This is a genomic window from Streptomyces sp. NRRL F-2580 (genome assembly GCF_000720115.1).
Lineage (GTDB): Bacteria > Actinomycetota > Actinomycetes > Streptomycetales > Streptomycetaceae > Streptomyces.
The window spans coordinates 1-54,713 of the sequence record NZ_JOIR01000006.1; the positions used below are offsets into that span (position 1 = coordinate 1).

Below are 54,713 nucleotides of genomic sequence, written 5' to 3' on the forward strand. Positions count from 1 at the left end.
GAGTGGGGTGGGGCGGGCGGGGCGGGGGGGGCCAGTCGTGCACCTTGGGGGCGCGCGCCCCGCGCAGCATGCCGTCCAGCTCGTCGCGCTCGAACGCCTTCGGGCGGCAGATCAGGATCGCCAGCAGTCTCGCCGCGGTGTCGTCCGTCTCCCAGAGCCGGCGCGCGAGGTCCTGCTGCGTCTTCCGTCCGTCCGTGCGGGATGCAGCCTACGGCGCGTGGTGGGCCGGGGCGAGCGGCCCGTCCGTACGCACGCGGACGGGTCGCGCGCCCCCGTGCGTCACACACCCTGGGTGTCGGCCGCGGGGCGCGGTTCGCGGCGCTTCGCCCACAGGGTCGGGCCGCCACCGGGCAGCCGGACCTCCTCGCGCACGGTGAAGCCGAAGTGTTCGTAGAAGGGGAGGTTGGACGCCTTGGAGGACTCCAGGCAGGCGGGCAGGCCCGCCGCGTCGGCCTTGGCCAGGCCCGAGCGCAGCAGTGCGGCTCCCTGGCCCGTGCCCTGGGCGGCGGGGTCGGCGCCGATCACCGCGAGGTACCAGTGCGGTTCCTGGGGGGTGCTGCGCGGCCGCCTCGACCGCGGCCCCGAACAGCTCGGCGCGGTCGGCACCGGCACCGGCGCCCGCCACTCGACACCCGCCACTCGACACCCGGCACCCGGCACCCGCTAGTGGCGGACCAGACAGAAGGGGTGCCCCGCCGGGTCCGCGAAGATCCGCCAGCCGCGCCCGCCCGTGTCCCCGTCGAGCAGCGTCGCGCCGGCCGCCAGCACCTGCTCCTGCGCGCGGTCGAGGTCCGGAACGCCGAAGTCCAGGTGGAACTGCTGCGGCCGGGTGGGGTCCGGCCGGCGCGGGGGCAGGTGGTCCGCCGCGCGCTGGAAGGCGAGGACCAGGCCCGACGGCGCGTGCAGCGTCGCCCAGTCCGCGTCGACCGCCCAGCGCCGGTCCGGCTGATTGACGTTCCCGCCCAGCAGGGACCGGTAGAACTCGGCCAGCGCCTGCGGATCGGGACAGTCCAGGACCACGCACTGCAGCTCAGCGATCATGACCGGATCCTAACCGTGGTGCGCGAGGACCGCATCGATCATCCGGCGCGCTACGGCGGCCAGTTCGGCCTGGTCCGGGGCCACGCGGGAGCGGGCGAGGGCGCCGGCCAGCCGGTCGTACAGGAGCCCGTCCGTCCAGGCGACCAGCAACTCGGCGGCCTCTTCGGGCCGATCGGCCCCGAGGGCCGCGAGGATGCCCGCGGCCCGGGCCCGGGGCCCCTGCCCCGCCCGGAGGAAATCCGCCTCCAGTGCGGGGTTGCGGGCCGCCTCCAGGCTGAGTTCGAAGCGGGCCAGCTGGCGCTCGCGCCCCACCGTCAGCCAGCGGTACAGCACCCCGGCCAGCGCGGCAGCGGCCGCGTCCCGGTCCGCCACCGGGAGCACGGACGGGCTCCCGCCGTCGAGGTCGCCGAGGTCACCGACGTCGCCGAGGTCCAGTTCGGCAAGCCGCTGGTAGCAGGCGGCGATCAGCGCCGTCCGCGTACGGAAGTAGTACGAGGTGCTGCCCGCGGGCAGCCCGGCCGCGCCGTCGACCGCGCGGTGGGTCAGCCCGCGGAGTCCGGAGGTGGCGACGAGGCCGATCGCGGTGTCGGCGATCAGGGTCCTGCGGTCCGGGGTGCGTTCGCCCCGACGGGGGGTGGCGGGGGTGGGGGGGGTGGACATCCCCTCACTCTACAGCTGTAGAGTAAGGGGATCAGGCTCTACACCTGTAGAGGAAGGGAAGAGGGGGATGCGTGATGTCGGCACTTCAGCGTGACGCGGTCGTGGCGGGTGCGGGGATCGGCGGGCTCACCGCGGCCGTGGCCCTGCACCGACGGGGCTGGCGGGTCACCGTCTGCGAGCGGGCGCCCGGACCGACCGCCGTCGGCGCCGGGATCGTCCTCGCCCCCAACGCCCTGCGCGCCTTCGACGCCATCGGCTTCGACGTCACCCGCGCGGTGGGCCGGGCCGTCCCCGCCGCGATGGGCCTGCGCCGCGCGGACGGACGCTGGCTGAGCCGCGCCGACACCGCCGCGCTCGCCGCCCGCTACGGCGGTCCGCCGCTCGCGGTGCACCGCTCGGCCCTCGCCGACGCCCTGGCCGCCGCGCTCCCCGAAGGCACGATCCGGTACGGCGTCGCGGTCGACTCGGTGGCCGATGCGGACGGGTCCCCGGTGGTCCGCACCTCCGACGGCGACCTCGGGGGCGCCGATCTGGTGCTGGCCGCCGACGGCATCCACAGCCCGCTCCGGCGCCGGTACTTCCCGGACCACCCCGGCCTCCGCTACAGCGGGGAGACCGCCTGGCGCACCGTCCTGCCCGCCGCCGAGGACCGCGCCGAAGCGGTCACCGCCGAGACCTGGGGCCGCGGCGAGCGTTTCGGCGTCGTCCCGCTCGCCGACGGCCGGACGTACGTCTACGCCACCGCCGTCGTCCCCGAGGGCCGCCGCCCCGCCGACGTCCGCACCGAGCTGCTGCGCCGCTACGGCACCTGGCACGACCCGATCCCGGCCCTGCTGGAGCTGATCGACCCGGCGGCCGTGCTCCAGCACGACCTGTACGACCTGGCGGCCCCGCTCCCCCGCTTCCACCACGGACGCCTCGCCTGGCTCGGCGACGCCGCCCACGCCATGACGCCCAACCTGGGGCAGGGCGGCTGCCAGGCCATCGAGGACGCCGTTGTCCTCGCCCACCTGCTGGACAGGGCGCGCGGTACGGACGTGCCGGCCGCTCTCGCCGCCTACAGTGCGGCCCGCTGCGCACGCACCGACGCCATCCGCGTCCGCGCCCGCCGCGCGGGCCGGATCGCCGTCCTCACCCATCCGGTCGCCGTGGCCGTCCGTGATCTCGCGGTCCGCGCGACCCCGGCCCGTGCCGCGCACCGGGCGATGGACGCCCTCTTCGACGGATTCACCCTCCCGGGTGATATGGACAGCGTGCCCGCGGGCGTTGGCACTCGTTGGTGAGGTTCGTTGACCGTTCAACGCGAAGGCAGGCGAAACCGCATGACCACCGCCATCGACTGGGACAACCCGACCGACCCGAGGCCGGGAAGCTGGCAGCTTGACCACGTCAAGCAGTACGTGGCGTCCAACGGCGCCGAGGGCCACGACTGGAACGGCACCCAGACCCTCCTGCTGACCACCGTCGGCCGGGTCTCGGGCAAGCCCGTGCGCACCCCCCTCATCTACGGCGAGGCGGACGGCCGCTACCTGCTCGTCGCCTCCAAGGGCGGCGCCCCCGAGCACCCGCTCTGGTTCCGGAACCTGGCCGAACACCCCGAGGTCCGCATTCAGGTCGGCGCGAAGATCCTTCAGGGCACGGCCCGCACCGCGACCCCCGAGGAGCGCGCCGCGTACTGGCCCGTGATGGTGAAGCACTGGCCCGCCTACGACGAGTACCAGACCAAGACGGACCGCGAGATCCCGATCGTGGTCATCGAGCCGATCGCGTAGGCAGCCCCGGCTAGTGCCCCAGCACCGCCATCGCCGCGTTGTGCCCGGGGACCCCGCTGACGCCGCCGCCCCGGACCGCCCCCGCACCGCACAGCAGTACGTTGCGGTGGGCGGTCTCCACGCCCCAGCGGCCGCCCCCGCCCGAGTCGGCGAAGGGCCAGGACAGGTCGCGGTGGAAGATGTGCCCGCCGGGCAGCCCCAGTTCGCGCTCCAGGTCGAGCGGGGTCTTCGCCTCGATGCACGGGCGGCCGTCGGCGTCGAAGGCGAGGCAGTCGGTGAGGGGTTCGGCCAGGTGCGCGTCGAGCTGCGCGAGGGTGGCGGTCAGCAGCACCTCGCGGGCCTGGTTGTTGTCGTGCCCGAACAGCCGGGCGGGGGTGTGCAGGCCGAAGAGGGTCAGCGTCTGGTAGCCCTGCTCCACCAGCTCGGGTCCGAGGATCGTCGGGTCGGTCAGCGAGTGGCAGTAGATCTCCGAGGGCGGCACGGACGGCAGTTCGCCGGACGCGGCCTCCGCGTGGGCCCGGGCGAGTTCGGCGTACCCCTCGGCGATGTGGAAGGTGCCGCCGAAGGCCTCGCGCGGGTCCACGGTGGTGTCCCGCAGCCGGGGCAGCCGGCGCAGCAGCATGTTGACCTTGAGCTGGGCGCCCTCGGGCGCCTCCTTCGGCGGTTCCTCGCCGAGGAGTTCGGCCAGCGCCCGCGGTGAGGCGTTCACCAGGACCGTACGGCCGACGACCCGGCCCTCCCCCCTGGCCGTACGGAAGACCACCTCGGCCGGAGCGGTCCCGTCCGTGTCGATCCGCAGTACCTCGTGGCCGGTGGCGATCTCCGCCCCGGCGGCCCGCGCGGCGGCCGCGAGGGCGTCCGTCAGGGCGCCCATGCCGCCGACCGGGACGTCCCAGTCCCCCGTCCCGCCGCCGATCACGTGGTAGAGGAAGCAGCGGTTCTGCGCGAGGGAGGGGTCGTGCGCGTCCGCGAAGGTACCGATCAACCCGTCCGTGAGGACCACCCCGCGGACCAGGTCGTCGGTGAAGTGCCGCTCCACCGCCTGCCCGAGCGGCTCCTCGAACAGCATCCGCCACGCGGCCTCGTCGTCGATCCGGGCCCGCAGCTCCGCACGGGTGGGCAACGGCTCGGTCAGGGTGGGGAACACCTTCCGCGCCACCTGCCCGGTGGTCCCGTAGAAGGCGCGCCAGCTCTCGTACTCCCGGTCCGAGCCGGTCAGCCGGGCGAAGGACTCCCGGGTGCGCTGATCGCCGCCGCCGACGAGCAGTCCGCCGGGCCGGCCGTCGCGTTCGACGGGCGTGTACGAGGAGATCGTCCGCCTGCGCACCGCGAACCGCAGGTCCAGGTCGCGCACGATCTTCGCCGGGAGCAGCGAGACGAGGTACGAGTACCGGGAGAGGCGGGCGTCGACGCCGGTGAAGGGCCGGCTGGAGATGGCCGCTCCGCCCGTGTTCCCGAGCCGTTCCAGGACGAGGACCGATCTGCCCGCCCTGGCCAGGTACGCGGCGGCCACCAGGCCGTTGTGCCCGCCGCCCACGATCACGTCGTCGTACACGTCCCGCCCGAAGGTCGTCATGGCTCTTGGTAACACACCTGGCCGAGCCGCTCCAGACAGTGGGCCTCGTCGGCGTGGGCCAGCGCCGTGTCGGGATGCTCGTCGCCCAGGGACCGTTCGCGAATGCCGGACAGTTCCCGGTAGATGGGCAGCGCCTCGTCCCAGCGGCCCAGCCGGCCGAGCCCGACGGCGAGTTCCCGGCGGCTGACCAGGGTGTCCGGGTGCTCGGCGCCGAGCACCTCGGCCCGTACGGCGCCCACCTGCCGGGCCTCGGCCACCGCCTCCTCCCAGCGCTCCAGGCGGCCCAGGTTGACCCCGAGGACGTGCCGCGCGCGCAGGGTCTCGGGATCGGCGGCCCCGTAGGCGCGGGTGCGATCGCGGACCAGGGCCCGGAACAGGTCGAGGGCCTGGGCGCTGTTCCCGGTGCGGCCGAGCGCGATGCCGACCTCGTAGCGGGCGGCCAGGGTGTCGGGGTGGTCGCGGCCGAGTACCCGCTCCCGTACGGCGGCGACCTCGCGGAAGCCGGCCAGGGCCTCCTGCCAGCGCTCCAGGCGGCCGAGCGCGTACGCCGCCTCGTACCGGGTCAGCAGCGTGTCCGCGTGCTCGGGGCCCAGGACGGCGGACCGGTCGGCGGCGACCGCGACGGCGGTGGCGTGGGCCTCCGCGAACCGGCCCAGCGCACCCAGGGCGCAGGCCAGGTTGTGGCGGCAGCGCAGGGTGTCGGGGTGGAGCCGGCCCGTGGTCCGTTCACGGGCGACGAGCACCGCCCGGTAGGTGTCGTACGCCTCCTGGTGGCGACCGAGCCGGCCCAGCTCGTACGCCGTCTCCTGGCGCGCGGCGAGGGTGTCGGCGTGGTCCGGGCCGAGTTCCCGCGTGCGTCCCTCGGCCACGGCCGTGTACACGGCGAGGGCTTCCTCGGGCCGGCCCGAGCGGCTGAGGGCGTAGGCGCGGGTGTGGCCGGCGGCGAGCGCGTCGGGGCCGCTCTCCCGGGGGCCGGGGCCGCGGGGGACGCCGTACGCCACGGTCAGGCGCGGGTCCTCGGCGGGCTCGGGGCGGACGATGCGGACGCCGGGGCCCACGGCGGGCTGCCCGCCGGACGGACGGACGACGGCGTTCCCCCCGCTCGGGCGGAGGACGGGGTGCCCGCCGCTCGGACGGACGGCGGACAGCCCGCCGCCGGGGCGGGCGGCCGTCCAGGAGCCGGTGAGCACGGCCCATTCGCCGCTCGCGGGGCGGGCGTCGATCCCGGCCTTGCGCCCGGCGGTCATCCCGCGGGCCCACACCGGAAGGGGGGCCTGGGCGCCGGGCAGCCCGCCCGGTCCCAACCGGGCCTCGACCAGCCGGCGGTGCACGTGGCGGGCGTCCGCGGGCCGGTCCTCGGGGCGCTTGGCGAGCAGGTCCAGGACCACCCGCTCGAAGGAGGCGGGCAGTTCGGGGCGGTGCTCGCGCAGCGGCACGGGCGGGGTGTCGCGGTGGCCGACCAGCACCGACCAGGAGTCGCCGAGGTCGAAGGGCGGGGCCCCGGTGGCGATCTCGTAGAGGACGCAGCCGAGGGAGTACAGGTCGCTGCGGTGGTCGACCTCGCCGCCGGCGATCTGCTCGGGCGACATGTAGTGCGGGGTGCCCATGGCCATGCCGCCGCCGGTCAGCTTGGCGGTGAAGCCGATGTCGTGGGCGAGGCGGGCGATGCCGAAGTCGCAGATCTTCACGGTGCCGTCGGTGAGCCGCATGATGTTGGCCGGCTTCAGGTCTCGGTGCACGACGCCCTGGTCGTGGGTGTAGCCGAGGGCGGCGGCCATCTGCTCGGCGATGTCGACGACGACGTCCACGGGGAGCGGACGGGTCGCGTTGTCCTCCAGGAGCTGGCTGAGGTTGCGGCCTTCGAGCAGCTCCATGACCAGGTAGAGGGGGCCGCCGGCGGCGCTGTCGTCGCCGAAGTCGTGGACGACGGTGACACCGCGGTGCTGGAGGGAGGCGGCCACGCGCGCCTCGCGCCGGAACCGCTCGCGCAGCACCTGGGTGAAGTGGGCGTCCTGCTCGGCGCCGATCGGCTTGAGGCACTTCACCGCGACCTGCCGGCCCAGCGATTCGTCGCGGGCGCGCCACACCTCGCCCATGCCGCCGCGCCCGATCAGATCGAGCGACCGGTACCGGCCCTGGATCAGTCTGGACTCCGCCATGTCTTAAAGCCGCCCCCGTTGTCGTGCTACGCCCTCCCCGGCCGGTCCAGTATGGCCGCTGATGTACGCAGTGTGTACGGCGAGGGGCGGCTCCCGGGGCCCATGCGGCGCATCGCTTTCAAGATGTGACCTGGAGGCAGCTTCCAGCGCAGACCTGCGGGAATGCTGCGCAACACGCGTCCGGTGAGGCGCAGGCGCCGGGAGGTGCTGCGCGGGGCCGGTGCGGGTCGCCGGTACAGCTGGTGCGCCCAGCCGGGGAGGGAACCGTACGCGAGGCCGGCGAGCGGGCGCCACAGCAGGTTTCGGCCAGGCACGAGGAGGGCGTGGATCGGCGGGGCGCGGAGGAAGTCGTCCACGGCGTGCGCGTCGGGGCCGGCGGCGAGCTCGGGGCGGATCCGCTCGAAGTAGGCGGCGAGCCCGGCGGTGTCGGCGGGCACGTCGGCCGGGTCGAGGCCGACGAGGCGGGCGCCCATGCGGTTCTCGTCGACGTAGCGGTCGGCCTGGGCCGCGGTGAGGCGGACGCCGGAGCGGCGCAGGACGTGCAGGAAGCTGTCGATCTGCGCGCAGTGGATCCACAGCAGCAGTTCGGGGTCGTCGACGGGGAAGCGTTCGCCGGTGCCCGGATCGGTGGCCGAGAGCTTGCGGTGGATCGCGCGGACCCGGCTGCCGGCGCGCTCGGCGGCCTCTGTGGTGCCGTAGGTGAGGGTGCCGACGAAGTCGGCGGTGCGCAGCAGCCGGCCCCAGGCGTCCCGGCGGAAGTCCGAGTTCTCCATGACCCCGCGGACGGCGCGCGGGTGGAGCGCCTGGAGGTAGAGCGCCCGGACGCCGGCGATCCACATCATCGGGTCGCCGTGGCAGTGCCAGGTGACGGACGCCGGGCCGTACAGCCCCGGATCGGCGCCGGCCCCGGACCCTGGTCCGGGTTTCGGCGCAGGTCCTGGTTCCGGTTCTGGTGCACGTCCTGGTTCCGGTTCCGGCGCAGGTCCTGGTTCCGGTTCCGGTGCGGTCGCGGTGTCACCCATCCCGTACCTCCCCGTCGAAGGCGCCCGGCGGTCCCAGCCTACCGATCCGGGACCGCCGTCAGTGGTGCGCGGGCTCAGCGGCCGAGGACCCGGGTGGTGGCCGTGTCCGTGTTGTTCCTCCGGTTTTGGTCCGGGGTCGGGGAGGTGACGGCGGCCCTGGCCGTGACGGCGGGCCGCCGGGTGGCCCGTACCGTGACGTGGAAGACGCGCAGCTGTCCGGCGCCCAGATCCTCGACGCGCCAGGTCAGCGGCGTGGGGGCAGGAGTGCGGCGGTCGGCGCCGGGGGGCGCGTCCGTGACCTGCACCCCGCGCGGCAGGGTCAGGGTGACGGCCAGGTCCGCGGCGGCGAAGGGCCCCTTGTTGGTCACCGTGACGTCGTACGTGTACGCGGCGCCGCCGCGTACGGAGGCCGGTGCGCTCAGGCGGACCGCCAGGTCGGCCCGGGGCGGACCGGCGTCGAGATCCAGCCGTCCGACGCGGTCGCCGCCGATCTCGGTGAACCACATCCGGGCGTCGGGTCCCGCGGTGATGCGGACCGGGAGGCTGCCCGGGTGGGGCAGCGGGTACCGCGCGAAGTCCCCGCCGGGGGTGATCCGGCCGATCCCGTCGGTGAGCTGCTCGGTGAACCACAGGTTGCCGTCGGGTCCGGCGGCGATCCCGTCCGGGCCGCCGTCGGCGTCCGGCAGGGTGTACTCGGTGATGACGCCGGCCGTACTGATCCTGCCGATCCGGTTGCCGAAGAGCTCCGTGAACCACAGGTTCCCGTCGGGCCCGGCGGTGATGACGTCCGGGCCGCTGTCGGCGTTGGGCAGGGGGTACTCGGTGATCTTGCCCTTGGGGGTGATCCTCCCGATCCGGTTGCCGGAGATCTCGGTGAACCACAGGTTCCCGTCGGGCCCGGTCACGATGGACTCCGGGCCGCTGCCGGGATTCGGCAGGGAGTACTCGGTGATCTTCCCGGTGGGGGTGATCCGCCCGATCCGGTCACCGGGGTCCTCGGTGAACCAGAGGTTCCCGTCGGGCCCCGTGGTGATGGCGAACGGTGTGCCGCTGCCGGCGGGCAGGTCGTACTCGGTGATCAGGCCCGCCGTGGTGATGTTCCCGATGCGGTGGCTGATGTCGGTGAACCACAGCTTGCCGTCGGGTCCGGCGGTGATCCCGACGGGGCTGTTGTCGTCGCCGGGCAGCTGGTACTCCGTCAGCTCCCCGGCGGGGGTGATCCGGGCGATCTTCCGGATGCCCTGTTCGGTGAACCACACGTTCCCGTCGGGTCCCGTGGCGATGTCGCCGGGAGAGCTGCCGGCCGTGGGCAGCGGGTACTCGGTGATGTCCCCGGCGTCGGCGCGGGCGGGGGCCGAGGCCACAGGCAGGCTGATCAGGCTGAGGAGCAGGGCGGCAGCCAGCTGGAACGCCCGGCGCGGGCGGCGGCGTCGGGGGGTCCGGGGCGGGGACCCGCACGAGGTGCGTGGGGACATCGGGAGGCGGACCTTTCGGCCGGAGGTCGGGGGCGGGCCCGCCATCGCGGCGAGACCTCGCCGGCGGGTCTGGGCACTGTCGGGCGGCGCTCGAGATCGCGACAGCGGTGTGCTGCGCAATGCCGCGGGGGCATTGCGCACTGCGCAGCGTAGGACCCATGGTGACGGCATGTCAGTCACCACTGGGCCAACAGGCTGACGGCCGGACGAGTGGGTCCGCGGCCGGCCCGCGGCGCCGGGACGCCCGTGCCGGGACCGCGCCCACCTGGCCGGATGCCCTGAGCGTGCGGTCCCGGCCGTCCTCTAGAGTGCTTCCGTCCCCCATCCACGCGCCCGTGGCCCCGGCCCTGCGGCGCGCCCCGACCCCGCCCACGGGCCCGACCGAGGAGCAGCCGTGACCGACCTGGCGTCCATACCTCTGCAGCAGGAGATCGCCCGGGATCTCCAGGTGAGCGCGTCCTTCGACGTGCAGCAGGAGATCGAGCGCCGGGTGGCCTTCCTGGCCGGCCAGCTGACCTCCACGGGCCTGCGCTCCCTGGTGCTGGGCATCAGCGGCGGCGTGGACTCCACCACCGCGGGCCGGCTGTGCCAGCTCGCCGTCGAGCGGGTCCGTGCCGGCGGGCAGGACGCCACGTTCTTCGCGATGCGGCTGCCCTACGGGACCCAGGCCGACGAGGCGGACGCGCAGCTGGCGCTGGAGTTCATCCGGCCCGACCGGATCCTGACCGTCGACGTGAAGGCCGCCAGTGACGCGGCGCTGGAGGCGGTACTCGCGGGCGGCACGGTCTTCCGCGACGCGCACCACCAGGACTTCGTGCACGGCAACATCAAGGCCCGGCAGCGCATGATCGCCCAGTACGCGGTGGCGGGCGCGCACGAGGGCCTGGTGGTCGGCACCGACCACGCCGCCGAGGCGGTCTCCGGTTTCTTCACGAAGTTCGGCGACGGGGCGGCCGACGTGGTGCCGCTCACCGGCCTCACCAAGCGTCGCGTACGGGCCATGTCCCAGGCCCTGGGCGCGCCCGTCGGCCTGACCGTGAAGACCCCGACCGCGGACCTGGAGACGCTGAAGCCGGGCCGGCCCGACGAGGAGGCCCTCGGCGTCACGTACGACGACATCGACGACCTCCTCGAAGGCAAGCCCGTCGGCGAGGCCGCCTACGCGGCCATCACCCACCGCTACCGCCTCACCGAGCACAAGCGACAGCTCCCGATCGCCCCCTGAGCCGGCGCCGGGCCCCGGGGGGAGTCCCCCGGGGCCGCGGCCACCGGCGTTCAGCGGTCGGAGCCGGCGTGGTCGCTGCCGCGATCGCGGACGCTGCCGCTGTCGAGGTCGGCGTCCAGGTCGCTGTCGGGGATCCAGGAGCCGTGGATGCCGCCGGTGACCCGGCGGGGCAGGTGGACCGTGGCGATCCGCTCAAGGGCGGAGGCGTCCAGGACCAGGAGCTGCGAGGCGTCCTGCTTGAGGTCGGAGACGACGGTGAGCAGGTAGCCGTCGTCCTCGCGGGTGGCCCCGGCGGCGGGGACGAACACGGCCTCGCTGGGCAGGCGGGCGTCGCCGGCCTCGTGGAGGTGACGGGCGCCGGTGGCGCGGTCGTACTTGACGATGCCGTAACCGTCGTGACCTTCCTGGTCGGGGAAGGAGACCGCGTACTGGTAGCGGTGCTCGGCGCCGAGGAACTCCTCGTTGAGCGTGGGGAATTCGATGGCGAGGTCGTCGATCACCCGCTCGTCCACGCGGCCGGCGGCCAGGTCGACGACCCAGCGGCGGTTGTAGGAGCGGGTGTTGGGCTCGGCGCCGCGCTCGGGCGCGCCGACCCACCAGTTCCACGAGAGCCGGAAACCCTCCCGGTCCACGGTCGGCCCCTCCAGCACGATCCGGCCCTGGGCGTCCTCGTAGGCGTTGGCGGCGTGCAGCATGCTGCCCGGCTCGATGGGGAACCAGCGGGTCTTCGCCGCGCCTTGCGGGCCGCGGGGCATGACGCCGATGCGCGCCGGCTGTGCGTCGTTCCAGCCGTAGGGGATGCCGGAGTGCTCGGCCGGGTCGAAGGTGACGGTGCCCTCGAAGAACACCACGTGGTTGCGGGTGACGGCGAAGTCGTGCTTGAGAGCGGCGGTCGCTCCCGGCACCTCGGCGCTGTGGCTGATCTGCCCCTTGGCGTCGGCCACGTAGTACGTGAGGAACGGCGGGAACGGCGAGGAGCCGAAGAAGTGCAGCTCGCCGGTGACCGGGTCGGTCTTCGGGTGAGCGGTCATCGCGCTGGTCAGTTTGCCGTCGAAGTCGTAGGCGCCGACGGTGTCGAGGTCCCGGGTGAGTTCGAAGGGGAGGTTCGCCTCGCACAGCGCCAGCAGGCGCCCTCCGTGTTCGATGACGTGGGTGCCGGCGGTACTGGCGGTCAGGTCGGGGCCGCGATCGGTCATGTACGGGGCGCCGTCGAGGGCGGGGGTGTGCACCCAGCGGTTGCGGTACCACTCGGCGCGGCCTTCGCGAAGCCGGATGCCGTGGACCATGCCGCTGCCCTTGAACCAGTGGGTGGGGGTGACGCCGGGCTTGGGGTTGTGGCTGTTGCGGATCAGCCGGCCGGTCAGCTCCGGGGGCAGGGAGCCCTCGACGGTCAGCTCGGTGGCGGTGATCTCGTCGACGGCCGGGGTGTAGTGGCCGGTCAGGTAGGGCTTCTTGTCGGTGGTCATGGCGGGAACCTCGCTTCGTGTAACAGTGACGGTGGCGGGTCGGTGCTCGTGTTCGTGCGGGTGCGGACTTGGCGGGGACAGACGGTCGGCCTCAGTCGGCCTGCTCGGCGCGGGCCTTGAGGGCGGCGAGCCAGGCGGTCAGCGAGTCGTGCAGCGCCCGGCCGAGCTCGGCGGGCGCGGCGTCGACGGGGGCGCCGCTCCAGGACTCCTCGGTGCGGACGGTCACCTGGCTGCCGGTCTGTTCGAAGGTCCACACGTGGACGCCCTCGATGCCGTTGGCCGGGCCGCCCCAGACCAGCCGCTCGCCGGGGACGATCTCGCGGACGGTGGAGGTGATGTCCAGCCCGTGCGTCTTCCAGGTGAAGGAGCGCCCCGGCAGGAGGGGGCCGTCGAGTTCGGCCTGGTCCACGTGGGCGTTCCAGCTGGGCCAGGCGTCGATGGCGGTGTGCAGGGCCCAGACCCGCTCCAGCGGGGCGTCGATCGCGGTGGACAGGCGGACGATGGCGGGAGCGGTCTCGTCGATGGTGAACATGGCTGCTCTTCCTCTCGGTCGGTGTGCTGTCGGTGGTGCGTACGGTCGGGTGGTCAGCAGCGGCCGTCTGCGGCGGGCTGCGGGTCCGGGAGCGGGCCGGCCCCGGAGGGGGCCGCCGCGGTGCGGCGGGTGAGGAGCGGGGCGAGGGCGGCCGTGGCCACGAGGACGGCGGCGCAGACGCCGAAGGCCACGCGGTAGCCGGCCGTGAGTGCTTCGAGCTGCGGCTGCCGGGCGGCCGCGTGGGTGGTGACGGTGCCCGCCAGGGTGGCCAGGACGGCGAGGCCGATGGCGCCGCCGACCTGCCGGGAGGTGTTCACCAGGCCCCCGGCCAGCCCGGCGTCCCCGCGGGCGACGCCCTCCACGGACAGGGCGGTGAGCTGCACGAAGGCGATGCTCAGACCCAGGCCGATCAGGACGCTCGGGCCGAGGATGTCGGCGAGGTAGCTGCCGTCCGCGCTGATCCGGGACAGCCAGAGCAGCCCCGCGGCCTCGGTCAGGAGGGCGCCGGTCACCGTCGCGGTCGCGCCGATCCGGCGGGAGATCCGCGGGGCGAGGGCGGAACCGAGCATGTTCGCCGTGGCGAGGGGGAGTTGGCCGAGGCCGGTGACCAGCGGGCTGGAGCCGAGGACCTGCTGCTGGTAGAGCGGCAGGAAGAAGAAGAGGGCGATCCACACCGAACCGAGCAGTGCCATCAGCGCGTTGCCGACGGTGACGCGGCCGGCGCGGAAGAGCCGCGGCGGCAGCAGCGGGTTCGGGTGGCGGCGTTCGACGAGGACGAACACGGCCGCCAGCACGGCGGCGACGGCGAAGGCCCCGAGGACGGCGGTGTCCGTCCAGCCCGTGCGGCGGGCGGTGGTCAGGCCCCACACCAGGGCGGCCAGCGCGAGGGTGAGGGTGGTGGTGCCGGGCAGGTCGAACCGGCCGCTGCCGGTGACCGGGGTCCGCGGCACGCTCACCGCGGTGCCGGCGAGGACCGGAAGGAGGCCGATGGCGACGGCGAAGAAGATCCACTGCCAGCCCCACGCCTGGGTGAGGACCCCGCCGAGCAGGACTCCGGCCGCGCCTCCCGCGCCGGACACCGCGCCCCACACGCCCAGCGCCCTCCCCCGCCCGGATCCCGGCGGGAACAGGTCCATCACCAGGGCCAGCGCCGCCGGGGCGATCGCCGCCGCGCCCAGGCCCTGTAGCGCGCGGGCCGCGATCAGGACCGGGGACGCGGCGGCCAGCCCGGCCGTCAGCGAGGCGGCCCCGAACACCACGAGCCCCGCGATCAGCACCCGGCGCCGGCCGAGGAGGTCGGCCGCCCGTCCGCCGGCCGGCAGCAGCGCGCCGAAGGCGAGCCCGTAGGCGTTGACCACCCAGGTCGTGCCGCTGTCCGACAGCCCGACGCCGGCGCGGATCTGCGGCAGGGCCACGTTCACGATCGAGGTGGCGAGCATGACCGTGAACTGCGCCCCGGCCAGAGCCGCGAGTGCCGCTCCGGGGCTCCGGGTGGTGGCGGTGATCCTCACACGATCCTCCTTGAGTGGTTAACCACTCACACTTGACGCTGAAGAAAAGGCGGGGCTTTGCGCCCCGCCGACGGGCCCGACCGCGCGCTGACGCGGTCATGCCGGACCTCAGTAGTGCGTGATGCCCGCGGACAGCGTGCGGATCCAGGGGGCGTCCACCTCGTCGGCCCCCATGGAGACGATGAGGTGGCACAGCATGCCGAGCGCGAAGAACTGCTGGACCTGCTCCTCGGTGCCACCGGAGGCGCCGCGGACGTACTCCACCACCCGGGCGTAGCCCTGCCGGACCACCTCGCGCACGGCTGGCTCGGAGACTGCCGCGGCCTGGGCGTGCAGCTGGATCAACATCAGGTCGTTGTCCTTGATCAGCAGCGCGTACGCATCCCCCATGGCCTCCAGCACGACCTCGGCGGAGCTGCCCTTCGCCTCGGCGGCCGCCCGCTCCAGTCCGGCCCGGACCTGGACGAAGCAGTGCTCGACCACCGCGGTGAACAGCAGCTCCTTGCTCGGGAACAGGCGGTATACGTACGCCTGCGAGATGCCGGCCGCCTTCGCCACCTCGGTCGTGGTGGTGCCCCAGTAGCCGCGCGCCGCGAAGGCGCCGATGGCGGTGCGCAGCACCGTCTCGCGGCGCTCTTCGGCGGTGGACAGCTTCCGAGGTCGTTCGTTCTTCATGTGAGTACTCAACCACTCACACTCTTGTGTGTCAACGCCGGGAGCCAGTGCTCCGGCTAGTCGGCACTGACGGCCGTCAGGTGCGTGGTGCCGTCGCGCAAGGCGGTGATGCGGACCTGCCCCGCGGGGAAGGAGTCCCTCCCGTTCGGGCCGGGTATCTGCGCGAACGGGGTCCAGGAGCCGTCCGGCTTCCTGATGTTGTGCCAGATCCGTCCGTCGAGCCCGACCGCCACGACCTGGGCGGAGCCGTCGGGCGTCCCCGCGATGCCGATGGCACTGGCCCCCATGGTGGCCGAGGCGACGCCCCGCGGGGCCCGGAAACCGGACCAGGAGCCGTCGGGCCGCCGCGACTGGTGGTACACCATCCCGTCGAGCCCGATCGCGAGGACCTGGGACGAGCCGTCGGGCATGCCGGTGATCGCCAGGGCCGGGCCGGAGAACGTCGGGGCCCCGTTGGCGCCGGCCAGGCGTCCCCAGGCCGTCCACGTGCCGTCCCGGCCGCGGACGCAGTGGTACATGGCCCCGTCCGTGCCGTAGCTGAGCAGCTGGGCTGATCCGTCGGGCATGGCGGTGATCGACACCTTCGTAGCGCCCCAGCGGCTCTTCGCGGTGAGGCCGGGCAGGGCCCGGAACCCGGGCAGCCCGCCGTCGGCGCGGCGCTGCTGGTGGTAGGTGGCACCGTCCGTGGCCGTCACCACGAGCTGGCACGTGCCGTCGGGGAAGGCGGCGATGTCCGCCTCCCGCACGGTGAACGCGGCCGAGCCGTCCGGTCCCGCGACGCGCTGCCAGGGCCGGACCGTGGCCTCCCCCCGTACGACCGTCAGCCACAGGCCGTTGTCGGCCGCGATGCCCAGCACCACGACGGAGCCGTCCGCCGTGCCGGCCGCGGCGCTCTGCACCCCGGCGAACGAGGCGGCGCCGGCGGCGGCACCCGGCAGCGGACGCATGCCGCTCCACGACCCGTCGGGGTGGCGCTCGGTGTGGAAGAGCACGCGCCGCTCGACGTCGTACGGGGGCAGTTGGGCCGAGTAGAACCACACCGGGTTGGTGAGGGCCACCAGTTGGTCCAGCGTGGTGGAGGCGGGCTTGGGCCGGCGCACCTCGGCCCGGGCGAACATGGAGGCCTTGCCCCAGCCGCGCCACCGCAGCTGACCCCTGCCGCTGCCGTCGATGCAGGTGGCGGCCATGATGCCCCACTCGGTGTACAGCGTGGCGATGCTGTCCGGGGCGCCGGTCACGTTCAGGGTCACGTCGACGGCGTCGAAGAACGACAGGGGCAGTTCCTCGCCGGGACCGGCGACCGCCCCGCCCGCGCGGGCGGTGAAGTCCACGGTCACGGCCGCGGATTCGACGGCGTACGACCGGCCCAGGCGCAGCGCGTCCAGGACGGCGGGCGTCGACAGGCTGGTGGCGCGCACCACGTTGTGGGGCCGTCCGACGGCGTCCGCAGGGCTGTGGGCGTCGCTGTTGCCGACGGCGGCGACCCGCTTGCCGAGGCAGAGCATGACGTGCCAGGCGGCGATGTTGGCGGCGTCGTCCAGGGTCCACGGTCCGTTCCACACCTCCAGGGCGTCCACGCGGTCGAGGCCGAACTCCCAGAAGGACCCTGCCGCCGGGGTGAGCGGGTGGGCGGCGATCGTGAGTCCGCCCAGACTGTGCACGCGCCGGGCGTGGCCGTCGAACACCCCCTGGTCCGCGGGGCCGTAGCGCCAGTCCACCCATTCGCCCTGGGGCAGGCCGACGGCCAGCCAGTGGCCGTGGCGGGTGGTGACCTCCTCCGCGTTGACGACCAGCAGGTCCGTCGGGACGTTTCCGCGCCAGGTCACCCCGGTGGAGCTGGTGTTGTGGTCGGAGGTGGCGATGAAGTGCAGCCCCTCCTGGCGGGCGGCCGCGACGATCTCGTCCACCGTGCGCTTCCCGTCGGAATGCACGCTGTGCAGGTGCAGGTCGCCCCGGTACCAGCCGGGCCCCCGCCCGGCCACCGAGGTCGGCAGGATGTCGTACGGGGCCCGGGGCAGCGGGTCTCCGTGGTGCAGGGTGACGTCGACCTGCCAGTCCATGCCGCCGGCGGCGCCGACCATCGGCCCCAGGATGACGGACCAGCCGCCGGACCCGACGGGCCCGGGGACGTAGCCGGGGGTGGCGTCCGCCGCGGAGAGGGTGAACCCTGCCCGTTCGCCTCCCGACCAGCCGCGGAAGCCGGACGGGCCGAAGATGCCGAGGTCCAGGACGCCGGCGGCGGCGTCGTGGGAGGTGGAGACGGAGATCCGTTGCACTCCGGCGGGCACGTCGAAGCCGACGTACGCCCACTGGTCGTTGCCGTACGGGGAGTGTCCCTTGTAGGTGGTGGTCTCCGCGTCGGTCCCCCGGCCCCTGGTCGCGGCGTACACGACCGGTGCGGGAACCAGTGCGGCGGCTCCGCCCGCGGCGAGCATGGCCCCCAATCGGAGCAGGGACCTGCGCTCGACACCCGGGCCGGGGCCAGGGACGGGGTCGTGTCCGGGCGCCGCGTTCGGGAGGTGTTCACTCGACACAGCCGTGCTCTCCTTCACGTGAAGTGACAGGGAAGACGTGCGGGTGCGATGAGGTACGGATGGGATCGGCGTACGGGAGCGGTGACGGCCTAGCGGCGTGAGCGCTGGGCCTCGACGATCTGTCGCACGGAGCCGTCGACGTCCGCCCGGGCCTGGACCCGCTCGGCGAACCCGGGGAACTGCCCGGCGATGGCGCTCAGCAGCCGCAGCTCCAGCGGCGCCACGTTGACCTCGCACCGGTCGCGCCGGACGGCTCGTACGACGCCGTCGGCGACCTGGCCGGGGGTGACGGTCCTGATGCCGTTCGGGGTGGCGGCGCCGGTGGCGGCGAACATCCCGGCGTCGCGGACGAAGCCGGGCTGGACCAGGGACACCCCCACCCCCGTGCCCCTGAGCTCCTGGCGCAGGGCGAGGGCGAATCCCCGCAGCCCGAACTTCGTCGCGTTGTACAGGGAGGTCGACTTGGTCGCCGCCTTGCCGGAGATGGAACCGACCAGCACGATGTGGCCGCGGCCGCGAGCCACCATGTGCGCCGCGAGCAGCTGTGACAGCAGCACGGGCGCGCGCAGGTTGACGTCGAGGGCGCGGTCGAGCTGCTCCTCGGTGTAGTCCAGCAGGTTGCCGCTGGCGGGCAGGGCCGCGTTCGCGACGAGGACGTCCGTCTCGGCGCAGCTCTCGGCGAGGCCGACGACGTCGGAGCGGACGGCCAGGTCGGCGACCACCGTGCGGGCGCCGCAGGCCTCTGCTGTGGCCTTGAGGGCCTCCACCCGCCGCCCGGTGACGGTGAGACGGGCCCCCTGCGCGGTCAGACGTGAGGCGAGGGCGGCGCCGATGCCTCCGGTGGCCCCGGTGAGCAGAACGTTCGATCCGGATATGTCCACGACGACTCCCGTGACTCCCGTGCGACGGCACTCTTCTGTTCGTTCGAACGAACAGTAGGGATCGGGCTGCCGCCTGTCCACACCGCGGACGCCCCAACTCCCCTTGCCCGTCAGGGCCGACACGTCGTCCGATGGGGCAGAATGCCGACATGCCCCACGCTTCCGACACCCGCCAGAGCATCATCGACGCCGTGCTGCGGATCATCGGGCAGGACGGCATCGCCGCCGTCACCAACCGGAGGATCGCCAAGGAGGCGGCGGTATCCCTCGGGTCCGTCACCTACCACTTCGCCACCCAGCACGAGCTGTTGCGCGAGAGCCTGCTGCACTTCGTGGCCGAGGAGACCCGCCACTTCACGGCGCTGGCCGACGCGTGCTCCGACGACCGCTTCGACATCGGGCAGGCGGCCGAGGTGGTGGCGCAGGTCGCGGGCGGCAACGCCTTCGACAGCCGGCACATCGCGCCGTTCGAGCTGTACGTCCAGGCGGGCCGCGACGAACGGCTGCGCGTCGCCGCGGCCGAGTGCTTCGCCGCCTACGACCTGCTGGCCACCCGGGTCCTGACCCAACTCGGCGTACCGGACCCGGAGCGCCTGGCGGGCGTGGCCGTCGCCCTGGTCTTCGGCCAGCAGCTGCGCCGGCTGGCGACCGGCGCCCCCGCCGAGGACCTGGTCGACACCCTGCTGGCCCTCACGAGGTTCACCCCGACGCAGACCCCGTAGCCGAGCACGCCGAAATCGGAGTGCCGGGGCCGGCGTCTCCTTGTGATACTGCTCCGATGATCAATGTGCCTCCCGCCGCGCTGGACTCATTGTCCGGGCTCGCCTTCGGCGATGCCTTCGGTGACCGCTGGTTCGGCATCCTGCGCCGCGAAGGCCCGGCAGCCCTGGAGGCACGGATCCTGCCCCCGGAGCCGCTGTGGCGGTGGAGCGACGACACCGCCCAGGCGCTCGTCCTCGTCCGGGAGCTCGCCGAGGGCGGCGGCACCGTCGACCAGGACCGCCTCGCCCTGCGCCTCGCCGAGGCCTACGCCGACGACACGCACCGCGGCTACGGTGCCTCGATGCACGACGTGCTCCGCCGGATCGGCGCGGGCGAGCCCTGGCGGGAGGTGGTCGGCGGGCAGTTCGGCGGCCAGGGTTCGTGGGGAAACGGCGCGGCCATGCGCGTCGCCCCGCTGGGCGCCTGGCACGCCGCCGACCTCGACGCCGTCGCCGAGCAGGCCGCCCGCCAGAGCGCGGTCTCGCACCACCACCCGGAGGCGGTCGCCGGGGCGGTGGCGGTGGCCCGCGCCGCGGCGCTGGCGACGCGCAGCCGGGGCGGGCCCGCGCCGGCCCGTGCGGACTTCCTCCGAGCGGTCGCCGCACGGCTCCCCGACAGCGACGTCCGGTCGGGAGTACGGATCGCGGCCCGGATGCCCGCCCGTACCTCGCTCCGGCACGCCGCGGAGGTCCTGGGCTCCGGCTACCGGATGTCCGGGCCCGACACCGTCCCCTACGCCCTCTGGTGCGCGGCGGGACACCTCGACGACCTGCACGAGGGCCTGTGGTTCACCGTCGCCGGGCGCGGCGACATCGACACGACGTGCGCCATCGCGGGCGGGGTGATCGCCGCTCGCACGGGCACCGCCACCCTCCCACCGGCCTGGCACGCAGCCCGCGAACCACTGCGCCCTGTCGGGCCGGAGTAGGAACGCGCGGGGTGTGACCGGGATCGGTGGTCGGCGCTCCGGCCGACGCCGTCCGCGTCGGTCAGTGGGTGCGGAAACTGCCGGTGTACACGTCCGTACGGTTCTGTGGTGCGTCGGAGTTGGTCTGGGTGAGCACCGCCCGTACTCCCTTGTCGTCCGCTACCAGGCCTTGGTAGTCGCCGAGGAAGTAGCCCCCGGCGAACGGTGCCTGCAGCCAGTCGAAGATCCGCGAGATGCGACGCTCGGTCCGGCGGTCCGGGTCCCCGTGCGGCAGGGTGGCCAGCTGGTAGGCGGTGGGCAGGGTGGTGGTGTCGCCCGGCTCGGGTGGCCGCGGCGCGCAGCAGTTTGGTGGGGTCGTTCGGGTCGACCTCCGGTACGGAGGTGTCCCGGGCCACGGTGACCGGGGCGCTCCAGGTTTCTCCGGCGTCGGTCGAGGTGACGATCTCGTAGCGGGCTTCGACGACGGTGCTCAGGTCGTCGGAGTAGGTGATCCGGTCGAAGAATACGTACGACGGGGAGCAGGTCGACTAACCCCCAACAAGGCGCCCCGCAGCCACGCGCCGCGGGGCGCTCCGTGCCGTCGAAGTCCGCGGCCGCCCGAAGGACAAGCGGCAAGGCTTTGTCACAGGGCGTCAGCGGCGGACTCGGGGCATGCCCAGGCCGATCCAGGAGATGATCTCGCGCTGGATCTCGTTGTTGCCGCCGCCGAAGGTGAAGATGACGGCGCTGCGGTAGCCGCGTTCGAGCTCGCCGTGCAGGACCGCGCCGGCGGAGCCGTCCTTGAGGGAGCCGGCCGCGCCGACGATCTCCATGAGCCAGGCGTACGCGTCGCGCCGGGCCTCGGAGCCGTACACCTTGACCGCGGAGGCGTCCTGCGGGGTGAGGGTGCCGGCCTGGACGGCGTTCACCATCTGCCAGTTGAGCAGTTTCATCGCGTCGAGCCGGGCGTGGGTGCGCGCGAGGCGGCCGCGTACCCAGCCGAGGTCGATGACCCGGCGGCCGTCGGCGAGCTTGGTCGATGCGGCCCAGCGCTGGACGTCGTGGAGGGCGCGGATGGCCATGGTGCCGTGCGCGGCCAGGGTGACGCGCTCGTGGTTGAGCTGATTGGTGATCAGGCGCCAGCCCTTGTTCTCCTGGCCGACCCGGCGGCTCGCGGGGACGCGGATGTCCTCGTAGTGGCTGGCGGTGGTGTCGTGCGAGGCGAGGGTCTTGATCAGGGTCCAGGAGTAGCCGGGGTCGGAGGTCGGCACGAGCAGCATGGTGATGCCCTTGTGCGCGGGGGCGTCCGGGTCGGTGCGCACGGCGAGCCAGACCCAGTCGGCGGTGTCGCCGTTGGTGGTCCAGATCTTCTGGCCGTTGACGACGTAGGTGCCGCTCTCCTCGTCGCCCTCGCGGACGGCCTTGCACTTGAGCGCCGCGAGGTCGGTGCCGGCGTCGGGCTCGCTGTAGCCGATGGCGAAGTCGATCTCGCCCGCGAGGATCTTCGGCAGGAAGTACGCCTTCTGCTCGTCGGTGCCGAACTGCATGATGGTCGGCCCGACCGTGTTGAGCGCCATCAGGGGCAGCGGTACGACGGCTTGCGCGGCCTCGTCGAAGAAGATGAACTGGTCCATCGGGGACATGCCGCGGCCGCCGTACTCCTTGGGCCAGCCGACCCCGAGCCAGCCGTCGGCGCCGAGCCGGCGGATCGTCTCCCGGTAGTAGCGCTTCTGGGCGGCCGGGTCCTCGTAGCGGGCGTAGACGTCGTCCGGTAGCAGCTCGGCGAAGTAGGCACGCAGCTCGGTGCGCAACTGCTGCTGCTCAGGCGTGTATTCGAGGTGCACGGCCCCTCCGGGAGTGTCGCGGTCCAGCCGGTTCGCTGTGGCGGCGGTCAGAGTAGAACCAGTTTCAGAAATTAGGAAGGACCCGGGTGCCGTCGGCCGGGCGGCGGCGTTCATACTCTCGGCTATGACGACCCCACGGAGCAGAGCGGAATTCTTCGTCGAGCCCGAGCGGGACGGCCGCTTCAGCGGCCCCGCCACCGGCGACGAACGGCGCATGCTGGCCGCCTTCCTGGCGGACCACCGCGCGACCCTGGAGCTGAAGTGCGCGGGCGTGGGAGAGGAGTTGGCGCGGCGGTCGATCGAACCGTCCACGCTCTCCCTGCTGGGGCTGGTCCGGCACCTCGCCGATGTGGAGCGCCGCTGGTTCCGGCAGGTCCTGGCGGGGCAGGACGCACCGCCGCTCTTCTCCTCCGCGGCCGATCCCGACGGGGACTTCGACGGCGCCGTGTCCGACCCCGCCGCCGTCGAGGCGGCCTGGGAGGCGTGGCGCACCGAGGTGGCCTTCGCCGAACGCTACGTCGCCGAGGCGCCCCACCTCGACGTCGAGGCCGTGGACGAGTGGCGCGGCAGGGTGTCCCTGCGCTGGGTCCTCATCCACATGGTCGAGGAGTACGCCCGCCACAACGGGCACGCCGACCTGCTCCGCGAGCGGATCGACGGGGCCGTCGGCATCTGAGCCGCCGCCCCCCGGGCCGTCAGGTGTACAGGTACACGAGGTCGAAGTGGACGAGGTCCCGGGCCTCGTCGAGGTGGTACGCGCCCGAGGGACGGCCGTCCGACTGCGGGCGGTTCACGTACTCGTCGAACTGCGGGCTGTGCTGCCAGGCGGCGTCGGCGGGCACGTACTTCTCCAGCGGGGCCGGCAGCGCGGACGTGGGTACGGTGGGCGTGAAGGCGTACTCGGCGTTGCGCACGATCGCGGCCGCGCCGCCGGCCGCGAGGCGGGCGACACCGACGAGGCGGATCCGGGAGTCCGGGCTCGGGATGGTCCGGTCCCCGGGGCTCTCGTCCATGTCGTAGCCCAGCCAGTGCGCCTCGGTCAGCTCGCCCACGTACGTCCCGAAGCGGGACTTCAGCGGGTCGAGGTCGGTGCGGACCCGGACCTTGGCCGGGTTCGGCTCCGGCCACGCGGCGTACGTGGTGAGCCCTCCTGCGGCGAGCAGGGGCAGGCCGGCGATCAGCAGGAACCTGCGCCGATTCGTACGTCCGGACTGTGCTTCCACGACCGTCCCGCCCCCGTGCCCCGTCAGTTCAGGGCGCTGATCATAGCCGCCGCCGTCGCCGTCATCGCCGTCCGGGCGGCCGTCAGGTACGGCCGGGGGTCCGCCGGGGTGAGGTGGGTGCGGATGGCCTCGGTCATGGCCACGTTGAGCGCGGTGCCGATGTTGACCTTGCGGATGCCGCCGGCGACGGCCGCCGCGAGCTCGGCGTCCGGCAGCCCGGAGGAGCCGTGCAGGACGAGCGGCACGTCCACCGTCTTGGCCAGCCGGGCCAGCAGCACGTGGTCCAGGGCCGCGGTCCGGCTGGTCATCGCGTGGCTGCTGCCGATCGCGACGGCCAGCGCGTCGACATCGGAGTCGGCGACGAACCGCCGCGCCTCGTCCGGGTCCGTACGGGCGCCGGGCGCGTGCGGGTCAAGCGGGGCGGCGCCGTTCTTGCCGCCGACCTCGCCCAACTCGGCTTCGATCCACAGCCCGTTGGCGTGCGCCCAGTCGGCGGCGGAGCGCGTCGCCTCCAGGTTCTCCCCGTACGGGAGCTGCGCGGCGTCGTACATCACCGAGCTGTACCCGGCGTCGCAGGCCTGGCGGAGCAGTTCCGTGCTCTTGACGTGGTCCAGGTGCAGGCCGACGCGGACCCCGGCGGCGTCCGCGCAGGCGGCGGCCGCGCGGGAGATGGGCAGCAGCTGCCCGCCGCGGAACTTCACGGCGTTCTCGCTCAGTTGCAGGATGACCGGCAGCCCGGCGGCCTCGGCCCCGGCCACGACCGCTTCGGCGTGCTCCAGGGTGATGATGTTGAAGGCGGCGACGGCGCGGCCCGCGCGGGCCGCCTCCAGGACGAGGGGGCCCGCGGGCACGAGGCTCATCGGACCGCCTCCTCGCCGGTGGTGAGGATCACCGAGCGGGTGAGATGGCGCGGCGCGTCCGGATCCAGCTGCTGGTGGGCGGCGACGGCGAGCGCGAGGCGGTGCACGCGGACCAGTTCGGCGAGCGGGTCGAGCCGCCCGGCCACCCACTGGGCGCCGGTGGCCCGTACCTGCGCGGCGAGTCCTTCGGGGGCCTCGTCCAGGGACCAGGTGGCGGTGCCGGGTCCGGAGACGCTGATCGGCCCGTGCCGGTACTCCATCGCCGGGTAGGACTCGGCCCAGGACAGCGAGGCCTCCCGCATCTTGAGCGCGGCTTCGTTGGCCAGCCCGACGCTCCAGCCGCGGCCGAGGAAGGTGAACTGCCCCCGGCTCGCCAGCTCGGCGGGCAGCGGCTCGGTGAGGGCGGTCCGGGCGTCGGCGACCACGGCGGCGGTGTGCAGCCCGACGTGGGCGCGCAGCAGGGTGAGGGCGGTGGTCGCGAAGCGGGTCTGCACGACGGACTGTTCGTCGGCGAAGTCGAGGACGACGAGCTCGTCCGCGAGGGTCATCACCGGGGTCGCGGGATCGCCGATGACGGCGGTCGTGGGCACGCCCGCGTCGCGGAGCGCGCCCAGCAGGTCGAGCACCTCCGTGGTGGTGCCGGAGCGGGTCAGGGCGACGACCCTGTCGTAGCGGCGGTGGCGGGGGAACTCCGAGGCGGCGAAGGCGTCGGTCTCGCCCTGCCCGGCCCCCTCGCGCAGGACGGCGGCCGCCTGGGCCATGAAGTACGAGGTCCCGCACCCGACGATCGCGGTACGCTCCCCCGGCTGCGGCAGCACCCCCCGCCGGGCCGGGGCCAGTTCGGCGGCCCGCTCCCAGCATGCGGGCTGTGTGCCCAACTCGTGCGCGACGTGACTCATACAGGCTCCCTCGTGCGACAGGCGGGTCTGAATGCGTTTTCCTGCAAGGTATCGGGCAGTTTCACGCAACTTCAAGCATCCACGGGGTGATCGACTGAGTTAGTGTCGCCGGGTGGACCGGTGGAGGCCGAGGGAACTCACCGGCGAGCGTCGTGGAACGAATGTCGCAGGAAAGACCGAAGGGGGCGGCCGATGACGCGCAAGGAGCGCTGGCAGACACTGCTGGACCTGCTCGTGGAGCGGGGCGAGCTGGAGGTGGAGCCGGCGGCGGAGGCCCTGGGTGTGTCGGCCGCGACCATCCGCCGCGACCTCGACCAGCTCGCCGAGCAGCAGCTGCTGGTCCGCACCCGCGGCGGGGCCGTGCTGCACGGGGTCTCGTACGAACTCCCACTGCGCTACCGGACCTCGCGCCGGGCCGCCGAGAAGCGCCGGATCAGCGAGGCGGTGGCGGCCCTGATCTCGCCGGGCGAGGTGATCGGCCTGACGGGCGGCACCACGACCACCGAGGTGGCGCGGGCCCTGGCCGGCCGCCCGGACCTGGCCCAGGGCTCGCCGGCGCTCACGGTGGTGACGAACGCCCTCAACATCGCGGGCGAGCTGGTGATCCGGCCGCAGTTCAAGATCGTGCTGACGGGGGGTGTCGCCCGCCCCCAGTCCTACGAGCTCACGGGCCCCCTCGCCGAGCAGGTGCTCGGCCAACTCGCCGTGGACACCGCGGTGCTCGGCGTGGACGGCTTCGACCCGGCCGACGGCGCGGCGACCCGGCACGAGGACGAGGCCTCGGTCAACCGCCTGCTGTGCGAGCGGGCTCGTCGGGTGGTGATCGCGGCCGACTCCAGCAAGCTGGGCGTCCGCGCCTTCGCCCGCATCTGCGCGACCACACAGGTGGACGTACTGGTGACGGACACCGGCATCCCGGCGGAGGTGGCGGCCCGCTTCACGGCGGCGGGGGTGGAGGTCGTCCGGGTCTGAGGCCCCCGGCCGGCCTCGGCCGGGGGCCTTGCTCCAGCCGCTGCCGGGGCGCTAGGGCTGGGGGGTCACCGCCGTCCACTGGGACTGCGGGTTGTTGCCCAGTGCCGGCGCGGGACAGACGAGAGCGGTGCCGCCGCCCGCGCAGTGCAGGGTGTGGACCGTTCCGGCCGTGGTGATGACCTTGTAGAACACGTCGCTGCCGTTGGCGTCCACCGAGACGTCGCACACCCGGGAAGCCGTCGGGTAGCCCGGGATAGTGCTCAGGTTGGTCCAGCCAGGGGTGTTGAGCGCACCCGACACGATGTTCGGGTTGTCCGGGGTGGTGTTGATGTTGGCCCGCCTGCCGGCGTACGCCACCCCGTTCACCAGTGCCGCGAGGAACTGCTCCTGGCCGTTCGGCTGCGTCGAGTCGACGCCCGTGCCGCACGCCGTGGTGGTCGCCGTGGCCGTCGGGTAGGCGGTGACCGTTCTCGTCACCGTGACGGTCGGTCTGGCCTTCGGGGTCTTGCACTTCCTGTTCGGGTGATCGTCATCGTCGTCGTCGTCGTAGTCGTCGCAGTGCGGATCGGCGGCGTACGACGTGCCGGTGCCGGACTGGCTGGTCGCGGCGGCGGCCACCGCCACCGCGGGGGTCCCGACCGCGACGGTCACCGCCGCCGCGATCGCGATGAGCCTGCGGATCCCCTTCAGCCCGCCACGAGGCGTCGGCCCGTCCTGCGGGGTCGCGCTGTGCTCAGGACTCATGTGAGTGCTCCTGCCCTCGGACAACCCCGGGGGCGTTCCCCGGGTATGAACGAGAGCCTGACCCGTAGGGAGCGCGACACAGCCTCCCTGCCCGCCGGACACGCGAGCAGGCCAGCACATCGGACCAACGGTGAGCGTCCGAAGGCGTGCCCTTAGTGACCCGGCACCCGTTCCGCCTCCCGGACCAGGGCGGCCAGCACCGGGGCGATCAGGGGGTGGGTCTCGGCGCCTCGGCGGGTGGCGGCGAAGACCCGGCGGGTGGCGGCCGGGCCGGTGACCGGGCGGACCTGGACCTCCTTGAGGTCCATGCCCCGCAGTGCCGAACGCGGTACGAGGGCCACGCCGGCCCCGGCGCCCACCAGCGCGGTCACGGCGCGGAAGTCGTCGGAGGAGTGGACGAACCGGGGCTCGAAGCCGGCCAGTTCGCAGGCGAGCAGCGTTACGTCGTGGCAGGGGTTGCCGGGGTACTGGCCCACCCAGTCCGCGTCGGACAGGCCCGCCAGCGACACCGCGGGCGCGTCGGCCAGGGGGTGCCCCGAGGGCAGCACCGCGTCGAAGGGCTCGGCGTACAGCGGGAGGACCGACAACCGGGCGTCGTCCGCCCCCGGGCCGCCCCGGTACTCGACCGCCAGGGCCACGTCCGCCTCGCCGTCCAGCAGCAGCGGCAGGCTCTGGTCGCCCTCCGCGTCACGGACCCGCAGCCGGATGCCCGGCCGCTCCAGCGCGAGCCGGGCGATGGCCGGGGCCAGGACCTCCGCGATCCCCGTCGCGAAGGCGGCCACGGTGACCTCGCCCGCCGAGCCGCCCGCGTACGCCGCGAGTTCGGCCTCGGCCCGCTCCAGCTGCGCCAGCACCTCGTGGGTGTGGCCGAGGAGGATCTCACCGGCCGCGGTGAGCCGTACGCCCCGGCCGCTGCGGGTGAGCAGCGCGTGGCCGGTCTCCTGTTCCAGCGCCGCGAGCTGCTGGGAGACGGCCGAGGGGGTGAGGTACAGGGCTGCGGCCGCGGCGGTCACCGTACGGTGGTCCGCCACGGCCCGCAGGATGCGCAGCCGGCGGGGGTCGATCACCCCTCCATTGTCGCAGGCCACGCAGGGCCCCTCGGCCGCTCGGACCGCTCGAACCCCTCTGACCGATCGGACCTCTCAGGCCGCCGAGACCGCCGAGACCGCCGAGACCGATCAGACCCCTCGCAGCTCTCCGGCACCTCAGACCACTTGAGCCACTCGGGCCACTCGCGCCACTCGAGCCATTCAGGCCTTCTCAGCCGCCAGCGCCGCACGGGCGTCCGTGAACGCAGCCACCGCGCGCTCCACGTCGGCCGTCGAGTGGGCCGCCGAGAGCTGGACGCGGATGCGCGCCGCGCCCATCGGCACCACCGGGTAGGAGAAGCCGATCACGTAGACCCCGCGCTCCAGGAGCAGCTCCGCCATCCGGCCCGCCTCGGCCGCGTCGCCGATCATCACCGGGGCGATGGCGTGGTCGCCCGGGAGGATCTCGAAGCCGGCCTCGGTCATCTTCGTGCGGAAGAGCGCGGTGTTGGCGGCGAGCCGCTCGCGCAGGTCGCCGGCGGACTCCAGCAGGTCGAGGACGTTGAGGGAGGCCGCGGCGATGACCGGGGCGAGGGAGTTGGAGAAGAGGTACGGGCGCGAGCGCTGACGCAGCAGCTCCACGATTTCGGCGCGGGCCGCGACGTAGCCGCCGGAGGCGCCGCCGAGGGCCTTGCCGAGGGTGCCGGTGATGATGTCGACGCGGTCCATGACGCCGTGCAGTTCCGGGGTGCCGCGGCCGCCGGGGCCGACGAAGCCGACGGCGTGCGAGTCGTCGACCATGACCATGGCGTCGTAGCGCTCCGCCAGGTCGCAGATCTCGGCGAGCGGGGCGACGTAGCCGTCCATGGAGAAGACGCCGTCGGTGACGATCAGCTTGCGGCGGGCGCCGCCCTCCGTGGCTTCCTTCAGGCGGGTTTCGAGCTCGGCCATGTCGCGGTTGGCGTAGCGGAAGCGCTTGGCCTTGCTCAGCCGGATGCCGTCGATGATGGAGGCGTGGTTGAGGGCGTCGGAGATGACCGCGTCCTCGGCACCGAGGAGGGTCTCGAAGACTCCGCCGTTGGCGTCGAAGCAGGAGGAGTAGAGGATCGTGTCCTCCTGGCCGAGGAAGGCCGACAGCCGCGCCTCCAGCTCCTTGTGCACCTCCTGGGTGCCGCAGATGAAGCGGACGGAGGCCATGCCGTAGCCCCAGCGGTCCAGTGCGTCCTTCGCCGCGGTGACCACCTCGGGGTGGTCGGCCAGCCCCAGGTAGTTGTTCGCGCAGAAGTTGAGCACCTCGCCGGGGGTGCCGCCCGCAGTGACGGCGACCGCGGCGTTCTGCGGGGTGCCGATGACGCGCTCGGGCTTGTGCAGGCCGGCGGCGCGGATCTCGTCGAGGGTGGTGCGGAGGTCCTCGCGGACGGTCTCGAACATGTGCGGTTCTCCTTGTGCGGCGGAGGGCGGCGAGGGGACGAGGAAGGGGGGCCGGGCCCCGCGGAGGGTGGGGGTCCCCCCGGACGGAGTCTGGGGGAGAGGGTGTGCGGGGCCCGGCCGGGGGGAGATGGTTCGGCGGGGGACGGAGGGCGGTTACGCCGTCCAGTCCAGGATGATCTTGCCGCTGCGGGCGGTCGACGCCTCGTCGAAGGCGGCTTCGAAGTCGCGGTGCGAGTAGCGGCCGGTGATCACGGGGCTGAGGTCGAGCCCGCCCTCCAGCAGCACGGTCATCGCGTACCAGGTCTCGAACATCTCGCGGCCGTAGATGCCCTTGATGGTGATCATCGAGGTGACGACCTTCGCCCAGTCCACCGGGAACTCCTGCGCGGGCAGGCCCAGCATGGCGATCTTGCCGCCGTGCGTCATGTTGTCGATCATGTCGCGCATCGCCTCGGCACGGCCGGACATCTCCAGGCCGACGTCGAAGCCCTCGCGCAGGCCGAGCCGCGCCTGCGCCTCGGCGATCGAGGACTCGGCGACGTTCACCGCGAGCGTGGCGCCCGCCTTGCGGGCGATCTCCAGCCGCTCGGGGCTGACGTCCGTGATGACCACGTTGCGCGCGCCGGCGTGCTTGGCCACGGCCGCCGCCATGATCCCGATCGGGCCGGCGCCGGTGATCAGTACGTCCTCGCCGACCATCGGGAAGGACAGGGCCGTGTGCACGGCGTTGCCGAACGGGTCGAAGATCGCCGCCACGTCCAGGTCGACGGCGGTGCGGTGCGCCCACACGTTCTGCGCGGGCAGGACGACGTACTCGGCGAAGGCGCCGTCGCGCCCGACGCCGAGGCCGATCGTGCTGCGGCACAGGTGGCGGCGGCCGGCCAGACAGTTGCGGCACTTGCCGCACACCAGGTGGCCCTCGCCGCTGACGAGCGCGCCGATCTCGATGTCGCGGACGTCCGCGCCGAGCGCCGCGACCTCGCCGACGAACTCGTGGCCGAGGACGAGCGGGGTCTTGACCGCGCCCTGCGCCCAGCCGTCCCAGGCCCGGATGTGGAGGTCGGTTCCGCAGATGCCGGTGCGCAGCACCTTGATCAGCACGTCGCCGGGTCCGTACTCGGGCTCGGGGACGTCCATCAGCCACAGTCCGGGCTCGGCCTTGTGCTTGACGAGTGCCTTCATGGGGTGGCTCCAGGCATGCGGAAGGAGGCGCCGCGGGCGTGCGGGCCCGGACGGCGTCGGTGACGGGCACCAATCTGCCGATCGGCGCGGTGATCAGTCCATCGAGACTTTCTTAAGCGGGTCGACAGCGCAGCTTCACGCCTATGCTCCTCCCGTGACGGGGAAGGGGCTCGCGCCGGCGACGGCGTGGGGAAAGGGATGGTGAGGGGCGTGCCGAGTCTGCGCAGCAGGGCGCTGTCGGCCGCGCTGATCGCGGCGGGACGCCGAAGACGGTTCGCGAGCGCCGAGGCGGTACGGACCCGGGTGGCGGAGGCCGCCCGACGGCCCGCCTCCCATCTGCCGCCGCGTTCGCTGGGCCGGGTCGCGGACATCTCTCGGACCTTCGTCGGAGCCTGGCCGGTGTACGACGTCTCCCCGCTCGGGAGGGAGCCCGCGGCGCAGGTGCTGTACGTGCACGGCGGCGAGTACATCAACGAACTGGTCCGCCCGCACTGGACGCTGATCCGGACCCTGGTCACGCAGGCGCGGGCGCGGGTCGTCGTACCGGCGTACATCCTCGCTCCGCGCGGTACCGCCGACCGGACCGTCCCGGTCGCCGCCGACCTGCTGAGCGGCCTGATCGCGGGCGGCGGTGGCGGCGGGACGGTGCTCATCGGGGACTCGGCGGGGGCCGGGCTGGCGCTGGCGGCCGCGCAGCGGCTGCGCGACCGCACCGGGGCGCAGCCTTCCAGGATCGTGCTGATCTCGCCCTGGCTGGACGTGACCATGAGCCATCCGGACCAGGCCGCCATCGAGGCGGCCGATCCGATGCTGGCGCGTCCGGGGCTGCGGGAGGCCGGCCGGCTGTACGCGGGGACCCTGGCGGCCGACGATCCCCGCGTGAGTCCCCTCCACGGGAGCTTCGCGGGGCTGGCGCCGCTGACGGTGTTCACCGGGACCCGGGACGTGCTGACCACGGACAGCAGGGAGCTGCTGCGCCGGGCGCGGGCGGACGGGACCGAGGTGGAGTTCCACGAGGCCGTGGGGCTGCCGCACACCTACCCGCTGCTTCCGGTGCCGGAGGGGCGGGCGGCGCGCGACCGGATCGTCGAGCTGATCAGGGCGACAGCGGAGCTGTGACCTGCCCGGTCATGACCTGTCCGTCGTGACCCGTCCGTCATGGCCCGTCCGTGCCCACGCCGAGGTGCCCTACGCCGTGCAGGTCATCAGTGAGCTGATCGGCCAGGCCCGGTACCCCGTCCAGTACTCCTCGTCGCGCAGGGCGTCGGCGGGCGGGGTCCGGTTCGGCTGCCAGCCGACGGTGACGAAGCCGGCCTCGACGGCCGCTTCGGCGAGGTCGGCGTGGGCCCACTCCCGGAACTCGAAAGGCACCGGCGGCTCGGTCAGGAAGTGCGCCTTCAGCAGGGGCGCGTCGCCGTCCGGGATCCGGTCGATGATGCGGACCCCGTACGGCGACCAGTCCACGCGCGGGAACGCCCCCGCGTTGGGCACGATGGCCAGCAGCCGCCCGCCGGCGCGCAGGTTGGCGCGGACGGACCGGAACATCGCGTGCAGGGATTTGCGGTCGGGCGCGTAGCTGAAGACGTACGCGGCGGTGGCGAGGTCGAAGGGGCCGAGTTGGGGAAGGCCGGCGGCGTCGGCGACGTGGTACTCGACGTCCGCCCGGTCCTTGGTGGCCTGGTGCTCGCGGGCCAGCCGGATCATCTCCTCCGAGACGTCCACGCCGACGGTCCGGCGGGCCCCGCCGCGGGCCAGCAGCCGGGTGTTGTAGCCGTATCCGCAGGCCAGGTCGAGGGCGTCGAGCCCGCGCACCCCGCCGAGCGCGTCGAGGGCTCCGTGCAGGGTGTAGGTGTCGGCCGCCGAGAAGGCCGCCGTGGTCTTCGACTCCGCGTAACGCTCGCCGATGGTGTCGTACTGGAACCGCATGCTCTGCCTTCCGGGGGCCTGCCGCCAGGTGGGACGCGTGCGTATCGTCCCCCGCGACGCGTCCGGGGCCGGGCCGCACACCCGTACGTCCCCCGGACGAGGGAGGCGGTCGGCCTATCGCGGCGGCTCCCGGTCCGGCGGCGGCGCCAGCTCGCGGGCGCAGGCGCGCAGCCAGGCGTGCGCCGGGTCGGCGTCGTGCCGCGGGTGCCAGGCCATGCCGAAGGGCAGGGCCGGCAGGTCGAGCGGTATCTCGAAGGTCTCCAGTCCCAGCGCGGCGGCGAGCGGTGCGACCTGACTGGTCAGCAGCCCCACGAGGTCGCTCTCGCGCAGGACGAACAGGGAGGCGGGGAAGGTGCCCACGCTGCCCACCACGCGCCGGGTCAGCCCCTGATCGGCGAGGGCGGCGTCCACCGGGCCTTCGAGGCGGCCGCGCCGGGAGGCGGTCAGGTGCTCGGCCGCGGCGAACCGGCGCACCGTGAGGCGGCCGCGGAGCAGCGGGTGCCCGCGGCGCACGACGCCCAGCATGCGCTCGTCGGAGAGGTGCTCGACGCGCACTTCGGGGGAACGGGTGTCGACGACGCCGAGTTCCAGGTCGGCGACGCCTTCGCGCAGGGCGGGGACGTCCACGTGGCTCTCCGGGAGGAAGCGCAGCCGCACGCCGGGCGCCTCGCGGGTCATCCGGTTGAAGAGCGTGGCCCCGTAGACGGCGGTGAAGGCGTCGTTGGCCAGCACGGTGAAGGTGCGGGTGAGCGTGGGCAGGTCCACCTCGCCGCCGGTGAGGAAGAGGGCGCGGGCGCGTTCGACGACTGCGCGGACCTCCCCCTGTACGGCGAGCGCGTGCGGGGTGGGCACCATGACCCGGCCGGCCCGGACCAGGACCGGGTCGCCGAGGGCCTTGCGGATCCGGCCGAGGGTGCGGCTCATGGCGGGCTCGGACAGGTGCATGCGGGCCGCGGCCCGGGACACGCTCGCCTCCTCCAGGAGGACGTCCAGGGCGACGAGGAGATTCAGGTCCAGCCCGGATTGCGTCACACGCATACATCCCTTGCACAAGTTGCACTGGAAAGCAGGTCGGCCCAACTTTACGGTGGTCCAAGGGCGATGGCCGCTGCCGGCCCTTCCTTCCCTTCCCCCGTACCGTCACCGACTCCGAGGAGGAGCCGTGCTCCGCCATGCCGTCACGCAGGGTCCCGCCGTCCCCGCGCCCGCACTCACCCGGCCCGCCCTGCTCGTCCTGTGCGCCTGCGTGCTGGTCGCCCAGGGGATGGTCGCCGCCGTCAACCTGCTGATCCCCCAGCTCGCGGCGTCCGAGCTGCATCCGGATCCCGGTGAGCTGCTGTGGGCCGTGGACGCGTACGTGATCGTCTTCGCGGCGCTGCTGATCCCCGCCGGGGCGCTCGGCGACCGCTACGGCCGCAAGGGCGCGCTGCTCGCCGGGCTCGGCCTGTTCGCCGCGGGCGGGGCCGCCAGCGCCCTCGCCCAGGACCCGGCCGTGCTGATCGCCGGGCGCGGTGTGTGCGGGGCGGGCGCGGCCCTGATCATGCCCGCCACCATGTCCGTCCTGGTCCACCTCACTCCGCCCGAGCGCCGCGGCCGCGCCCTGGCCACCTGGACGCTGTCCGCGGGCCTCGGGGGCCTGGCGGGCAACGTCGGCGGCGGCCTGGCCGGGGAGTACCTGACCTGGCGGGCCCTGTTCTGGGCCGTCGTCCCGCTCGGCGCGCTGCTCGCGCTCGCGGTCGCCCGCGCGGTGCCCCGTACTCCGTCCCGGCCCGCCGCCGCCGTCGACCCCCTCGGGGCGGCGCTGCTCGCGGCCGCGCTGCTCGCGGTGGTCTACGGGATCATCGAGGGGCCGGCGTACGGCTGGGCCTCGGTGCAGGTGCTGACCGCCTTCGTCCTCGGTGCGCTGCTGCTCGCCGCGTTCACCGGCCATGCGCTGCGCGCCGCCCGCCCGCTGCTGGACCCGCGGATCTTCGGCTCGCGCAGGCTGCGCGCCGGGACGCTCGGCATCGGCGCCGCCTTCTTCGGGCTCTTCGCCCTGTTCTTCGTCAATGCCCAGTACCTCCAGTACGCGAAGGGCTTCTCCCCCGCCCGGACCGGCTTCGCGATCGTCCCACTCACCGTCGGCATGGCGCTGGTGCCCCGGTTCGGCGCCCGGCTCCAGGAGCGCGTCGGGCCGCGGCTGCCGGTCGGCGCCGGGCTCGGCCTGATCGGGGCGGGGCTGCTGCTGGTCTCCACCGCCGACGCGGGCACCCCGTACGCCCTGTACGCGCTCTACCTGCTGGTGCTGTCCGTGGGAACGGGCCTGGCCGCGCCCTCGCTGACGCTGACGGTGGTCGCCGAGCTGCCCTCCCACCAGGCCGGGCTCGGCTCCGGGCTGAACACGGCGGCCCGGGAGATCGGCGCCGCCCTCGGCGTGGCGGTGGTCGGCACCGTGCTGGCGTCGCGCTTCCACGGGAACCCGCAGGATCCGGCTCAGGTCGTCGCCTTCACCGACGCGATGGGGGCAGCGCTGCGCACGGTGGCCGTGGTGCTGTTGTGCGCGTCTGCCGCGGTGGTGACCTGGTACCGGGCGGGGCGGCGCGGGCGCGGCCGGGATGCAGTTGCCGCCGCCGAGGGCGCATCCTGACTGTGTGATCGCGAGAGCGGACAGCGGCGGCGTCCCGGCCCCTGATGCCACGACTCAGGCACTCGCCCGGGCGACCGTGAGCGCCGTGCAGGCCGTGGGCGGGTACGCGGGCGGGGTGTACCTGCGCTCGCCCACCGCCGGGCTCCTGCTGCTGGCGGTGTTCATGGGCCTGCCGCTGCCGCTGTTCCGCCCGTGGTGGCGGATCCTGGTGAACCGCCCGTACCCGCCCGCCGAGGTCTACCGCACCGGGCAGGCCGTGCACCTGGCCGACGCGGAGTCGGCCGTGGGCCGCTTCCCGCAGATGGTGGCCAGCCTGCCGTTCCCCTTCGCCTCGCTGTACGAGCCGGTGACCGCCGGGACGCAGCGGTTCGGCGTGCTCCTGGTGCTGCGCCCGGCGACCCCCGGCGTCCCGGTCGGGGCCGCCGACCGGGAACGGTTGCGGGAGGCCGCGGACCGGCTGGCCCAGGAGCTCGCGGAGCTCGCGGCGGCCGGGGCCCCGGTGGCGTGGGAGGGCGACCCCGTGGCGGTGCCGACGCCGCCGCCCGACACCGGTTCCACGGGCGCGCGCGCGGCAGTCGACCGGCTCGCGCTGGCGGTCCTCTCGCTGGACCGGCAGGGCCGGATCGGTTTCGTCAACACGGCGGCCGAGGAACTGCTCGGCCTCGCCGGCCCGCAGCTGTACGGGAAGGTGCTGTGGGAGGCTCTGCCGTGGCTGGGGCACCACGCCTACGACGACCATTTCCGGGCTGTCTTCATGTCCGGCGAGCCGGCGCACTTCCCGGCCCGGCGCGGCCGCCACCCGCCCGGGGAATGGCTGTCGGTGGGCCTGGACCCCGCCCCCGACGGCGTGACCCTGACGATCGGCCGCGCCGAGAAGCCCGCCTACGCGCCCACGTCGGTGGTCCAGCCCGCTGCGGGCCTGGCTCCGCCCGTCGACCAGGCCTCCGCGCTGTACCGGCCGGTGGCCCTCGCCATCGCGCTGTCGGAGGCGGTCACGGCCCGGCAGGTGTCGGCGGTGGTCACCGAGGAACTGCTGCCGGCCTTCGGCGGCCGCCAGCTGGCGATCTACCTGCTCGACGAGCGGCACCTGTACCTCGCCTGGGAGACCGGTTTCCCGCAGGGCTTCCTCAACCGGTTCGACGGGGTCTCGCTCGACGTGCGGCTGCCGGGCGTGGAGACGCTGACCACGGGCCGGCCGATGTTCTTCGAGTCGATGGAGCACCTCGCCGCCGCCTATCCCGGCATTCCGCTCGACGCCGACGTCGGTGCCCGAGCCTTCCTGCCGCTGATCGCCTCGGGCCGTCCGGTCGGCTCGTGCATCCTGGGCTTCGACTCGCCCCGCGGCTTCAGCTCGGAGGAGCGTACGGTGCTCACGGCGCTGGCCGGCCTGATCGCACAGGCCCTGGCGCGGGCCCGGCGCTACGACAGCGAGGCGGCGCTGGCGCGCGGGCTCCAGTCGGCCCTGCTGCCGCACCGGCTGCCGGTGCGCGAGAACGTGGACACGGTCGGCCGCTATCTCGCGGGCACCGCGGGCATGGACGTCGGCGGCGACTGGTACGACGTCATCGAGACGGGGCGCGGCCTGCTGGCCCTCGTCATCGGGGACGTCCAGGGCCACGGGGTGGCGGCTGCGGCGACCATGGGGCAGCTCCGCAGCGCCGTACGGGCCTTCGCACTCAGCGGCAGTACGCCGGAACAGGTGATGAGGGGCACCAACCAGCTGCTCATCGACCTGGATCCGGGACAGTTCGCCAGCTGCTGCTACGTGCTGCTCGACCCGGCGTCCGGCGCCGTGCGGGCCGTCCGGGCCGGTCACCCCCAGCCGTTGCTGCGCCACTCCGACGGCCGGACCGAGGTGCTGGACCTGGCGGGCGGGGTGGTGCTCGGCGTCGACCCGGACGCCTCGTACCCGGTCACGGAACTGCGGCTGGAGACGGGCGCGGTGCTCGCCCTCTACACGGACGGGCTGGTGGAGATGCCGGGCATGGACATCGACGACGGGGTGGAGCGGCTGCGGTTGGCCCTGGCGGCGGCCCGGCCGTCCCCGCTGACCGAGACCGCCGACCGGCTGGTCGGCGAGGCGGGCGGCAGCGCCGACCGGCCGGACGACATCGCCCTGCTGCTGGCGTCCCGCAGGGGCGAGGACACGTAGGACCGCAGACCCGTCAGCCGGCGTTCGTCGGCCGGCCCGTGGACCCGTCCATCGACCCGTCCGTGCCGCCCGCCAGGATCAGCGCGGTGTTCACCAACCCGACGTGGCTGAACGCCTGCGGAAAGTTGCCGAGTTGGCGGCCGGTGAGGGGGTCGTACTCCTCCGCGAGCAGCCCCACGTCGTTGCGTACGGCCAGCAGCCGCTCGAAGAGGGCGCGGGCCTCCTCCTCCCGGCCCGTCATGTACAGGGCGTCGGCCAGCCAGAACGAGCAGGCCAGGAAGGCGCCTTCGCCGCCGGGCAGTCCGTCGACGGCGGGACCCTCGGTGGTGTAGCGGCGGACCAGTCCGCTGCGGCCCAGCTCCGCGCGCACGGCGTCGACCGTGCCGACGACCCGCGGGTCGTCGGGCGGGAGGAATCCGGTCCTGGGGATGAGCAGGGTCGCCGCGTCGAGCTCAGTGGAGCCGTAGTACTGGGTGAAGGTGCCCCGCACGGGGTCGTAGCCCTTGGTGCACACGTCGAGGTGCACCGCGTCCCGCATGGCGCGCCAGCGTTCCACGTCGCCGGGCATCGACGGATCGCGCTCCAGCGCCTGTACGGCCCGGTCGGCGGCGACCCACGCCATCACCTTGGAGTGGACGAAGTGGCGGCGCGGGCCGCGGACTTCCCACAGGCCCTCGTCCGGCCGCTGCCAGTTGCGCTCCAGGAAGTCGAGGAGCGCGAGCTGGATCCGCCAGGCGTGGTGCTCGGAGGGCAGTCCGGCGGACCTGGCCACGTGGAGGGAGTCGATGACCTCCCCGTACACGTCCAGTTGGAGCTGGTCCACGGCCGCGTTGCCGACCCGGACCGGGGCGGAGGAGGCGTAGCCGCTCAGCCACGGCAGTTCGCTCTCGGGGATCCGCCGCTCGCCGGCGATCCCGTACATGATCTGCAGGTCGGCGGGGTCACCGGCGGCCGCGCGCAGCAGCCACGTGCGCCAGGCACGGGCCTCGTCGAGGTAGCCGGTGGCGAGGAGGGAGCCGAGGGTGAGGGTGGAGTCGCGCAGCCAGCAGTAGCGGTAGTCCCAGTTGCGGACGCCGCCGAGTTCCTCGGGGAGGGAGGTGGTGGAGGCGGCGACGATGCCGCCGGTCGGCGCGTAGGTGAGGGCCTTGAGGGTGATCAGCGAGCGGTTCACGGCCTCCTTGTAGGGGCCCTCGTAGCGGCACTGCGAGCTCCACTCGCGCCAGTCCGCGAGGCTCTGCTCCAGACCGTCGAAGGGGTCGCAGGGATCGGGGCACGGTTCGTGCGAGGGGTGCCAGGTGAGGACGAAGGCCACGCGCCGGCCGGCGGAGACCGGGAACTGGGAGCGGGTGCTGTTGGCCTCGCCCCAGGTGCGGACCGGGGGGTTGCTGCGGAACCAGACGGCGTCCGGTCCGGCGATGGCGACCCGGTCCTCCTCGACCCGGCGCACCCAGGGGACGACGTTCCCGTAGTCGAAGCGCAAGCGCAGGGTGCTGTGCATGCGCACGGTGCCGCTGACGCCCTCGACGATGCGGACCACGTCGGGGGCCCGGTCGCGCTGCGGCATGAAGTCGATGACCTTGACGGTGCCGGTGTCGGTCACCCAGTACGACTCCAGGACGAGCGTGCCGTCGACGTAGGCCCGGCGGGTGCACGGTTCGCCGACTTCGGCGTCGACGGGGGCGATGCGCCAGTGGCCGTTCTCCTCGTCGCCGAGGAGCTTGGCGAAGCAGGCGGCCGAGTCGAAGCGGGGCAGGCACAGCCAGTCGATGGACCCGTCACGGCCGACCAGCCCGCTGGCCATCAGGTCGCCGATGAGTGCGTAGTCTTCGATGGGTTGTGTCATTGGTGCGCTCTTCCCGCGAATGCCCGGGGCCAATCAGCTCGGGCCCCGGACACCTCCGCGCGCGCTACGTCAGGCTCTGGGGGAACGATCCCCTCGCGCTTCTAGTCGCGCACGAGGAGCAGCACCGCGGCGAGGACCACGCCGACGACGACGGCGAGGGCGCCGTGGGCCAGGCGGTGGCTGCGCAGGACGGGCAGGAAGCGGTCGACGGCGTAGCGGCCGGGGCCGGTGAGGGCGAGGGCGGCGGCGCCCGCGGTCAGCAGCAGTTCGTACTCGATGCCCTTGGGGGCGAAGAAGGCGCCGGCGCCGTGGACGGCGATGGCGTTGATGAGGGTGCCGACGATCGCGGCGCCGGCGAGCGGGGTGAGCAGGCCGAGGGCCAGGCCGAGGCCGCCCAGGGTCTCGGTCAGCCCGGCGAGGACGGCCATGGCGTCACCGGCGGGGTATCCGCTGGCGGTGAAGAACTGGCCGGTGCCGCTGATGCCGCCGCCCTCGAACCAGCCGAAGAGCTTCTGCGTGCCGTGCGCGGCCATCGTCAGGCCGAGGACGAGGCGCAGGAGCAGCAGGCCGGTGTCGTGGCCGGGGGTGGAGACGGCGGCGGCTTGGGGGTGTACGGCCGGTGTGGCGGCCTGCGGCTTCGTCGTGGTGACGGAGGGGCTGTGCATGGGGGGTCCTTACGGTCGGGCGGCCGGGTGGGAGCCGGCAGGAAGTTATTCAAATTCGAACCGCTGGGGGTCGACCCTAACCATTGATTCAAATTGGAACAACCCGTGTAGGCTGGAGGCATGGCAGAACCGAGATGGCTGGACGACCGCGAGATGCGGGCTTGGAGCGGCTTCCTGGCCGCATCGGCCCTGGTGAACCGCCGTCTCGACCAACAGCTCAAGGACGAGGCCGGGCTCTCGCACCCCCAGTACGAGATCCTCGTACGGCTCGCCGCGGCGCCCGGGCGCGAGCTGCGGATGACCGAGCTCGCCAACGGCCTGATCAACTCCAAGAGCGGGCTCACCTACCAGGTCACCCAGATGGAGAAGGCCGGACTGGTCCGCCGCCGCAGCTGCCCCTCCGACGTGCGCGGCGTCTTCGCCGTCCTCACCGACGCCGGCAGCGCCAAGCTGGAACAGGCCGCACCGGGACACGTGGCGACGGTCCGGGAGGTCCTCGTCGACGTCCTGACCCCCGGACAGCTCGACGCGCTCGCCGACGGGCTGGGCGAGGTCGGCCGCCGGCTGCGCGAGCAGGGCGCCTGAGCGGATCCGGCCGGCGGTCGGGTAGCGAGTGACGGTTTCGGGGTATAGGGGCGCCATGGACGGAAAGGCCTGGCTCACCTTGCTCACGGTCATCGCGGTGGGGCTCGCGATCGCCGCGGCCGTGCTGCTCGTACGGGTCTTCAAGGCGCGGCGACTGCTGGTCGACGCGGGGATCCCGCTGCGCGACAAGGCCCTGTTCTGGGTCGCCGTGATCTACACCCTCTCGCCCGTGGACCTGATCCCGGACCCGGTGTACCTGGACGACATCGGCGTGCTGCTGCTGGCGCTGCGCTCACTGCACGCGGCGGCCGGGGCCGCCGGGGTCGGCCGGGCCGCCCGCGCGGCGAAGGAGCCGGACGCCGTCGGGTAGCTGCCCTGGCGGTACGGGGCGACGGCGTACGGGCTCAGCCTGGACGGCGCCCGGTGGGGCCGCAACCCCGCCGACCGGGCACGGAGCGGGCGGTCAGCGGACGCCCCGGGGCCGGAACTGGACGCTGATGCGGGGCCCGACCGCCCGGACCGACTTGGGCACCGCGTGCTCCATGGTGCGCTGGCAGGAGCCGCCCATGACGACGAGGTCGCCGTGGCCCAGGGGCAGCCGCAGCAGGGTGGCTCCGCCGTCGCGGGGACGGAAGGCGAGATCGCGCGGGTCGCCGACGGAGACGATCGCGACCATGGTGTCCTCGGTCGAGGAGCGGCCCGTTCGGTCCCCGTGCCAGGCGACGCTGTCCCGGCCGTCGCGGTAGAGGCACAGGCCGGCGGTGGCGAAGGGTTCGCCGAGCTCGGCGGCGTAGTGACGGGTGAGCGCCTCGCGGGCCTCGGTGAGCGAGGGGTGCGGCAGGACCTCGCCCTCCCCGTAGAAGGCGAGCAGCCGGGGCACCTCCACCTCGCGCTCGTACATCTGCCGCCGCTCGCCGCGCCAGGGCACGTCGGCGGCCAGCCGCTCGAAGAGCGCGTCGGCGCCGCTCAGCCAGCCGGGCAGGTGGTCGACCCAGGCCCCGGCGCCGAGCTCGGTGCGCCGTAGGCCGCCCAAGGGGCCGAGCCGGATCTCGTCACCCTGGTCGAAGAGGGAGCCCTGAAGTCCCTGGACTGCGTGCATGCTCCCAGCCTAACCCCACGAACCGAACATGTGCACGAATACACCGACTGGGGCCCGGTGCCTCACCGGCCGCCCGCGCGGACGACGTACGGCCGGGTGAGGACGGTGACGGCGACGGAGACCGCGGCGACGACCGCGATGGCGGCGCCCGGGGCGAGGCACTGGGCCAGGCCGCCGGCGAGCGCGGCGCCGAGGCCCTGCCAGGTCATCCGGCCGGCCGACTCGACTCCCTGCACCTGGCCGCGCACCGGGTCGGGGGTCAGGTCCAGGAGCTGCTCCTGGAGGGGCAGGGTCGCCGCGAACCCGGCACTGGCGAGGAACACCGCGGCCGCGACGACCGGGAGGGGCGGGTGGAACGCGAACAGCAGGAAGGGAACGGCGAGCAGCAGCCGCAGGGCGAAGGCGTGGCGGTGGCGCTGCCCGGCGGTCAGCAGCCGGCCGACGGCCAGGTCCCCGAGGAGCATGCCGGCCGATCCGGCGGCCAGCAGGGTGCCGGCCTGGCCGGGGGCGTAGGAGATGAACAGGGCTTCGCAGCCGACGATCAGACCGTTGGGGACCCACAGGTTGAGCAGCAGCGCCCGCCGGGCGGGGTGGGAGAACAACTCGGTGTTCGTCGTCCAGGTCTGACGCAGTCCGGGGCGGCGGGTGAGCCGGACCGAGCGTTCGCGGACGGTGGCCGCCACCACGACGAGGCCGAGGGCGGTCAGGGCGGCGGCGACGAGGAAGACCCCGTAGGGGCTCAGGTACGACAGCAGTACGGCGCCGAGGGCGTAGCCGAGGATCGCCGTGCCTCCCGAGGTGATGTTCATGAGCGAACGCGCCGGCGCGTAGGCGGAGTTCGGCACGATCTCGGCGAGCAGCCCCAATCGGGTGCCGGTCCCCAGGGACTGGAAGAAGCCCAGCATCAGCAGCAGCGCGAACCGGACGACCAGCGGCAGCCCGGGAACGGCCTGGGCGCAGACGCCGATCAGCGAGGCGGACTGGAGCGCGACGACGGTCCGGCGCGGCCGGTTCCCGTCCGCGACCGACATCAGTGTCAGCGCGCCCAGCACGGTGGCGAACGTGGCGCCGTACATGCTCACGGCCGTCAGGAACGGGGAACGGGTCTGCTGGTCGACGAGGGTGCCGAGGGCGAAGCCCGACAGGGTGCTCGCGGCGACGGTCAGGGTGAAGCCGGCGTAGAGACCGGTGAACTCCCGGTTGCGGAGCAGGTCTCGGTAGCCGGTGGCGGGCGCGGGGGCCGGCTTCGAGGAAGAAGGGGAAGGAGCGGACGGAGAGGAAGGAAGGGAAGAAGGCATGAAAAAAGCCTCCGGACGCGTACACGGGGCACGCACGCCGAAGGCCAACACCGGGATTCTAGCAGTCTTTTCCGTACCACTCCGTGGACACTGCGGTGCCCGGACCGGGCTCGGGGCGTGATCCTGCCCGTACCCGCGTGTGATCAGGGACTCACGCACTTGGCCGCAGGCCCGCCACACGGTAGCGTCACCGCGACATTTGCACATAGCGACGACGGCGAGACGGAAGCCCGGTGTGAATCCGGCATGGTCGCGCCACTGTGTGCTGCGGTGACACCCCTTCGGGGGGCGCCGCGGCGAGTCAGACCCGAGGACCGTCGTCCTGCACCACCGTATGGGACGCGTGTTCCCCGAGGAGGTTCCATCATGGCCGAGGCTGTCGCTTCCGCTGCCGTATCCACCCCCGCCGGCTCCCTGTCGGCTCCGCTGCCTGTCCGCGCGGTGCTGCCCTGGGCGCTCTTCGTCGGTCTCCTGATGCTCGTCGCCCTGTACTTCGTCGGCGCCGAGCAGGGCGCCACGGCCGTGTTCGCCGGTGAGGGAGTGCACGAGTGGGTCCACGACGGTCGTCACCTGCTCGGCTTCCCCTGCCACTGAGAGGCCACGCACATGCACGCCTCAACTGTCAGAGGCCTACTGGTCCGCGGCATGCTCGCGGGCCTGATCGCCGGGCTGTTCGCCTTCGCCGTCGCCTACGTGGTGGGTGAGCCCCCGGTCCGGGGTTCCATCGCCGTGGAGGAGGCCCAGGCCGCCCAGGACGCGGCGGGTGCCCCGAGCGCCCACGCCGGGCACGGCGGCGGCGACGCCGCGCCGGCCGAAGCCGCGCAAGAGGAGGAGGAACTGGTCAGCCGGCCGGTGCAGTCCACCTTCGGCCTGGCGACGGGCGTCCTGGTCTACGGGGTCGCGCTGGGCGGTATCGCCTCGCTCGCGTTCTCGTTCGCGCTCGGCCGCGTCGGCGGGTTCAGCCCGCGGGCCACGGCGGCGCTCACCGCGGCCGGTGCCTTCGCGACCGTCTACCTGGTGCCGTTCCTCAAGTACCCGGCCACCCCGCCGGCGGTGGGCAATCCGGACACGATCGGACAGCGCACCACGCTGTTCTTCCTGATGATCCTGCTGAGCGTGCTGCTCGGCATCGGCGCGATCATCCTCGGGCGACGGCTGGCACCGCGCCTGGGCAACTGGAACGCGACGCTGGCCGCGGGCGGCGCCTTCGTCGTCGCCGCGGCCCTGGCGTTCGTGTTCCTGCCGGACAACAGCGATGCGGTCCAGCCCGGTTTCCCGGCCGCCCTGCTGTGGGAGTTCCGGGTCGCCTCGCTGGCCGTCCAGTTGGTCCTGTGGGCGGTGTTCGCCATCGTCTTCGGCGTCCTGGCCCAGCGGCTGCTGGCTGCGCGCGCCGACGGCGCGGAGGCGACGGGCCGGCAGCCGGCGCCCGCGGTCGGCTGATCCACCGCACCGCCCGCACAACGGGCCCCGTCACCCCTGCCGGGGGCGGCGGGGCCCGTGGCATTGCGCCGCGGCCCCCTACGATGTGCGCATGAGCGCGGGCACGGATCTGGCAGGTGCACAGGTCCCGCAGGAACGGGGTGACCGGCTGGAGGTCGCCGCGTCCGTTCTGGCGCTGCTCGCGGACCGCACCCGGCTGGCGCTGATGGAGCGGCTCGCCCGGGGCGAGGCCGATGTCACCACGCTCACCGAGGCGTGCGGGGCGGCCCGGCCCTCGGTCAGCCAGCACCTCGCCAAACTCCGCCTCGCCGGGCTGGTCACCACCCGCAAGGACGGCCGCCGGGTCGTGTACGCCGTGCGTCACGGGCATCTGCGGCGGCTGGTCGACGAGGCCCTGAACGCCGCCGACCACCAGCTCGGTTCGCTGCCCCCGCACGACTGACCACGGCGAGCGGCCGGGCTCCTGCCCGTAAGGCGGCCAATAGGTGCACAGGTACGCACATGTTGGCTACGCTGACGTGGAGTCATCGACCCGCCGACCGGACGGGGCCGCCCGTGCTGTCCGTACTGCGCAACGGCACCTATCGCCGCCTGTTCACCGCCCAGGTCATCGCCCTGGTCGGGACCGGTCTCGCCACGGTCGCGCTGAGCCTGCTCGCCTACGACCTCGCGGGCTCCGACGCCTCGGCGGTCCTCGGTACCGCGCTGGCGATCAAGATGATCGCGTACGTCGGCATCGCCCCGCTGATCGGAGCGGTCGCCGGCCGGATCCCCCGCCGCACCTTCATGGCGACGACGGACCTCACCCGCGCCGGCGCGGCCTCGGCCCTTCCGTTCGTCACCGAGGTCTGGCAGATCCACCTGCTGATCTTCCTGCTCCAGGCGGCGTCGGCGGCCTTCACCCCGACCTTCCAGGCCACCGTCCCCGAGGTCCTGCCCGCCGAACGCGACTACACCCGGGCCCTGTCGATGACCCGGCTCGCCTACGACCTGGAGAGCCTCTTCAGTCCGGTACTGGCCGCGGCCCTGCTGACCCTGGTCTCCTACGGCTGGCTGTTCGCCGGCACCGTCCTCGGCTTCCTCGGCTCGGCCGCGCTCGTCGTCGCCACCGCGCTCCCCCGGCCGGCTCCGGTCGAACGGACCGGCGGCGTCCGCACCCGGGCCGGTTTCGGCATCCGCCTCTTCCGGGCCACTCCCCGACTGCGCGCCCTGCTCGCCCTCGACCTGGCCGTCGCGGCCGCCGGAGCCCTCGTCTTCGTCGGCACCGTGAGCCTGGTCCGCGGCCACTTCGGGCGCCCGGCGGGCGCCGTCTCGCTCGCCCTGGGCGCGTACGGCGCCGGATCGATCCTGACCGCGCTGGTCCTGCCGCGCCTCCTGCAACGCGCCACCGACCGTACGGTGATGCTCCGCGCCGCCTTCGCCCTCCCGGCGCTCCTGGCCGCCGCGGCGGCCGTCACCTCGACCGCCCCGGGCTCCTGGTCCTGGCTCGCGCTCCTCGTGGTCTGGGCCGCGCTCGGCGCCGCCTGCTCCGCGGTCCTGACCCCGGCGGGCCGCCTGGTCCGCCGCTCCACCGCCGACGCGGACCTGCCCGCCGCCTTCGCCGCCCGGTTCTCCCTCTCCCACGGCTGCTGGCTGCTCACCTACCCGCTGGCCGGGTGGCTCGGCGCGGGGGCGGGCCTGCCGCTGACCGCCGTGGTCCTCGGGGCCGTCGCCCTCGGGTCCACCGCGGCCGCGGCCGCGACCTGGCCCGCCCGTGACCCGTACCGCCTGGAACACGTCCACCCGGACCTGCCGCCCGGCCACCCGCACCTGGCCGACGCCCACCCGTCCGGCACCGGCTGGCGCCACGACCACCACTACGTCATCGACCGCCACCACCCCCACTGGCCCTGACCCGGCCCCGAGGCGGGGCGGGTCACCGGTTCAGGAATGCCGTGGTCGTCGCCACGAAGCGGTCGGCGTCGTCGAGCCAGGGGTAGTGGCCCGCTCCGGGCTGCACGACGAGGGTGGCGCCGGGGAACAGCTCCGCGAACTCGGTCACCGTCCGGGGTGGACTGTTCAGGTCGAACTCGCCGACGACCAGCAGTACGGGGGCCTCGAAGGCCGCGAGCGCGGCGCGGGTGCTCTCCGGGTCGAAGGCGCCCTCGGCGGCGAAGAGGGCGACGGCCTCGCCGTTGGCGGGCCGGCCGGCCGCGTGGTGCTGCCGCGCCGCGGCGTCCCACCGGCCGCAGAAGAAGGGCGCGACGGCCTCCCAGTCGCTTCCGGTGCCCTGGGCTATCGCCTCCAGAGCGGCGAAGGCGGCCGGGAACCACGGCTCGTCGCTCCGGAGCAGCGCGAGTTCGCGGCGCGTCTCCCCGGTGACGGCGATGCCCACGGCCCGGGCGCCGGGGCCGATCAGGGCGAGCCTGGCGACCTTCTCCGGGTGTCGGGCGGCGTACTGCGCCGCGAGGTTCGCGCCGCCGGAGTGGGCCAGCAGGTCGATCCGGGAGAGCCCGAGGTGTGCGCGTAGCGCCTCGACGTCGCCGACCAGGCGGTCGCAGCGGTAGGAGGCGGGGTCCTCGGGTACCGCGGACCGGCCGGTGCCGCGAAGGTCCAGGGTGATGAGTCGGCGGTGCGCGGACAGGCCACCGAGGTCGCCGAGGTAGCGGGAGTCCGAGGGACCCCCCGGAAGGCAGACGAGTGGTTCGCCGTCGCCGGTCACGCGGTAGGCGAGCCGGGTTCCGTCGGGCGCGGAGAAGGTGGGCATGCTCCGGATCCTGCCAGCCATAACCAGGTTGTACAACCTGATTATGGCGACGCGGCGCACGGGTGTATAACCGAGGCATGACAGGGGAAGAGGACACGCACCACCGCCCCGGGGCACTGACCGAGGAGCAGGCCGGGCGGATGTTCGCCGGCATGAACGAGGTCATCCGCGCCGGAGAGGAGATGCGGCAGCTGCGCACCGAGATGATCGGGGTGCTGGCCGGATGGGGCTGGACCCAGGACCGGATCGCCCGGCTCGCCGACATGAGCCAGCCCGCCGTGTCCAAGCAGGCCGCGAAGCACAGGACGGAGGGGCCGCCGGCGCCGATGGGGCTCGCCCTCGACCAGTACGACGCGCCCTGGCTCGAAGGGCGTCTGTGGGGCCTCGCGGAGGAGATCTCCGAGACCTTCGGCGAGACGGCCCGATGCGCCCGGCACGTCGACGCCATCGCCCGGGGGCGGAAGCGCTTCACGCCCGGGAACGTCGACGCGCTGCGCCGCCTGGTCGAAGAGGACCTGAGGCTGCACCGGGCGGAACTGCCCGCCGGCTACCGGAGCGCGTACGACGAGATCAGCCGCGGCCTCGACGTCCCGCCGAAGGCCACCACCGCCACCACCGCCCCCGCCACCGCGTCGGCGTCCGTACGGCGCGCCCTCGCCCACCGCATCCAGCGCGACCACCTCGGTCCGCGCGAGCCGGACGTGAACTAGACCGGCTTGAGGGTGGCCGCGCCGAAGGAGACGTCGAAGCGGTCGCACCAGATGGCGAGGCTGGTGTAGTCGGCCAGGTTCACCCCGGTCGGCACGGGGTAATTCTGGTCGCCCTTGTTGCCCTTGAGGGCGCCGAGGCTGACGTGCTTGCCGTCATCGAAGACGTGCCAGCCGTCGACGCCCTCGATGACGGGCGCGTCGGTCAGCCAGACCTTCAGGGCGGGGCCGTTGCTCGTGTCCAGGTTCTCCACGCGCAGGACGTGGGAGCCGTCGGCGAGGCGGAGGAGCTTGACGGTGCCGGTGGTGGCGTGCTCGTGGCTGATCAGGCTGCCTTCGGCCACCGTGCGCGGCGCCGCGGGCGGGTTCGCCGACGCGGCGGGGTTCGGGGCGGCCGAGACGGACGGGGCGGCCTCGTGGACCGACTCCTCCACCCACAGCTTCCACGGCTCGAACCAGTACAGGCCGAAGGCCAGTCCGGCCGCCGCCACCGCCGCGCCGCCGATCAGCAGCGGCCTGCGCCGCCGTCCCTGCTCACGTACCACGCCCGGTCCTCCGTCATGCCGCTGTGCACTGCCGCCCGTTGCGGGTCGGCGCCCGGAGGCGGTCCCGCCCGGCGCGGTCATCAAACCACGCCCCTGCCGGGCGGGGCGAAGTCGGTCAGAGCTCCCAGGACCGCGGGCGCGCCAGCGCCTCCCACTCCGCACGGAGCAGGGAGAGGACGGCGACGTCGAGGCGGCGCCCCCGGTGCAGACAGGCCGAGCGCCGCACTCCCTCCTGGACGAACCCCGCTTTGGCCAGGACGCTCAGCGCGGCCGTGTTGCCGGTGTGGGTGACGGCCTGGACGCGCTGCATGGGCAGTTCGCCGAAGGCGAGATCGGCCAGTGCGTCCACGGCATCGGCCCCGAGGCTCCGGCCCCGGTACTGCGGGTCCATCACCAGATGGATCTCCGCCGTGCCGTCGACCATGTCCTGGTCGACCAGGGCGATGTGGCCGATCGGCGTGCCGTCCGGGAGCAGGATCAGGAAGTCGTCCCGGTCGTGTTCGTCCCGGTCCCGCTCCAGGCGCTCACGGAGCGAGGTCAGGGAGCGCGGCCAGAAGCCGATCTCGAACGCGGCCACGGGGTCGGACCGCCAGGCGTGCATCAGCTCGGCGTCCTCGGCGTCGAGCGGTGCGAAGCCGACCGTCCGGCCCCGCCAGCACAGCACGCGGTCGGTCGTCAGGGGCGCGTCGTCCAACTCGTTCTCGGTCACGGGCGGATGCTACGGGCGGCCGGAAGGAGACGGCGAACGAATTACGCCGCCGCTCACGCCGCACACGTGACCCCGCATCCGAAACGGCGGGAAACTACGGGCGGGTGGCCGTGACCAGGTAGTAGTCCAGGATCTGCTGCTCCCAGGCGGCCAGGAAGTTCCGGGGCCAGGTGCCGGGCTTCCAGAGGCGGGCGAGCCAGCGGTCCCAGCCGGGCCAGACCTGCGCTCCGATCGAGGCGACCTCGACATCGACGAAGCCGGCCTCCCCGAGCGCGTCGGCGAGGCGGGATACGGGGCGGGCGATGTCCAGGCCGTTGGCGAACGAGTCGAGGAGCCCCGCGAGCCGCTCCGCGTGCGAGGGTGCGCCGTCGACGGTGAAGAAGCTGGCGACCGCCACCCGCCCGCCGGGGCGCAGGACCCGCGCCGCCTCCCGGGCGAACGCGGACAGGTCCGGGAAGTGCTGGGCCGCCTCGACGCTGAAGAGGGAGTCGAATTCCGCCTCGCCGAGCGGCAGGCTCTCCGCCGCCCCGAGGACGAAGCGCAGCCGGTGCGGCTGCGCTTCGAGGTGCGCGGAGTTCGCCTCGCGGGCCCGCTGGAGCTGCTGGGGGTGGATGTCCACCCCGGTCATCGCGGCGGGCCCGTACTCGTCGAGGGCGAGGGCGCAGCCGAGGCCGAGACCGCAGCCGATCTCCACGGCCCGGCCGCCCGCGGGGGCGGCCGCGTCGAGCACGTGCCGGTAGAGGTCCTGCTCGCTCCGGATCCGGTCACCCTGCGACAGCGGCCGTTCGAGATCGACGGACTGCCAGAAGCCGAAGTTGATGAACCCGCCGGCGAACACCGGCACGGCACTGAGATCGGCCGGTCCGTACGTCTCCCAGACCGCGGGGCGCACGACCGGAGCGGGCTGCTCCGCGGATCCACCCGACAACTCCCCACCACCCTCCTCGTGACGGGGCGCCCTGCCCCGACGCGATCAGTGTGGCGTGGGAAGCAAGCTCACGACAGAGGGCCTCCACCGGCCCCTCACGCAGCTGCCCTCGTAGGCCCCACGCAGCAGATCATTCGGTGTCTGCCGAAACCATGGGGCATCCTGGACGTATGAACCCCTCGCATGCCGGCACACAGGCGGACGAGCCGGCGCCCGCCGCCCGTCTCGCCGCCTTCGCCTCGGCCCTGGCCGACGAGACGCGGGCCGCCATCTGCATGACGCTGCTGGAGGGGCGGGCCTGGACCGCGGGCGAGCTGGCCCGGATGACCGCGGTCGCGCCGTCCACCGTCAGCGGCCATCTGTCCCGGCTGCTCGACGCGGGCATCTGCGTGACCGAACGGCAGGGCCGCCACAGCTACGTGCGCATCGCGGACGCCGCGACCGCCCGCCTCGTCGACCAGCTCGCCTCGTACGCGATCCCGGACCGGGACGCGGCCCACGCGGTCCCCGTGGTCGCCGCACCGGACCCGCTGGCCCGCGCCCGAACCTGCTACGACCACTTCGCCGGGCGGTTCGGCATGGCGGTGACCGACGCGATGGAGCGGCGCGGACTGCTGCGCACGGAGGGCGTCTTCGAGCTGACGGACGACGGCCGGTCCTGGTGCGCGCAGGCGGGCATCGACCTCGCCCACGAGGGGCGCAGGCCGCTGGCGAGCTCCTGCCTGGACTGGACCGAGCGGCGCCGCCACCTCGGCGGCATCACCGGGGCGCGGCTGTGCGCGCACGCGTTGGGCGAGGAATGGGTGGTGCGCCCGGCCGGCGGCGGGCGGGCCCTGGACGTGACCCGGGCCGGGGAGCAGGCCTTCGATGATCTGCTCGGGCTCACTCCGGACGCGTGGAGCTGACCTACATAAGGACCCGGATTAATATTTCGGTCGACAGCGAAATGTTGCGGTCGTAGGGTGCATGTATGACGTTCCGCTCGGGTCGAATCCCGCCCCACGTGCTCACGATCGGCGCCGTCTCCTTCACGGTGTTCGCCTGGGCCTCCGCCTTCGTCTCCATCCGTAGCGCGGGCGCCGCCTACTCCCCCGGGGCCCTGGCCCTCGGCCGATTGCTGGCCGCCTCACTGGTGCTCGCCGTCCTGCTCCTCGTCCGCCGCCAGGGGCTGCCACCCCGCGGGGCCCGGCGTGGAATCCTGGTATCCGGCCTGGTCTGGTTCGGCGGCTACACGGTCGCGCTGAACTGGGGTGAGCGTCTGGTCGACGCGGGAACGGCGTCCCTGCTCGTGAACACCGGGCCCATCCTCATGGCCCTCCTCGCGGCCCGCCTCCTCGGCGAGGCGCTGCCCCCGCGGCTGCTGGCGGGCATGGGCGTCTCCTTCGCCGGAGCGGTGGTCGTGGGCCTGTCGATGTCGTCCGGCGAGGGCGGCTCGACCTCGGTGCTGGGCGTCGTACTGTGCCTGCTCGCGGCGGTGGCCTACGCGTCGGGCGTCGTCGCGCAGAAGCCCGCGCTCTCCTACGGGACACCCCTGCAGATCACCGCCTTCAGCTGCCTGACGGGCGCCGCGGTCTGCCTGCCGTTCGCGGGGCAGCTGGCCTCGGAACTGCCGCACGCGCCGCTGTCGGCCACCCTGAACATGGTCTACCTGGGCGCGGTGCCCACCGCCCTGGCCTTCACCACCTGGACCTACGCCCTGGCGCGCATGCCCGCCGGCAAGCTGGGCGCGACGACCTACGCCGTACCGGCCATCGTCGTCCTGCTGAGCTGGGCCTTCCTGGGCGAGGTACCCGCATGGCTGTCCCTGCTCGGCGGCCTGCTCTGCCTCGCCGGGGTCGCGGTGTCCCGGTACGGACCGCGCTCCCCGCAGACCCCCGTACACGACCGGCCGCTTCCCGCGGACAGTCCGGAACCCGGCCTGGCCGGATCCGCCGAAAGGCACTCCTCATGAGGATCCTCACGGTCGGCGCGGGCGCCGTGGGCGGCTTCTTCGGCGCCCGGCTCGCCGCGGCGGGCCAGGACGTCACCTTCCTGGTCCGGCCGGCCCGCGCGAAGGCCCTCCGGGCGCGCGGACTGCGCGTCGAAGGCCAAGGCGAGAAGCTCCACCTGACGCCGAACCTGGTGACGGCCGACGCCCCGGGCGGGCCGTACGACCTGGTCCTGCTCTCGGTGAAGGCGACCGCCCTGCACACGGCGCTGGCGGACATCGAGCCCGCCGTCGGCCCGGACACCGCCGTCGTACCCCTCCTCAACGGGGTCGCCCACCTCGACGCGCTCACCGCGCGCCTCGGGGCCGGAGCCGTCCTCGGCGGGGTCGCGAAGGTGGTCACCACCCTGAGCGCGGAGGGCGACATCCTGCGCATGGCCCCGCCCGCGGTCGTCCTGACCGGCGAGATCGGCGCCCGCCCCTCGGCCCGCGTGGAGCGGATCCGTGCCGTCTTGGCCGACGCGGGCATCGACTCGCCGGAGACCGGCGACATCGTCGCGGCCATGTGGCACAAGTGGGTCTTCATCTCCACTCTGGTGGCCCTGACCTGTCTGATGCGCGGCACGGTCGGTGAGGTCAACGCCGTCCCGGGCGGCTCGGAACTGGGTGCGTCCCTGCTCGCCGAGGCGGCGGCGGTGGCCGAGGCCGCCGGCCACCCGGTGCCGGAGGCCGAACGCGCCTTCACTACCTCGACCGTCACGGCCTCCGGTTCCCCCCTGACCCCGTCTCTCTACCGCGACCTCGTGGCCGGGGCGCCGACCGAGGCCGACCACGTGCTGACCGATCTCACCGTCCGCGCCCGCGCGTTGGGGGTGTCCACTCCGCTGCTGGACCTCGCCGCCCTGCACCTGCGCGTCCACGAGCACCGCCTCGCCGCGGCGCGTTCCTGACGGGGGGCAGGGCGCCCTACCGGCCCGGGCGGGCTTCGGGCAGGATGACCGGCGCACCGACCGAACCGAGCGCACCGGAGGTCGTCGCCCGCGGCGGTGACCTCTGACCGGCCCGACCGTGATCCGGAGGCCCCGTGACGTCGTACGACGACCAGGCGCGGCGTGACGAGCTGTACCGGGACCCGTACCCGCTCTACGACCGCGCCCGCCGGGCCGAAGGCCTCACGTACGTGCCCGAGTTCGCCGCATGGCTGGTGGCGCGCGACCGGGACGTACGGGAAGTGCTGCTGCGCGCCGAGGACTTCTCCTCGGCCAACTCCCTGCTGCCCGACGTCGCGCTGTCGGAGGCGGCGCTCGGCGTCCTGCCCCGGGGTTTCGGACCCCGGCCGACGGTCGTGTCCTCGGACGGCGCCGCCCACCGGCGGCACCGGGCCCCGCTGAACCGGGGGTTGTCCGCCGCCCGGGTGGCGGCGCTGGTGCCGTACGCCCGCGCCTGCGCGAGCGAGCTGGTGGACGGCTTCGCGGCGGACGGGTCGGCGGAGTTGGTGGAGGCCTACGCCCGGCGGTTGCCCGCAATGGTGGTCGGGCGGCTGATCGGGCTGGACCCGGCCGACGTGCCCGCCGCCGTGCACGGCGGCTACCGGGCGGAGGAACTGCTGTTCCGGCCGCTGTCGCCGGAGGCGCAGGCGGCTGCCGCCGAGGACGTGGTGGCGCTCCAGCACCTGCTGGACGGGTACGTCCGCGACCGGCGTGCGAAGCCCCGGGACGACATGTGTTCCACCATGGTGGCGGCCCTCGCCCCCGGTGACGCCGAGCTCACGCTCGAACAGCGCCACGAACTGGTGACGAGTCTGCAGAACCTGCTGATCGCCGGATTCCTCACCACGAGCGCCCTCATCGGCACCACGCTGCTGCACCTGCTCGGTGACCGGCGGCAGTGGCGGATGCTCCGCGCCGATCCGTCGCTCGTCCCGGCGGCGGTGGAGGAGGCGGCCCGACACGACACCGCCGTCCAGGCCTTCCGGCGGGTGACCACCCGGCCGGTGACCATCGCCGGGACGGAGCTCCCGGCGGGAGCAACCGTGCTGGTGGCGTACGGTTCGGCCAACCGCGACGAGGAGCGGTACGAGCGGCCCGCCGAGTTCGACATCACCCGGCCCGGGAACCGCCACCACCTCGCGTACGGGCACGGAGCCCACGGCTGCCCCGGTTCCCAGCTGGCGCGCGAACAACTCCGGCTCACGCTGGACCTGTTCGTACGCCGCCTGCCGGAGCTGCGGCTCGACGAGGACCGTCCGCGACCGCGGATGCGGCCCACGCTGATCCACCGTTCGCCGCAGGCGCTGTACGCGACCTGGTGACGGGGCCGCCGGGCGACCGGCGACTCAGTCGTGCAGCAGTTCCTCACGCAGGCTGCCCAGCGTGCGGGTGAGCAGGCGGGAGACCTGCATCTGGGAGATGCCGAGCTCCGCGCCGATCTCCGCCTGCGTCAGCTCCTCGCCGAAGCGCAGCTGGAGGATGCGGGTGGAGCGTTCGTCCAGGTCGGCGAGCAGGGGCGCCAGGGCGTGCCGGTCCTCGACCGCCTCCAGGGCGGGGTCGGTGTCGCCCAGGGTCTCGGCGAGGCTGCGCGGGGCCTGTCCGGCCGCGGGCGCCTGGGCGCTGCCGGCGGTGTGCTGCTGGGGCGCGTCGAGGGACTGGGTGGAGTAGCCGTTGGCCGCGACCAGGCCCTCGCGGACCTCGTCCTCGGTCAGGCCCAGGTGCGCGGCGAGTTCCGCCGGGGTGGGCGGGTGCTCCGACACGGAGGTCAGCGCCTCCGTGGCCTTCGCCAGCTCCACGCGCAGCTCCTGCAGCCGGCGCGGGACCCGTACGGCCCACGTGGTGTCCCGGAAGTGGCGTTTGATCTCGCCGGTGATGTACGGCACGGCAAGCGTGGCGAACTGCGTGTTGCGCTCGGGGTCGTAGCGGTCGATGGCCTTGATCAGGCCGATGACGCCGACCTGCACGACGTCCTCGTTCTCCGGGCCGCCGGGGCGGTCACGGAAGGGACGGGCGACGAAGTGCACGAGTGAGATGTTCATCTCGATGAGCGTGTTGCGTACGTACTGGTACTCGCGGGTCCCCTCTTCGAGGCTCCGCAGCCGTTCGAAGAACAGCCGGGTCAGCTGCCGGGCGTCGCCGGTCGGCAC

52 protein-coding genes, 2 pseudogenes and 1 riboswitch (1 of these 55 running past the window's edge) are annotated in these 54,713 nt (G+C 73.7%); of the genes and pseudogenes, 21 read left to right on the forward strand and 33 right to left on the reverse strand.

Annotation, left to right across the window (positions count from 1 at the left end):
• The 4 genes and pseudogenes from IF88_RS47695 to IF88_RS0108080 all read right to left on the reverse strand — a co-directional run.
• Positions 1-184, reverse strand: a pseudogene (locus IF88_RS47695) (hypothetical protein); the annotation flags it as partial.
• 95 nt (positions 185-279) lie between these two features.
• Positions 280-601: pseudogene (locus IF88_RS40130) on the reverse strand (GNAT family N-acetyltransferase); the annotation flags it as partial.
• Between the two features lie 62 nt (positions 602-663).
• A complete protein-coding gene (locus IF88_RS0108075; RefSeq protein WP_030708733.1) occupies positions 664-1,041 on the reverse strand; it encodes a VOC family protein in 378 nt (125 codons plus the stop codon).
• A 9-nt stretch (positions 1,042-1,050) separates the two neighbouring features.
• Complete coding sequence (locus IF88_RS0108080; RefSeq protein ID WP_051836588.1) at positions 1,051-1,701, reverse strand: TetR/AcrR family transcriptional regulator; 651 nt, start codon at positions 1,699-1,701, stop codon at positions 1,051-1,053.
• Positions 1,702-1,775: 74 nt separating this feature from the next.
• Here IF88_RS0108080 and IF88_RS0108085 point away from each other — a divergent pair, with 74 nt between their 5' ends.
• Both IF88_RS0108085 and IF88_RS0108090 read left to right on the forward strand, forming a co-directional pair.
• On the forward strand, positions 1,776-2,984 hold the full coding sequence (locus IF88_RS0108085; protein WP_051836590.1) for an FAD-dependent monooxygenase: 1,209 nt from the start codon (positions 1,776-1,778) through the stop codon (positions 2,982-2,984).
• A 39-nt stretch (positions 2,985-3,023) separates the two neighbouring features.
• Positions 3,024-3,473, forward strand: a complete 450-nt coding sequence (locus tag IF88_RS0108090) for a nitroreductase family deazaflavin-dependent oxidoreductase (RefSeq protein WP_051836592.1) — start codon at positions 3,024-3,026, stop codon at positions 3,471-3,473.
• Positions 3,474-3,483: 10 nt separating this feature from the next.
• Here the strand turns inward: IF88_RS0108090 and IF88_RS0108095 are convergent, their stop codons facing one another.
• From IF88_RS0108095 to IF88_RS0108110, 4 genes are all read right to left on the reverse strand, one after another.
• The gene (locus tag IF88_RS0108095; RefSeq protein ID WP_030708742.1) at positions 3,484-5,049 is read right to left on the reverse strand and encodes a phytoene desaturase family protein; all 1,566 of its coding nucleotides are present in this window, start codon (positions 5,047-5,049) and stop codon (positions 3,484-3,486) included.
• Positions 5,046-7,208, reverse strand: a complete 2,163-nt coding sequence (locus IF88_RS0108100) for a serine/threonine-protein kinase (RefSeq protein WP_037805584.1) — start codon at positions 7,206-7,208, stop codon at positions 5,046-5,048. The genes IF88_RS0108095 and IF88_RS0108100 overlap by 4 nt, the downstream gene beginning before the upstream one ends.
• A 26-nt stretch (positions 7,209-7,234) precedes the next feature.
• Positions 7,235-8,230: an oxygenase MpaB family protein gene (locus IF88_RS0108105; RefSeq protein ID WP_078892765.1), complete on the reverse strand. Its 996-nt coding sequence runs from the start codon at positions 8,228-8,230 to the stop codon at positions 7,235-7,237.
• 74 nt (positions 8,231-8,304) lie between these two features.
• Positions 8,305-9,705, reverse strand: coding sequence for a DUF11 domain-containing protein (locus tag IF88_RS0108110; protein ID WP_158754317.1), 1,401 nt, complete (start codon positions 9,703-9,705; stop codon positions 8,305-8,307).
• Positions 9,706-10,099: 394 nt separating this feature from the next.
• On the opposite strand from IF88_RS0108110, the gene nadE reads away from it, so the two are divergent.
• On the forward strand, positions 10,100-10,930 hold the full coding sequence (gene nadE, locus IF88_RS0108115) for an ammonia-dependent NAD(+) synthetase (RefSeq protein WP_030708749.1): 831 nt from the start codon (positions 10,100-10,102) through the stop codon (positions 10,928-10,930).
• 50 nt (positions 10,931-10,980) lie between these two features.
• Here the strand turns inward: nadE and IF88_RS0108120 are convergent, their stop codons facing one another.
• From IF88_RS0108120 to IF88_RS0108145, 6 genes are all read right to left on the reverse strand, one after another.
• Positions 10,981-12,396, reverse strand: a complete 1,416-nt coding sequence (locus tag IF88_RS0108120; protein WP_051836593.1) for a carotenoid oxygenase family protein — start codon at positions 12,394-12,396, stop codon at positions 10,981-10,983.
• Between the two features lie 91 nt (positions 12,397-12,487).
• Positions 12,488-12,928 (reverse strand): SRPBCC family protein, encoded by a 441-nt coding sequence (locus tag IF88_RS0108125; RefSeq protein WP_030708754.1) that lies wholly within the window; start codon positions 12,926-12,928, stop codon positions 12,488-12,490.
• 53 nt (positions 12,929-12,981) lie between these two features.
• Entirely contained in the window at positions 12,982-14,439 is a 1,458-nt protein-coding gene (locus tag IF88_RS0108130; protein ID WP_051836594.1) for an MFS transporter, read from the reverse strand.
• A gap of 108 nt (positions 14,440-14,547) precedes the next feature.
• Positions 14,548-15,114 carry a TetR/AcrR family transcriptional regulator gene (locus IF88_RS0108135; protein ID WP_030708757.1) on the reverse strand — a complete coding sequence of 189 codons (567 nt, stop codon included), beginning with the start codon at positions 15,112-15,114 and terminating at the stop codon, positions 14,548-14,550.
• Positions 15,115-15,170: 56 nt separating this feature from the next.
• Positions 15,171-17,648 (reverse strand): CehA/McbA family metallohydrolase, encoded by a 2,478-nt coding sequence (locus IF88_RS41990; protein ID WP_158754319.1) that lies wholly within the window; start codon positions 17,646-17,648, stop codon positions 15,171-15,173.
• A gap of 89 nt (positions 17,649-17,737) precedes the next feature.
• Positions 17,738-18,529 (reverse strand): SDR family NAD(P)-dependent oxidoreductase, encoded by a 792-nt coding sequence (locus IF88_RS0108145; RefSeq protein WP_030708761.1) that lies wholly within the window; start codon positions 18,527-18,529, stop codon positions 17,738-17,740.
• 149 nt (positions 18,530-18,678) lie between these two features.
• Between IF88_RS0108145 and IF88_RS0108150 the strand changes: the two genes are divergently transcribed.
• Together IF88_RS0108150 and IF88_RS0108155 are read left to right on the forward strand one after the other, a co-directional pair.
• On the forward strand, positions 18,679-19,251 hold the full coding sequence (locus IF88_RS0108150; RefSeq protein ID WP_030708763.1) for a TetR/AcrR family transcriptional regulator: 573 nt from the start codon (positions 18,679-18,681) through the stop codon (positions 19,249-19,251).
• A 56-nt stretch (positions 19,252-19,307) separates the two neighbouring features.
• Positions 19,308-20,219 (forward strand): ADP-ribosylglycohydrolase family protein, encoded by a 912-nt coding sequence (locus IF88_RS0108155; protein ID WP_030708765.1) that lies wholly within the window; start codon positions 19,308-19,310, stop codon positions 20,217-20,219.
• A gap of 632 nt (positions 20,220-20,851) precedes the next feature.
• Here IF88_RS0108155 and IF88_RS0108165 read toward each other — a convergent pair.
• The gene (locus IF88_RS0108165) at positions 20,852-22,042 is read right to left on the reverse strand and encodes an acyl-CoA dehydrogenase family protein (protein WP_030708767.1); all 1,191 of its coding nucleotides are present in this window, start codon (positions 22,040-22,042) and stop codon (positions 20,852-20,854) included.
• A 124-nt stretch (positions 22,043-22,166) separates the two neighbouring features.
• Between IF88_RS0108165 and IF88_RS0108170 the strand changes: the two genes are divergently transcribed.
• A complete protein-coding gene (locus IF88_RS0108170; protein ID WP_030708769.1) occupies positions 22,167-22,718 on the forward strand; it encodes a DinB family protein in 552 nt (183 codons plus the stop codon).
• A gap of 19 nt (positions 22,719-22,737) precedes the next feature.
• On the opposite strand, the gene IF88_RS0108175 is transcribed toward IF88_RS0108170, so the two are convergent.
• Genes IF88_RS0108175 through IF88_RS0108185 form a run of 3 tightly spaced genes read right to left on the reverse strand, consistent with a single transcriptional unit; the run spans position 22,738 to position 25,024 of the window.
• Positions 22,738-23,265 (reverse strand): hypothetical protein, encoded by a 528-nt coding sequence (locus tag IF88_RS0108175; RefSeq protein ID WP_030708771.1) that lies wholly within the window; start codon positions 23,263-23,265, stop codon positions 22,738-22,740.
• A 23-nt stretch (positions 23,266-23,288) separates the two neighbouring features.
• Positions 23,289-24,125 (reverse strand): class II fructose-bisphosphate aldolase, encoded by an 837-nt coding sequence (locus IF88_RS0108180; RefSeq protein WP_030708773.1) that lies wholly within the window; start codon positions 24,123-24,125, stop codon positions 23,289-23,291.
• Positions 24,122-25,024: an SIS domain-containing protein gene (locus tag IF88_RS0108185; protein WP_030708775.1), complete on the reverse strand. Its 903-nt coding sequence runs from the start codon at positions 25,022-25,024 to the stop codon at positions 24,122-24,124. Before IF88_RS0108185 ends, IF88_RS0108180 begins: the two co-directional genes overlap by 4 nt.
• Before the next feature lie 192 nt (positions 25,025-25,216).
• On the opposite strand from IF88_RS0108185, the gene IF88_RS0108190 reads away from it, so the two are divergent.
• The gene (locus IF88_RS0108190) at positions 25,217-25,996 is read left to right on the forward strand and encodes a DeoR/GlpR family DNA-binding transcription regulator (protein ID WP_030708777.1); all 780 of its coding nucleotides are present in this window, start codon (positions 25,217-25,219) and stop codon (positions 25,994-25,996) included.
• 51 nt (positions 25,997-26,047) lie between these two features.
• Here the strand turns inward: IF88_RS0108190 and IF88_RS0108195 are convergent, their stop codons facing one another.
• The 4 genes from IF88_RS0108195 to tdh form a co-directional block, all read right to left on the reverse strand.
• Positions 26,048-26,740 carry a hypothetical protein gene (locus IF88_RS0108195; protein WP_030708779.1) on the reverse strand — a complete coding sequence of 231 codons (693 nt, stop codon included), beginning with the start codon at positions 26,738-26,740 and terminating at the stop codon, positions 26,048-26,050.
• A 152-nt stretch (positions 26,741-26,892) separates the two neighbouring features.
• Positions 26,893-27,807, reverse strand: a complete 915-nt coding sequence (locus IF88_RS0108200; RefSeq protein WP_030708781.1) for a LysR family transcriptional regulator — start codon at positions 27,805-27,807, stop codon at positions 26,893-26,895.
• Positions 27,808-27,990: 183 nt separating this feature from the next.
• Positions 27,991-29,199 (reverse strand): glycine C-acetyltransferase, encoded by a 1,209-nt coding sequence (locus IF88_RS0108205; RefSeq protein ID WP_030708783.1) that lies wholly within the window; start codon positions 29,197-29,199, stop codon positions 27,991-27,993.
• Between the two features lie 153 nt (positions 29,200-29,352).
• Positions 29,353-30,381: an L-threonine 3-dehydrogenase gene (gene tdh, locus IF88_RS0108210; protein ID WP_030708785.1), complete on the reverse strand. Its 1,029-nt coding sequence runs from the start codon at positions 30,379-30,381 to the stop codon at positions 29,353-29,355.
• Positions 30,382-30,591: 210 nt separating this feature from the next.
• Between tdh and IF88_RS0108215 the strand changes: the two genes are divergently transcribed.
• Complete coding sequence (locus IF88_RS0108215) at positions 30,592-31,500, forward strand: alpha/beta hydrolase fold domain-containing protein (protein ID WP_037805603.1); 909 nt, start codon at positions 30,592-30,594, stop codon at positions 31,498-31,500.
• A gap of 69 nt (positions 31,501-31,569) precedes the next feature.
• On the opposite strand, the gene IF88_RS0108220 is transcribed toward IF88_RS0108215, so the two are convergent.
• Together IF88_RS0108220 and IF88_RS0108225 are read right to left on the reverse strand one after the other, a co-directional pair.
• Positions 31,570-32,307, reverse strand: a complete 738-nt coding sequence (locus IF88_RS0108220) for a class I SAM-dependent methyltransferase (RefSeq protein ID WP_030708787.1) — start codon at positions 32,305-32,307, stop codon at positions 31,570-31,572.
• A 114-nt stretch (positions 32,308-32,421) separates the two neighbouring features.
• Positions 32,422-33,345, reverse strand: a complete 924-nt coding sequence (locus IF88_RS0108225) for a LysR family transcriptional regulator (protein ID WP_030708788.1) — start codon at positions 33,343-33,345, stop codon at positions 32,422-32,424.
• Between the two features lie 124 nt (positions 33,346-33,469).
• Here IF88_RS0108225 and IF88_RS0108230 point away from each other — a divergent pair, with 124 nt between their 5' ends.
• Both IF88_RS0108230 and IF88_RS0108235 read left to right on the forward strand, forming a co-directional pair.
• Complete coding sequence (locus IF88_RS0108230) at positions 33,470-34,933, forward strand: MFS transporter (protein ID WP_030708789.1); 1,464 nt, start codon at positions 33,470-33,472, stop codon at positions 34,931-34,933.
• Entirely contained in the window at positions 34,902-37,085 is a 2,184-nt protein-coding gene (locus IF88_RS0108235) for a SpoIIE family protein phosphatase (protein ID WP_030708791.1), read from the forward strand. Before IF88_RS0108230 ends, IF88_RS0108235 begins: the two co-directional genes overlap by 32 nt.
• A gap of 13 nt (positions 37,086-37,098) precedes the next feature.
• On the opposite strand, the gene IF88_RS0108240 is transcribed toward IF88_RS0108235, so the two are convergent.
• Both IF88_RS0108240 and IF88_RS0108245 read right to left on the reverse strand, forming a co-directional pair.
• Positions 37,099-38,928, reverse strand: coding sequence for a glycoside hydrolase family 15 protein (locus IF88_RS0108240; RefSeq protein ID WP_051836597.1), 1,830 nt, complete (start codon positions 38,926-38,928; stop codon positions 37,099-37,101).
• A gap of 101 nt (positions 38,929-39,029) precedes the next feature.
• Complete coding sequence (locus IF88_RS0108245) at positions 39,030-39,593, reverse strand: DoxX family protein (protein ID WP_030708795.1); 564 nt, start codon at positions 39,591-39,593, stop codon at positions 39,030-39,032.
• Positions 39,594-39,713: 120 nt separating this feature from the next.
• Here IF88_RS0108245 and IF88_RS0108250 point away from each other — a divergent pair, with 120 nt between their 5' ends.
• Both IF88_RS0108250 and IF88_RS0108255 read left to right on the forward strand, forming a co-directional pair.
• On the forward strand, positions 39,714-40,178 hold the full coding sequence (locus IF88_RS0108250) for a MarR family winged helix-turn-helix transcriptional regulator (protein ID WP_030708797.1): 465 nt from the start codon (positions 39,714-39,716) through the stop codon (positions 40,176-40,178).
• Between the two features lie 55 nt (positions 40,179-40,233).
• Positions 40,234-40,548: a YkvA family protein gene (locus IF88_RS0108255; protein WP_030708799.1), complete on the forward strand. Its 315-nt coding sequence runs from the start codon at positions 40,234-40,236 to the stop codon at positions 40,546-40,548.
• Between the two features lie 93 nt (positions 40,549-40,641).
• Here the strand turns inward: IF88_RS0108255 and IF88_RS0108260 are convergent, their stop codons facing one another.
• Both IF88_RS0108260 and IF88_RS0108265 read right to left on the reverse strand, forming a co-directional pair.
• The gene (locus IF88_RS0108260) at positions 40,642-41,277 is read right to left on the reverse strand and encodes an alpha-ketoglutarate-dependent dioxygenase AlkB (protein WP_030708801.1); all 636 of its coding nucleotides are present in this window, start codon (positions 41,275-41,277) and stop codon (positions 40,642-40,644) included.
• 62 nt (positions 41,278-41,339) lie between these two features.
• Entirely contained in the window at positions 41,340-42,575 is a 1,236-nt protein-coding gene (locus IF88_RS0108265) for an MFS transporter (protein WP_030708803.1), read from the reverse strand.
• A gap of 224 nt (positions 42,576-42,799) precedes the next feature.
• Positions 42,800-42,882, forward strand: a riboswitch (cobalamin riboswitch).
• Positions 42,883-42,941: 59 nt separating this feature from the next.
• Between IF88_RS0108265 and IF88_RS0108270 the strand changes: the two genes are divergently transcribed.
• The 4 genes from IF88_RS0108270 to IF88_RS0108285 all read left to right on the forward strand — a co-directional run bounded on the left by IF88_RS0108270 (position 42,942) and on the right by IF88_RS0108285 (position 45,908).
• Positions 42,942-43,169, forward strand: a complete 228-nt coding sequence (locus tag IF88_RS0108270; protein ID WP_030708804.1) for a CbtB domain-containing protein — start codon at positions 42,942-42,944, stop codon at positions 43,167-43,169.
• Between the two features lie 12 nt (positions 43,170-43,181).
• The gene (locus tag IF88_RS0108275; protein WP_030708806.1) at positions 43,182-44,015 is read left to right on the forward strand and encodes a CbtA family protein; all 834 of its coding nucleotides are present in this window, start codon (positions 43,182-43,184) and stop codon (positions 44,013-44,015) included.
• A 91-nt stretch (positions 44,016-44,106) separates the two neighbouring features.
• The gene (locus tag IF88_RS0108280; RefSeq protein WP_030708808.1) at positions 44,107-44,457 is read left to right on the forward strand and encodes an ArsR/SmtB family transcription factor; all 351 of its coding nucleotides are present in this window, start codon (positions 44,107-44,109) and stop codon (positions 44,455-44,457) included.
• 113 nt (positions 44,458-44,570) lie between these two features.
• Positions 44,571-45,908, forward strand: coding sequence for an MFS transporter (locus IF88_RS0108285; protein ID WP_030708813.1), 1,338 nt, complete (start codon positions 44,571-44,573; stop codon positions 45,906-45,908).
• Positions 45,909-45,930: 22 nt separating this feature from the next.
• On the opposite strand, the gene IF88_RS0108290 is transcribed toward IF88_RS0108285, so the two are convergent.
• Positions 45,931-46,761, reverse strand: coding sequence for an alpha/beta fold hydrolase (locus IF88_RS0108290; RefSeq protein ID WP_030708815.1), 831 nt, complete (start codon positions 46,759-46,761; stop codon positions 45,931-45,933).
• A gap of 77 nt (positions 46,762-46,838) precedes the next feature.
• Here IF88_RS0108290 and IF88_RS0108295 point away from each other — a divergent pair, with 77 nt between their 5' ends.
• A complete protein-coding gene (locus tag IF88_RS0108295) occupies positions 46,839-47,471 on the forward strand; it encodes a hypothetical protein (protein ID WP_030708817.1) in 633 nt (210 codons plus the stop codon).
• On the opposite strand, the gene IF88_RS0108300 is transcribed toward IF88_RS0108295, so the two are convergent.
• The 3 genes from IF88_RS0108300 to IF88_RS0108310 all read right to left on the reverse strand — a co-directional run bounded on the left by IF88_RS0108300 (position 47,468) and on the right by IF88_RS0108310 (position 49,650).
• On the reverse strand, positions 47,468-48,013 hold the full coding sequence (locus tag IF88_RS0108300) for a DM13 domain-containing protein (RefSeq protein ID WP_030708819.1): 546 nt from the start codon (positions 48,011-48,013) through the stop codon (positions 47,468-47,470). The genes IF88_RS0108295 and IF88_RS0108300 overlap by 4 nt on opposite strands.
• Positions 48,014-48,128: 115 nt before the next feature.
• Positions 48,129-48,722: a GNAT family N-acetyltransferase gene (locus IF88_RS0108305; RefSeq protein ID WP_078892768.1), complete on the reverse strand. Its 594-nt coding sequence runs from the start codon at positions 48,720-48,722 to the stop codon at positions 48,129-48,131.
• Between the two features lie 94 nt (positions 48,723-48,816).
• Positions 48,817-49,650, reverse strand: coding sequence for a class I SAM-dependent methyltransferase (locus IF88_RS0108310; RefSeq protein WP_234323458.1), 834 nt, complete (start codon positions 49,648-49,650; stop codon positions 48,817-48,819).
• 170 nt (positions 49,651-49,820) lie between these two features.
• Here IF88_RS0108310 and IF88_RS0108315 point away from each other — a divergent pair, with 170 nt between their 5' ends.
• The 4 genes from IF88_RS0108315 (at position 49,821) to IF88_RS0108330 (ending at position 53,888) form a co-directional block, all read left to right on the forward strand.
• A complete protein-coding gene (locus IF88_RS0108315; RefSeq protein WP_030708825.1) occupies positions 49,821-50,555 on the forward strand; it encodes an ArsR/SmtB family transcription factor in 735 nt (244 codons plus the stop codon).
• Between the two features lie 65 nt (positions 50,556-50,620).
• Positions 50,621-51,601 (forward strand): DMT family transporter, encoded by a 981-nt coding sequence (locus IF88_RS0108320; RefSeq protein WP_037805585.1) that lies wholly within the window; start codon positions 50,621-50,623, stop codon positions 51,599-51,601.
• On the forward strand, positions 51,598-52,527 hold the full coding sequence (locus IF88_RS0108325; RefSeq protein WP_030708829.1) for a 2-dehydropantoate 2-reductase: 930 nt from the start codon (positions 51,598-51,600) through the stop codon (positions 52,525-52,527). The genes IF88_RS0108320 and IF88_RS0108325 overlap by 4 nt, the downstream gene beginning before the upstream one ends.
• Positions 52,528-52,661: 134 nt before the next feature.
• Positions 52,662-53,888 (forward strand): cytochrome P450, encoded by a 1,227-nt coding sequence (locus IF88_RS0108330; RefSeq protein WP_030708831.1) that lies wholly within the window; start codon positions 52,662-52,664, stop codon positions 53,886-53,888.
• A 24-nt stretch (positions 53,889-53,912) separates the two neighbouring features.
• Here IF88_RS0108330 and IF88_RS0108335 read toward each other — a convergent pair whose 3' ends face one another.
• On the reverse strand, positions 53,913-54,713 hold the 3' portion of the coding sequence (locus IF88_RS0108335) for a SigB/SigF/SigG family RNA polymerase sigma factor (protein ID WP_078892769.1). The gene runs 132 nt beyond the window's last position; the window shows 801 of its 933 coding nt (coding positions 133-933); its start codon lies off the right edge, out of view; the stop codon is at positions 53,913-53,915.

Excerpts from the sequence above, each read along its gene's own strand:
- IF88_RS0108090 (WP_051836592.1), top strand. The coding sequence starts at position 3,024 with ATGACCACCGCCATCGACTGGGACAACCCGACCGACCCGAGGCCGGGA.
- IF88_RS0108235 (WP_030708791.1), top strand. The coding sequence starts at position 34,902 with ATGCAGTTGCCGCCGCCGAGGGCGCATCCTGACTGTGTGATCGCGAGA.
- IF88_RS0108250 (WP_030708797.1), top strand. The coding sequence starts at position 39,714 with ATGGCAGAACCGAGATGGCTGGACGACCGCGAGATGCGGGCTTGGAGC.
- IF88_RS0108075 (WP_030708733.1), bottom strand. The coding sequence starts at position 1,041 with ATGATCGCTGAGCTGCAGTGCGTGGTCCTGGACTGTCCCGATCCGCAG.
- IF88_RS0108105 (WP_078892765.1), bottom strand. The coding sequence starts at position 8,230 with ATGGGTGACACCGCGACCGCACCGGAACCGGAACCAGGACCTGCGCCG.
- IF88_RS0108290 (WP_030708815.1), bottom strand. The coding sequence starts at position 46,761 with ATGCCCACCTTCTCCGCGCCCGACGGAACCCGGCTCGCCTACCGCGTG.
- IF88_RS0108190 (WP_030708777.1), top strand. The coding sequence starts at position 25,217 with ATGACGCGCAAGGAGCGCTGGCAGACACTGCTGGACCTGCTCGTGGAG.
- IF88_RS0108255 (WP_030708799.1), top strand. The coding sequence starts at position 40,234 with ATGGACGGAAAGGCCTGGCTCACCTTGCTCACGGTCATCGCGGTGGGG.
- IF88_RS0108180 (WP_030708773.1), bottom strand. The coding sequence starts at position 24,125 with ATGAGCCTCGTGCCCGCGGGCCCCCTCGTCCTGGAGGCGGCCCGCGCG.
- IF88_RS0108270 (WP_030708804.1), top strand. The coding sequence starts at position 42,942 with ATGGCCGAGGCTGTCGCTTCCGCTGCCGTATCCACCCCCGCCGGCTCC.
- IF88_RS0108100 (WP_037805584.1), bottom strand. The coding sequence starts at position 7,208 with ATGGCGGAGTCCAGACTGATCCAGGGCCGGTACCGGTCGCTCGATCTG.
- IF88_RS0108295 (WP_030708817.1), top strand. The coding sequence starts at position 46,839 with ATGACAGGGGAAGAGGACACGCACCACCGCCCCGGGGCACTGACCGAG.
- IF88_RS0108150 (WP_030708763.1), top strand. The coding sequence starts at position 18,679 with ATGCCCCACGCTTCCGACACCCGCCAGAGCATCATCGACGCCGTGCTG.
- IF88_RS0108125 (WP_030708754.1), bottom strand. The coding sequence starts at position 12,928 with ATGTTCACCATCGACGAGACCGCTCCCGCCATCGTCCGCCTGTCCACC.
- IF88_RS0108135 (WP_030708757.1), bottom strand. The coding sequence starts at position 15,114 with ATGAAGAACGAACGACCTCGGAAGCTGTCCACCGCCGAAGAGCGCCGC.
- IF88_RS0108185 (WP_030708775.1), bottom strand. The coding sequence starts at position 25,024 with ATGAGTCACGTCGCGCACGAGTTGGGCACACAGCCCGCATGCTGGGAG.
- IF88_RS0108225 (WP_030708788.1), bottom strand. The coding sequence starts at position 33,345 with ATGCGTGTGACGCAATCCGGGCTGGACCTGAATCTCCTCGTCGCCCTG.
- IF88_RS0108205 (WP_030708783.1), bottom strand. The coding sequence starts at position 29,199 with ATGTTCGAGACCGTCCGCGAGGACCTCCGCACCACCCTCGACGAGATC.
- IF88_RS0108120 (WP_051836593.1), bottom strand. The coding sequence starts at position 12,396 with ATGACCACCGACAAGAAGCCCTACCTGACCGGCCACTACACCCCGGCC.
- IF88_RS0108320 (WP_037805585.1), top strand. The coding sequence starts at position 50,621 with ATGACGTTCCGCTCGGGTCGAATCCCGCCCCACGTGCTCACGATCGGC.
- IF88_RS0108195 (WP_030708779.1), bottom strand. The coding sequence starts at position 26,740 with ATGAGTCCTGAGCACAGCGCGACCCCGCAGGACGGGCCGACGCCTCGT.
- IF88_RS0108245 (WP_030708795.1), bottom strand. The coding sequence starts at position 39,593 with ATGCACAGCCCCTCCGTCACCACGACGAAGCCGCAGGCCGCCACACCG.
- IF88_RS0108080 (WP_051836588.1), bottom strand. The coding sequence starts at position 1,701 with ATGTCCACCCCCCCCACCCCCGCCACCCCCCGTCGGGGCGAACGCACC.
- IF88_RS0108275 (WP_030708806.1), top strand. The coding sequence starts at position 43,182 with ATGCACGCCTCAACTGTCAGAGGCCTACTGGTCCGCGGCATGCTCGCG.
- IF88_RS0108095 (WP_030708742.1), bottom strand. The coding sequence starts at position 5,049 with ATGACGACCTTCGGGCGGGACGTGTACGACGACGTGATCGTGGGCGGC.
- IF88_RS0108315 (WP_030708825.1), top strand. The coding sequence starts at position 49,821 with ATGAACCCCTCGCATGCCGGCACACAGGCGGACGAGCCGGCGCCCGCC.
- IF88_RS0108170 (WP_030708769.1), top strand. The coding sequence starts at position 22,167 with ATGACGACCCCACGGAGCAGAGCGGAATTCTTCGTCGAGCCCGAGCGG.
- IF88_RS0108325 (WP_030708829.1), top strand. The coding sequence starts at position 51,598 with ATGAGGATCCTCACGGTCGGCGCGGGCGCCGTGGGCGGCTTCTTCGGC.
- IF88_RS0108280 (WP_030708808.1), top strand. The coding sequence starts at position 44,107 with ATGAGCGCGGGCACGGATCTGGCAGGTGCACAGGTCCCGCAGGAACGG.
- IF88_RS0108260 (WP_030708801.1), bottom strand. The coding sequence starts at position 41,277 with ATGCACGCAGTCCAGGGACTTCAGGGCTCCCTCTTCGACCAGGGTGAC.
- IF88_RS0108265 (WP_030708803.1), bottom strand. The coding sequence starts at position 42,575 with ATGCCTTCTTCCCTTCCTTCCTCTCCGTCCGCTCCTTCCCCTTCTTCC.
- IF88_RS0108220 (WP_030708787.1), bottom strand. The coding sequence starts at position 32,307 with ATGCGGTTCCAGTACGACACCATCGGCGAGCGTTACGCGGAGTCGAAG.
- IF88_RS0108155 (WP_030708765.1), top strand. The coding sequence starts at position 19,308 with ATGATCAATGTGCCTCCCGCCGCGCTGGACTCATTGTCCGGGCTCGCC.
- IF88_RS0108240 (WP_051836597.1), bottom strand. The coding sequence starts at position 38,928 with ATGACACAACCCATCGAAGACTACGCACTCATCGGCGACCTGATGGCC.
- tdh (WP_030708785.1), bottom strand. The coding sequence starts at position 30,381 with ATGAAGGCACTCGTCAAGCACAAGGCCGAGCCCGGACTGTGGCTGATG.
- IF88_RS0108110 (WP_158754317.1), bottom strand. The coding sequence starts at position 9,705 with ATGTCCCCACGCACCTCGTGCGGGTCCCCGCCCCGGACCCCCCGACGC.
- IF88_RS0108085 (WP_051836590.1), top strand. The coding sequence starts at position 1,776 with ATGTCGGCACTTCAGCGTGACGCGGTCGTGGCGGGTGCGGGGATCGGC.